Genomic DNA, 57,671 nt, shown 5'->3' on the forward strand with positions numbered 1-57,671 from the left:
TACCAGCACCGGCAGCGCCTAGACCTTGAATGCTCTCACCAAAATGTACAAGGCCGTTGTAAATTGAAGGCCAAACATACATCAATACGCCTGCGATAAGGATACCAGCAACAGAAGTTAAAATTGGGATCAAACGCTTACCACTGAAGAATGCCAATGCTTTGTGCAATTCTACGTGAGAGAAACGATTGTAGATTTCTGCTGATACGATACCGACAAGGATACCTACGAATTGGTTATTGATTTTGCCAAATGCAGCAGGAACTGCGTTTGCGTCAATACCTTGGATTTGTGCTACGGCACCAGGTGCTAGTAACGTTGTAACAACTAGGAAGCCTACAAAACCAGAAAGTGCTGCTGCACCATCTTTATCTTTAGACATACCGTAAGCAACACCAATTGCAAACAACACTGACATGTTGTCGATAATTGCTGAGCCCGCTTTGATTAAGAATGCCGCCAACGCAGAGTTTGCACCCCAGCCGGTTGGGTCAATCCAGTAACCAATACCCATTAAAATTGCCGCTGCAGGAAGTACTGCAACTGGCACCATTAGTGCTTTACCTACTTTTTGAAAATATCCAAGAATATTCACCCTTAGTTCCCCCTATGGTTTTCTTAGATGCGATAGTGATAGCTTTTTTTTGCCATCTCTTTTTTGTCCTTTGCAGTTTATGAATTTTATTTCGCTCCGCAAATTAAAACATCATCATTTGTGATCTTAATCACCGACCGAAGACAGAACTGAGTGATTTTGCTAGCTCGATCATAAAACTTATTTTATCATTCGAAACAAAGGCGCTATGCCGCTAAGATTTTTCCTGTTTTAACTATCTTCAACGAGGTGTCAACGTGAGACTAATCCCGCTTAATAACGCTAAAGATGTTGGTTTATGGTCTGCTCGCTACATTGCAGATCGCATTAATAAGTTCCAACCAACAGCTGAGCGTCCATTTGTGCTAGGTCTACCTACAGGTGGTACACCACTTCCGACATACCAGCGTTTGATTGAACTATACCAAGCTGGCGAAGTAAGCTTTAAAAACGTCGTAACATTCAACATGGATGAATATGTTGGTATGGCGGCTGATCACCCTGAATCATACCGTAACTTCATGTATAACAACTTCTTTAGCCATGTTGATATGCAAGAGCAAAACATTAACTTACTTGATGGTAATGCCGCAGATCACGAAGCTGAATGTCAACGTTACGAAGACAAAATTAAAACTTACGGCCGCATCAATTTATTCATGGGTGGCGTGGGTAACGACGGCCATATTGCATTCAACGAACCTGCATCATCACTAGCTTCTCGTACTCGTATCAAAACGCTTACGCACGAAACTCGTATTGCAAACTCGCGTTTCTTTGATGGTGATATCAACCAAGTTCCTAAATATTCATTAACTATTGGTGTGGGTACACTACTAGATTCCGAAGAAGTCATGATTCTGATCACCGGTCACAACAAGGCACAAGCACTTGAAGCTGCTGTTGAAGGCTGTGTAAACCACCTGTGGACTGTATCTGCACTACAGCTTCACCCTAAATCAATGATCATTTGTGATGAGCCATCAACTCAAGAGCTTAAAGTGAAAACAGTTAAGTACTTCCAAGAGTTAGAAGCTGAAAATCTGGCACACATCTAATCTAAGAACCGTGTCATTTTTAGGTGCGAAATAACAATTTTGTTTATCGTCACCGAGCATTGAATAAGCGCCGCCACTCTGACGGCGTTTTAATTTCCCCATTGAAATTAAACACAAAAAAGAATAATTGTGGCTATTGATAATACAGTCATGGTTTACAATTCTCTTGTTAGCGATACCTCCTTTCTTTTTAGCTTGTTTTTGCATTTTAGTGACCAATGCCACAGCCCAAGCAAGCATCAACAACGAATTCTTTATTTTTACTCATAAGAAAGTATATTACTGTGTTAATTAATGTATTGAAAAATGCAATACATCAAACAATTTGACACTTATAACCATCCAAATAAATCAAATCAGTGTCGAATATAGGTAGCGCTTTGATAAAGACGATAACGATAATTCATCATCATAATCATCTTCAGGCGATAATTATTAACGCTAATTACGAGCAGAACTAAATTATGACAGGCGGACAAATTGGTAATGTTGATCTGGTCAAGCAGCTAAATAGTGCTGCAGTATACCGACTTATCGACTTGCAGGGCCCTATCTCTCGCATTCAGGTCGCTGATATTAGTCACCTCGCTCCTGCAAGTGTCACTAAAATCACTCGCCAATTACTGGAGCGTGGCTTAATAAAAGAAGTCGCGCAACAAGCATCAACGGGAGGAAGAAGAGCAATATCGCTGACAACAGAATCAGCTGATTTCCACTCGATTGCAGTACGTATTGGCCGAAATTATATTGAAATAACCCTTTATGACCTCAGTGGTAAACATATTACTGGTGCGGCCTACCCATTTTTATATTCTGACCAAGATGTATTAGCCGAAGGCCTCATCAAATATATTCAAGAATTTATTGATAATAATCAGAATGTAATGAAAGAATTGGTCGCATTTGGCGTTATTCTTCCAGGGCTTGTTAACCCAGAAAATGGCACCGTTACTTATATGCCCAATATTAAAGTTCATGATTTTGAACTGGCGCATATTTTGCAAAAAACATTTAACATTATTGCCTTTGTTGGTAATGACGTTCGAGGCTTAGCACTAGCAGAGCACTTCTTTGGTGCCAGTCGCGATTGCAAAGATTCTATCTTAGTTAGCATGCACAATGGTACTGGTGCCGGCATTATCGTTAATGGCCAAGTATTCCTAGGGCAAAACCGTAATGTCGGCGAAATTGGTCATATTCAAATCGATCCTTTGGGCGATAAATGCCAATGTGGTAACTTTGGCTGCTTAGAAACAGTAGCATCTGATCCGGCAGTGATTATGCATGTTCAAGATCTCCTCAATCAAGGCTATCCAAGTAGCTTACAAGTCTTAGAAGAGCTCACCATGCCTGCTATTTGTGATGCTGCCAATAATGGCGATGAACTGGCTATTCAAGCATTACTAAAAGTCGGTCACCACCTTGGTAAAGCATTAGCGATGACAATTAATTTATTCAACCCTCAAAAGATTATTCTGGCGGGTAATATTACTCAAGCACAAGCAATTGTGTTACCAGCAATACGTCGGTGTGTTGAAAACCAATCATTATCTGCTTTTAATCACGATTTACCCATTGTTGCATCAGAGTTATATAACCAACCCACTATTGGTGCTTTTTCAATGATCAAGCGTGCAATGCTTAACGGTGTACTGCTACAACGTTTACTAGAAGATTAAATATCTGCAATAACAATAAATAACAACAAATCACCGTTGTTATTATCAAACTGCCATCATAAAAAAGGGGGATTAATCTCAAATGATTAATCCCCCTAATGCTATTATTGTTCTCAATTATATTTCCGCACACTATCTTGCAAGGATGTAGTCTAAGGTATGGAGTTACTGTATATTAGCGCGGCTTTTCTCGCCGGTTTTATTGCCCTTCGTTGTAAATTACCGCCTCTGGTTGGCTTTTTAGTCGCCGGTTTTACGCTGAATAGTTTTGGTTTTCAACCGACACCAGCACTGACAACGTTAGCCGATCTTGGTGTGACATTATTGTTATTTACCATCGGCTTAAAACTTGACATAAAAACCTTACTTAACAAAGAAGTATGGGGTGGTGCGACAATACATAACCTGCTATCTACAGCTCTGTTTACCCTCTTTCTTTTAGTACTAAAACAATTAGGGCTGACCATGTTTGCTGACATGGCACTCAGTCAATTAATACTGATTGGATTTGCATTGTCATTTTCTAGTACTGTTTTTGCTGTCAAACTACTACAAGATAAAGGCGAACTGAACGCTAAATACGGTACCGTTGCGATTGGTATTCTAGTTATGCAGGATATTTTTGCCGTCCTCTTTCTCACCATATCCAGCGGTAAAATTCCAGAGATTACCGCACTTGGTTTGTTTGCCCTGCCCTTACTACGTCCATTATTATATCGTATCCTTGATAAAGCGGGTCATGGTGAAATATTAGTACTTTATGCTGTGATCCTCGCCCTTGTTGCTGGCGCGGGATTATTTGAAATTGTCGGCATGAAACCAGATTTAGGCGCCTTGATATTAGGTATGTTAATGGCTGGCCACCCTAAAGCATCAGAAATGGCTAAGTCATTATTTAATTTCAAAGAACTTTTACTTGTATGCTTCTTTTTAAATATTGGTCTTGCAGAATCCCCTACCGTAAATGGCATGTTAATGGCACTGGTATTAATGCTATTGTTGCCTCTTAAAGGAATACTGTATTACGCCGTTTTTCATTTATGTCGCTATCGTGTACGCACCTCAATGCTAGCCACATTAACCTTATTTAATTACAGTGAATTCGGCCTTATTGTAGGTGGCGTAGCTTATAAAATGGGACTATTGCCAGGCACTTTCTTAGTCGCAATGGCTATTGCAGTATCTTTATCATTCTTACTAGCAGCACCGCTAAACAGTATGAGTCATAAACTTTATACTGAAGCGGCTAAACGCCTAAAAGAATTTGATCCTGATCGATTAAATTGTAACGACAAACTGATTGATTTAGGGAACGCCAGTATTCTAATCCTTGGCATGGGCCGTATCGGCTCTGGTGCTTATGACGAATTAGAAAGTCGGTACGGTAAACAGATTATTGGTGTTGAAACTCGCAGAGAATCGGTAGAACTACACCGTCGCCAACAACGTAATGTCATTCATGGTGATGCCACCGACCCTGATTTTTGGGAACGAGTCATAAAAAATCACCATATTGAACTTATTTTATTAGCAATGCCAAATGGCCCTGCGAATATCTATGCCTTAGAGCAACTAAAAAGCCGTGATTTCCAAGGAAAAATAGCCGCTATCGCCAAATACAGTGATGAAGAAACACAATTACACCAACAGGGGATTGACGCTGCTTTTAATATTTATAGCGAAGCTGGGAGCGGTTTTGCTCGTGATGTCTGTGATCATCTTCAACCTCAAATATCTTCTATAAAAAGCCCCTAAGTTACGCTTCAAAAGTTAGATATTTCGCAATGAAAAATAAATAATGGCGCGACCATTGTTTATTTTTTTAATTAAAAAACTCCTTCAAAATAGATAATATTCAGAAAAATGTAATTTAAATAAATAATATTCACCACCAACGCTTTATTTAAATGTAATTATAATAAATGGTTGTAATTCGTTAACGAATACGTGATTTTAACAATCAACAAGAAAAGAGATGTGGCATCAACATCAATTATCATAATGATAACTTATTAGCTACATGATACATTTCCATTAATTATGGATAATAAAAATAGAACGTTTGGAGTAGTATTATTATGTGTTCAGTATTCGGTATCCTTGACATCAAGAGCGACTCATCAGTACTTCGTACAACAGCCCTTGAACTATCAAAAAAAATGCGCCACCGCGGCCCTGATTGGTCAGGCATTTATGCCTCAGACAATGCGATTCTAGTGCATGAGCGTTTAGCGATCGTTGACCTTAATAGTGGCGAGCAACCGCTGTACAACACAGATAAAAGTCATGTACTTGCCGTAAATGGTGAAATCTATAACCATAAAGAACTACGCGCTGAATTTGCACCTGACTACCCTTTCCAAACAGAATCTGATTGTGAAATTATTTTAGCGCTTTATAAAGAAAAAGGCCCTGAACTGTTGGATTACCTCAACGGTATCTTTGCTTTTATTCTTTATGATGAGCAAGAAGACGCTTACCTTATTGGCCGTGACCATATTGGTATCATTCCACTTTACCAAGGCTATGATGAGCATGGTAACTTCTATGTTGCATCAGAAATGAAAGCATTAGTGCCGGTTTGTAAAACAATCAGCGAATTTCCTCCAGGTACTTACCTTTGGAGCAAAAAAGGTGAGCCCGTTCGTTACTATAAACGTGACTGGATGGAGTTTGATGCTGTTAAAGATGCAAAAACAGATAAAATGGCACTAACTGATGCACTTGAAAGTGCCGTTAAACGCCAATTAATGACCGATGTGCCTTATGGGGTATTACTGTCCGGTGGTTTAGATTCATCTGTAATATCTGCAATCACCAAAAAATTTGCAGCTAAACGTATTGAAGATGATGAGCAATCACAAGCATGGTGGCCAACTTTACACTCATTTGCGATTGGCCTTGAAGGGGCTCCGGATCTAAAAGCGGCAAAAATTGTAGCAGATGCCATTGGCACCGTTCACCATGAATTAACTTATACCGTTCAAGAAGGTTTAGATGCTATTCGTGATGTGATCTACCACATTGAAACTTATGATGTCACGACGATTCGTGCATCAACGCCAATGTACCTCATGTCACGTAAGATCCGCGCAATGGGAATTAAAATGGTGCTTTCAGGTGAAGGTGCTGATGAAATCTTTGGTGGTTATTTATATTTCCACAAAGCGCCTAACGCCAAAGAATTCCATGAAGAGACAGTACGTAAATTGTTAGCGCTTAACATGTTTGACTGTGCTCGCGCGAACAAATCAATGGCGGCATGGGGCATCGAAGCACGAGTACCATTCTTGGATAAAGAGTTCCTTGATGTTGCAATGCGCATTAATCCTCAAGATAAAATGTGTGGCAACGGAAAAATGGAAAAACACATTATTCGTGAGTGTTTTGAACACTACCTTCCGGAGTCTGTTGCATGGCGTCAAAAAGAGCAGTTTTCAGATGGTGTAGGTTATGGCTGGATTGATAGCCTTAAAGAAGTTGCAGCAGCTAAAGTCACCGACCAACAATTAGCAACAGCAGCATTCCGCTTCCCGTATAACACACCAACAACAAAAGAAGGCTATGTTTACCGTGAAATTTTTGAAGAGCTATTCCCACTAGAAAGCGCAGCAAAATGTGTTCCTGGTGGTCCATCTATTGCTTGTTCTAGTGCTAAAGCAATTGAGTGGGATGAAAGCTTTAAAAATGCAGCAGATCCGTCCGGCCGTGCAATTGCAGCTGTTCATAACCAAGCTTACAAAAAATAAATAAATTTACCGTATAAAAAAACCGCCATCAAAAATGGCGGTTTTTTTTAATTAATAACAAACGCTATTAACGTTCCCAGTAAGCTTCTTCTAGGCTATCTTCACGCTCAGGTAGGCCGCGAGAAAGACGAGGTGAATACTGAGCTAATACTTCATAACTTACACGGTTTGCATACAAACAAACCTGTGAAAATGATGAATAAGTTAGGAAAGAATACTGGTGCTTACTTGAATTTGGCACGTTTTCTTTATGGTAACGGTTAGCAGACATATCGTGTAATAGTGCAGATAACGCACCATCACCAGCACCGTTAGTGTTTTTTATACGCTCAGGACCACCCATATATGGTGCAATATGTGAGTAAACCTTGGTTGGATTTTCACACGTTGCTTTAATCATTGGGCGGCTAAATTCGTAACGGTTAAATTCAGCAATATCACCAGGTAATAGCGGTAACGCAGTTTCGCGTTTAGCTGAATCTTCAGTGTAACCTGCCGTGTATAGACCAACAGGACCAGCAGTACACAAAACAAGATCAACCCACTCTAGTGTTTTATCTGCTGCAACAAGTGGATCTGACTCGCCCGTTAATGCTTCACCTTCGTCTTCATTCATCGCAACCACAGTAACATGATCACGTAAGAAATCACGCCACCACTGTGGATCATCTTGAATAACGAATTTAGTACCCAGTGTTAATACAACAGGCACATCATATTTCTTAGCGTATTCAATCGCTTGCATTGTTGCCGCCGGCATTGGATCACCAGGCTTACAACGAACAAGATAAGCAGTTAGTACTAGAGCTGATGCATTTTCAAATACGCACTCAGGAATACTCTCAGGCTTCAGTTGGTTCATTCGACCTTCGTTAATTGCGAAGGTACGCTCACCATCTTTAGAAATAAGCGCAAAACAACGGCCAATAGGACCATCTACAGGCTGTAGATAGTTCATATCCATACGGCTTGAGGTATTACAAAGATAACGGTAAGCATAACTACCAATTTCAATGTCTTTACTCATTACGCCTAGTAATACAGATTTATCATCAGCTAATACAGAGTAATTATGTAAAGTGTTACCAATCGTACCGCCTGCGAACTCATGAGTCACAAGATTATTTTCTTTCAACTCATGGTATAGCGCTTCAGCTTTTTCATCAGTAATAACTAATGAATGGCCTTTACTTAGCTCATAACGTTCCAGAAACTCATCATCAACGTAGGCTTCAATATCAACCAATGTTTGATCGATACCCACAACATGAGTACGTGTTAAACGCTTCTCTATCTTCGTTTGACTTAGAAGTGGATCGCGAGCATGTACGGGAAAATAATGCTTAGATTTTCGTTGGCCTGGAAATTTCATGTCAATGGGCTGTCAAGTTGTAAATTTTGCGAATTCTATCACAGAATTTAGTACATAAAAGCAAAAGCTATCATAGGTTTTACGAATAATAGCCATAAACAACAACGCAAACGTTATCGTCATGGGAATAGTTTTCCTGTTGCTATTGGCATTACCATCCTTGTGTATGCTGCTTAACCAAGCTTTCCATCATTGCTATATGAGCGGGATCATCATTTAAGCATGGGATCAAATTAAACTCTTTGCCACCAGCCTCAATAAATACTTCTTTACACTGTTCTGCAATTTCTTCTAATGTTTCCAAACAATCAACAGAAAAAGCCGGACACATTACGTCTAATCGTTTAATGCCTTTTTCTGCTAATGATCGAATTGTCGCTTCAGTATACGGTTTTAGCCACTCTTCACGTCCAAAAATAGATTGATAGCTCATGCTCATTTTTTCTCGCGCCATATCAAGCGACTGAGCAAGTAACGCCGTTGTTTGATGGCAGTGTTCTGGATATGGATCACCATTATCGGCATAACGTTGAGGTATACCATGATAAGAACATAATAAATAATCAGGCTGCCCCTTTTCTGCCCAAAATGCTGTAACAGATTGAGACAACGCAGCAATATAATCAGGGTGATCATAATAATGATTCACAAATCGTAATTCGGGTAATTCAGGCACAGTTTTTAACTCTTTCGCAATACGATCAAAAACAGCAGCCGTCGTCGTCGCTGAATATTGAGGATATAGCGGCAATACTAGAATTTGCTGACATCCCTGTTGTTTTAATTGCTGCAAGCCTGATTGAATACTTGGCTCACCATAAGTCATGCCTAATGCAACCGGAACATTAAGTGTTTGCTGCAAGGCTTGTTGCTGACGATGTGAGTACACCATTAGCGGTGATCCATCATCCATCCACACTGATTGGTATAATTTAGCCACTTTAGGGGAGCGAATAGGTAAAATAATGCCATGCAAAATAGGACACCATAGCCAACGCGTCATATCCACCACTCGCTTGTCGTGTAAAAACTCGGCTAAAAACTGCTTCACGCCAGCGGTTGTTGGTGTAGCAGGAGTACCAAGATTAACCAGTAATACCCCATAGTTATTATTTATTGTCATCGGTATTTATCCTTTATCTTTACTCTATTTATTCCCGTCGCTGAAAATACGTTATTTCCAGCCTCAAACACATACATTTCAGCAACAAAAAATACTCAATCTTGTTATAACATCTTATAACACCTCTATATTAAAACCAAAAAAAACGAGCATTACCAATTGGTAAGCCCGTTTATTTACATCGTCATTAGCTATTATAAATATTAGCTAATCAACAATATTATTTATGCTAGTGCTTTCTCAAGCTGTGCACTTACTTCAGCAACAGGTAAAGTACCATCGAATTTAAGGTATTTAGTGTTACCAGCCGCAGCTTCTTTACCGTAGTATTCGATAAGTGGTGCAGTTTGAGTGTGGTATACGTTTAGACGTGCGCGAACAGTTTCTTCTTTGTCATCTTCACGAATAACAAGATCTTCACCTGTTACGTCATCTTTACCTTCAACCTTTGGTGGGTTGTAAACAGCATGGTAAGTACGACCTGAAGCAAGGTGAGCACGACGACCCGCCATACGCTCAACGATCACATCATCAGCAACGTCAAATTCAATAACGTAATCTACAACAACGCCATTTTCTTTAAGACCATCAGCTTGAGGAATTGTGCGAGGGAAACCATCAAGTAGGAAACCTTTTGCACAATCTTCTGCAGTGATACGCTCTTTAACAAGACCAAGGATGATATCGTCAGATACAAGTTGACCTGCATCGATCACTGATTTTGCTTGCTTACCTAGTTCAGTGCCAGCTTTGATTGCTGCACGTAACATGTCACCAGTAGAAATTTGAGGAATACCAAATTTTTCCATGATGAATTGAGCTTGAGTACCTTTACCTGCACCTGGAGCGCCCAGAAGGATAATGCGCATTGTGTTCCCCTTTAAAATAGAGTGGAGATTTGCAAAAAAATGAAAATACACTGATTAACGCTCAGTCGCAAGCTTGGTACTATGACCAAGCTGCGATTGAAGGATTTATCAGAATAGTCTGTGATTTTGATTGGTTAATTGATTATTTAACCAACAATTTGTTTACGGCAGCTAAGAACTGTGAAGGATCGTCCATGGTGCCACGTTCAGCAAGCATTGCTTCACCAAACAAGAACTCAACCCAACGGCCAAAGACTTCTTCGTCAGCTTCATCTGCCATTTGCTTCACTAGGCTATGCTCTGGGTTTAACTCAAAGATGTACTGTACTTCTGGTGCTTCATGGCCAGCTGCTGCAAGCAATTTCGCCATTTGAGTACCCATTTCGTTTTCATCTGTCACCATGACAGCTGGCGTATCGTGCAGTTTAAACGTTGGACGAACTTCTTTCACACGCTCACCTAAGTAAGCTTTAGTGCGCTCTGTTACTGATGTGAATTCTTTTTCTGTCTCTTTTTGCTTTTCTTTTTCTTCAGCGTTATCAAATGAAGACAAATCAAGATCAGACTTCGTGATTGCTTGGAATTTCTTACCTTCAAATTCAGGTAAGTGCCCCATTAGGTATTCATCAATACGATCGTACATCAAAATAACTTCTAACCCTTTCGCGCGGAATTGCTCAAGGTGCGGGCTGTGCTTCGCTGCGTTGAAATTATCAGCAGTTAGATAATAAATCTTATCCTGACCGTCTTTCATGCGACCAAGATAATCAGCTAATGAAACCGTCTGCTCAGTTGTGTCATTCTCTGTTGATGAGAAACGCAGTAACGTTGCAATTTTATCACGGTTGCTAAAGTCTTCAGCCAAGCCCTCTTTTAGTACCTGACCAAACTCTTTCCAGAATGATTGATATTGCTCTGGCTCGTTTTTCGCCATGCGCTCAAGCATTTGTAACACACGTTTAGTACATGCTTTGCGAAGAGCTTGAGTCACTTTATTGTCTTGTAAAATTTCACGAGACACGTTCAGTGGTAAATCATTTGAATCAATTAAGCCACGAACAAAGCGTAAGTACGTTGGCATAAACTGCTGTGCATCATCCATAACGAATACACGCTGTACATACAATTTAAGGCCGTGTTGACCATCGCGATTATTAAGATCCCACGGTGCTTTTGAAGGAATGTATAACAAGCTAGTGTAATCTTGCTTACCTTCAACGCGGTTATGGCTCCACGCTAATGGCTCGGCATAATCATGCGCTACATGGTTGTAAAATTCTTTATATTCTTCATCGCTGATATCAGACTTACTACGCGTCCAAAGTGCTTGTGCTTTGTTAATTTGATCCCATTTAGTACCGGTAACCTTGCCTTCTTCATCTTGTTCTTCTGTTTGAATAAAGACAGGAATACCAATGTGATCAGAATATTTACCAACGATTTCACGTAAACGATGCTCATCTAAGAACTCTTGTTCATCAGCACGTAAATGTAAAATAATATCAGTACCGCGCGTTGCTTTAGTGATGGTTTCGATACTGTAATCACCTTCACCCGCAGATGTCCAGCTCACACCTTCGTCAGCTGTCACTTCAGCACTGCGAGTATTAACGATGACATTATCAGCAACAATAAATGCAGAATAGAAACCCACACCAAATTGACCAATTAATTGAGAATCTTTGGTTTCATCTTCATTTAACTGGGCAAAGAATTCTTTAGTGCCAGATTTAGCAATAGTACCTAAATGTTCAATTGCTTGTTCACGCGTCATACCAATACCATTATCACTAATGGTTAATGTACCCGCATCCTTGTTAACTGACAGTTTTACACATAAATCTGCATCGTTACCGTAAAGCTCAGTTTGAGACAAAGCTTTAAAACGTAATTTATCCGCAGCATCTGATGCATTTGAAATCAATTCACGTAAAAAAATCTCTTTATTAGAATAAAGAGAATGAATCATTAAATGCAGTAGTTGTTTTACTTCTGATTGGAAGCCTCGTGTTTCCTTTTGATTATCAACTGTTTGATCGCTCATTTCGACTCCAAAAAAATTTATGAGTAGTATATAAAGATAAATATGGTCAAACTGTATGATTTCAACCTAAAATAACATGTTTTTTATTTTTATATTTTTTGAGTAACGGTTTTATATTTTTAGATTCAGATAGTATTCAGATAAAACATATAATAATACTGTTTATATAAAACCCTTGGCAAGGCTAAACCAATGACAACAAATGCAACTAAGTATTTGATTGGAAATCGTTTTATTTTCGATCCAAATGACAACAGCTTAATAGATAAATGTGATAATAATGAATTAACTCGACTAGGCAGCAATGAAAGTCGAGCTTTAAGTTTGCTCATTGAAGATCCTAGCCTAATTATTACTCGCCAACGGATCCATGATTATGTGTGGCGAGAACAGGGGTTTGAAGTCGATGATTCAAGCCTAACCCAAGCAATTTCAACCTTACGTAAGGCATTAAAAGACTCAACTAAATCGCCAGAATTTGTAAAAACAGTACCTAAACGTGGCTATCAAATGATTGCCAGTGTGGAAGGTTATGTCTGTCTAAAACCGCCCTTAGAGCCTGAAACGGATATCGATGAGCCTGCGTTACTTTCTACGCCACCGGAGTTTGAACCCATTCTGTCTGCTCCTCGAAAAGAATCGTATAACAGCACATCGACAGCAACACATGATGAAGCGTTAACTGAAAATAAATCAACATTGATCTCATGGAAAGGTTGGTTAGCATTAGCGATTGCTTTTGTTCTACCGATCATTGTAAACATCAGCATGCCACCAAAATCTGTTGCATTTACACCTTTATTTGATGTTGATGGGGTAACTATTTATGCCTCTAAAAATAACACTGAAATCAAACAATGGCAGGATTTGATCAAGACGTGTGTTAACAGCTACATTCAATATCACAACAATGCTGATATGAAACCGTCTGAGGTTATCGTCACGGGTGGTCAAAATAATCAACTGTATTTAAACTATTTACATAACAGTAAGCAGCCAGCCGAAAATGTTACATTGCGTTTACTGACAAGCGGTAAGGATAACTCAAATTTATGTCGCTAACAGCCTCTAACCAAATCCCCCGTCTGTTACACAGATACTGGCCTTTTATGATTTTGGTTAGTTCGATTATTCTGTGTTCATGGGTATATTTTTCAACGGACTACAAGCAACAACAATTGTTGATGTCGCGTGAATGGCAAAGCACGACGGTTAGTCAAATAGAATCATTACCACAATCTTCACTGCAAGAATTACGCAAAGTAAAACAAAGCAGTAACATGGTATTTTTACCTAATCACACTTATTCACGGATCACGATCCTTGAATTACACAGTGATGAACCACAGCCATTAACGATTCATATTTCAGAATCAGGTCGATGGGATGTTAGCGGCGGTTATTTATTAACAGAACCACTAGAATTTAAAGATATTACTTCTGGTTCAAACCATGATTTCGATAGTAAACAGTTAAATATCATTAGAGATATCTTTAGAATGAATGCCCAAGAAAGTCGTCGTATTGACATTATCAACAAGCATACATTATTACTGACAAGTCTCACTCATGGCTCTAAAGTGTTGTATTCAACCAAATAACACGACTAACGTATACTAGCCACATAAATTACAAACAATAAAAAACCGCGCTCAAAGAACGCGGTTTTTTTATTGCAATAATAACCTTGGCTACAATCGCTGCCGTCCAGCAAGAGAATGAGATAGCGTAGTACCATCAACCAACTCTAACTCGCCACCGACAGGTACGCCGTGAGCAATTCGACTCGCAGGCACATCATATTCATGACAAAGTTCAGCAATATAATGGGCTGTAGCCTCGCCTTCAACCGTTGGATTGGTGGCTAAAATCAATTCATTAATTGCTTCTTTTTGTAGACGAAACTCTAGCGTATCAAGACCAATATCGGCCGGACCAACACCGTCAAGCGGTGATAAATGGCCCATTAATACAAAATAACGTCCTGAAAATTGACCGGTTGCTTCTACTGCCACAATATCTGCGGGGCTTTCAACCACACAAATAATGCCGTTCTCTTGACGCCGAGGATTATCACAAATTGCACAAACATCATCTTCGGTAAACGTACGACAATCACGACAATGACCAATTTCTGTCATCGCTTGATTTAACGCATCAGCGAGCTGTAGGCCCCCTTGACGATTTCGTTGTAGCAAATTAAAAGCCATTCGCTGTGCTGACTTAGGACCAACCCCAGGTAAGCAGCGTAAGGCTTCCATCAAATGCTCCAGTAAGTGACTGGTTCGCATTGATTAAAACGGTAGCTTAAAGCCAGCAGGTAAATTCATACCGCCGGTAACACCTGCCATTTTTTCTTTTTGTGTTTCTTCGATACGACGTGCTGCATCATTGAATGCCGCAGCAATCAAGTCTTCAAGCATATCTTTATCATCTTCCATTAGACTTTCATCAATTTCAACACGACGTACGCTGTGGCTACCAGTGATAGTTACTTTAACAAGGCCAGCACCAGATTCACCAGTAACTTCCATGTTTGCAACTTCTTCTTGCATCTTTTGCATGCGCTCTTGCATTTGTTGCGCTTGCTTCATCATGTTGCCCATACCGCCTTTACCAAACATATCTCTTCTCTCTCTATCGGGTCGGGTTAAAAATTTTAAACAGGTCTAATACTTTCTTCATCCAGTTGTGCAGCAAAACGCTGACAAATGAAATTAACATTAGGATCGTTAGCTAAGCTGTCTTTCGCTTGTAACAATTTTTGTTGATACAAACTTTCACGTAACTCAAGCGGTGTCTGGCCTTGTTCGCCCAAGACAATCGACAATTGTACAGATGTTTGTAACACCTCATTCAAGGCGCTATTTAATTGTGCCGTCGCGCGATCAGCTTGTAAGTGTTTCTGAGCTGAACGTAAAAATAATGTAATGTGATCATCTACACGTTCAAAAGCCGAGTTCAATGCTAATTGTTGAATCAATTTTGGCACATCAAGCTGAGTCACTAACTGTGACCAACTATCCTGATTTGCAGCTTCATTGACAAGTAATTTCGCCATCTCTGGCGTTTTTTCATGTTCTAAAGCGCGCTTCAATACTCGTGGCGTCAGTTCAAGCTTAACATCTTCGACTGACTCAGGCTTTGCCATCGGTTTCCAACGATATTCATCATCTTCAGCAACATTATTCGTCGCTATCGACGCCGGCATCGCATGAGATTTCATTGCTGGCATCGTCGTTTGCTTACTCGCAATCCGATCCATCACTGAAGTTGCGACCTTTTTAGCTGGCGTCGTTAAATCCTTTTTTGGCAATGTGCTTGCTGTTTGGCCATCTTGGCTTCGTTTAGTCTGACTGCGTAACTGGTTACGTGCGGCTAATAATCCAGACGCAGCCGAGGGTCGAGCAGGCATTGTATCTGTTGATGGTTGCATTGTCGGTTGTGGCTGTTGTTGTACCATTGGTTGTGGCTGTTGCTGCACTGCTGGTTGCGATTGTAAATGTGGCGCAGGCGCAACGACAGGAGCTTCAGGCATCGGTGTAGGAACAGCAGGTACTACCGGCTGAGATTCTAAAACAGGTGCGACTGCTGATTGAACATTGCTCGTTGCTGGTGTTTGCATTTGCGCTTTTAGTGCCTGCACTCGTGAGACACCACTAACAGCGGTTGGTGACGCTAACGGTGCTGGCTGGCTACTTGGCACAACGATCGCCTGAGGCGTAATACTGCCACCACTGACGGGACGGAACGCAAGCATTCGCAATAACACCATCTCTAAGCCAGTACGGCCATCTGGTGCAAACGATAGATCTTGACGCCCTTGTAAGCAAATTTGATAACACAATTGCACATCTTGTGGTGACATCAATTGGCTAAGAAGATTAATTCTTTCAGCATCAGGGAGACTTTCATCTAAGCTTGCAGGTAATGCTTGGAACATCGCAACACGGTGCAATTGTGCCGATAATTCACGTAATAGACTGTCCCACTCAATGCCAATTGACGCTAACTGCTGCAGACTTGCCATTGCGGTATTAGCATCCGTTGTAGCTACCGCTTCAAGTAGTGACAACGCTTGATCAGTATCTAAAGTACCGAGCATTGCCGCAACAGTTTCAGCACTGACATTACCATTACCTAATGCAATCGCTTGATCGGTCAAACTCAATGCATCACGCATACTGCCTTCAGCAGCACGAGCTAATAGCGCCAATGCACGCGCTTCATACTCAACTTTTTCTTCGGTTAAAACTTTGTCGAGTTGGGCATGTATCTGTTGGTGATCAAGATGTTTTAAATGAAACTGCAAGCAACGTGATAAAATTGTTACTGGTAATTTTTGTGGATCAGTCGTCGCCAGAATAAATTTCACATATTCTGGTGGTTCTTCTAATGTCTTTAGTAACGCATTAAAACTGTGACGTGAAAGCATGTGCACTTCGTCAATCAGATAAACTTTAAAGCGGCCACGTGCAGGTTTATACTGCACGTTATCCAACAATTCACGTGTATCTTCAACTTTCGTGCGTGATGCAGCATCAATTTCTAACAGATCAACAAACCGTCCTTCATCAATTTCACGACAGGTTGTACATTTACCACAAGGCGTTGCTGTGATGCCTTGCTCACAATTTAGCCCTTTTGCAAAAATACGTGCAATCGTCGTTTTACCTACTCCACGCGTACCACTAAAAAGATAAGCGTGGTGAAGCCGATTTTGCTCTAAGGCATTACCTAGTGCAGTTAATACATGTGATTGTCCAACCACATCTGCAAACTGGTAGGGACGCCATTTTCGGGCCAGAACCTGATAACTCATTTATAAATAACCTTAATCAATCTGGACTGCATCTGGTGTAACGAAATTCGCCACTCTTTCTTTTATTCTCGCCATCATAGCTATAATGATAGTAACCGATATCAATCATTATAAAACAAAGAAAATAAACGAAATAGTAATGAGGTATGTAAAACATTGAATTCAACATCCATGCTAGCATAGTGCTGTTTAGTGAGCGAGAGGGCGCCAGAGTAAGCGCCCAATGATTAGCCAACTATCATCTTAATCGATAACAGAATTAAGCTAATTGCATATCAATTAGTGACCAGGGAAATCACAAATAGAATAAACGTCAAGACCCAAGCCTTGTAGACGCGCTTCACCGCCGATATCCGGTAAGTTGATGACAAATGCCGCATCCTTAACATCACCGCCTAAACGGCGCACTAAGTTAGTGGTTGCTTCAATTGTGCCGCCAGTCGCCAATAAATCATCAACAAGCAGCACTTTGTCACCCGCAACAATTGCATCTTTATGAATTTCAAGTGTGTCTTTGCCATACTCAAGTTCATAACTTTCAGCAATCACTTCACGGGGTAATTTACCCGGCTTACGTACAGGTACAAATGCTACACCTAGCGCTAACGCTAAAGGCGCACCAAATAAGAAACCACGAGCTTCAGTACCAATAACTTTTGTAATGCCTTGATCTTGATACTTCTCAGCTAAAATAGCAATCGTTGCACGGTATGCTTCAGGTACTTCCATCAAGCTTGTTACATCACGAAAAAGAATACCAGGCTTAGGGTAATCTTGAATTGATTTAATGCTGTTGGTGATTAAATTTAATGTTTCTTGATTCATCATTATTTCCGTACTTACTCTGACGGCAAGCAGAGTAATCTTAAGTTAAAGCCTGCTCATTGCAGACAAAGCATAAAAATAAAGCCGTCAATAACAGCTGTATTTTTATGTGCAATTGCGCATTTTATGAGTTTTCGTCGAGTTCGGCAACTGACACAGAATCAGGTTGAATATCAACAATCGGTAAGCGATTAAAACAGTATAATAAAATTAGGCATCCAACCAGCAACATTACCTTATGCCACCATAATGGCACCATAATAATAGAGAAACTAAAACTGATCACGATCATGATCAATCCTCGGCGCTTCACTACCGACGTTACCGCGCCATGCTGATGCCAGTTAATTAAAATAGGCCCTAATTGTGGATGCTGATGGAGCCATTGATTTAATTTAGGCGACCCCCTCATAAAACAAGCACTCGCTAATAATAAAAATGGTGTTGTCGGTAATAAGGGTAAAAAAACCCCCATGACACCTAAGGCGACAGCAACCCAGCCAATAATGACTAAAATATAGCGCACTACCCTACTATTCACCTTTGTTGCTTCATTCAAGCTTTTATTACCTCAATCAACATTTTTAACAACCCTAACACTTTTCTAATTAGGTAACTTACCACGTGTAACGACAATTAGTTTTAATTGTTAATATACCGCGTTATTCATTAGTAAGCGTTATATCTCTCAAGAAATTAAACAATATTTATTAAATTCGTTTAAAGAATTGATTCAAATCACAACAGTATACTGAATCTCGATTAGACTAATAAACATAGAGGTACTGCATTGGATATTTATTTAGCCGCAGTATAACAACACCCAATCAAAGCATAGCTAATATTATAAAATCACTAGCTTGCCTATTGAATATCATCACTATGGCTATTACCGATATGAATTATAAAAATTTTCAGTATCCACTAGAGACTGAATACTCGTCCCTAGCAAAACAATTAAAAAATGAAATGTTAATCAATCATTTAAATAATAATGCCAACACAATAGATAATACCGATCTCAATGATCTTATCGTAATGGCTAAATCGTCTTTTATTCCTAATCTTTTTGATATGGCAATACGATTAGAAAAAGTAGATGCAGCGGTATGCTCATTTAAATTAGGAATGTATGGCTTATGTGCTGATTGCGAAGAAGAGATTGAATACAGCGATCTTGAACAAGATCCAGCCCAACCTCGATGCAAATCATGCCGTGAACATAGTCGTTACCATCACGATTAACTATCGCTAATTGTGATATTGTTAATACGAATAATTAAAAGGCAACGTAAGTTGCCTTTTACTTTTTAAGCACAAAATCATTACATCACTACAGAATAATTTATGCGTAACTGTTAATTGAAATCTTTTTCTGCCATCCAAATTTTGAATGCTTTTTTATCTTCTTTTGTCGCTTTGGTGTACCACATCTTAAGTTGTATCAATGCATCACCAGTGATTTCTACTTTGCCCGTTTTATTATCAACATTTACAGAAACTTGTTGTAAGTCAACAGCATTACCTTGCTCAATCACAATACCATTATCACGATTATAAGCTGCAATAACGGCTTCAATATCACTGTATGCAGCAAAGCCTTCTCCTTGTAGTTCAACGCCAACCAGTGGCTTTACAACACCATTTTCAAGTGCTAGTTGCCACGTTGCACCACGTTCAAAGAAAGCTTTTGCTTGTGATTCTGTGGTTAATCTAGGCAATACTATTTCAGCATTCTTACCCGCTAAATCAATATCAAACAAATAAGGACGAGTTGTATAAATTGTTGTTTTTGAACCACGTTTAACGTCACCATCAAAACGAACTACAACTTGGTGTTTACCGTCAGTTAACTCAACACTATCAACCTCGCTCCAACCTTGGCTCTTTACTTCTTTACCATCAACGGCTAATAACTTTACTTTATCTGCTACTGTCAATGTCGCCGCTTGTGCTGTTACTGAAAATAATGCGACTAATAGCCATAAATTTTTTTTCATTATTCATCCTTAATATCTGTTTATTGGCTGATCATTGTTATCACTACTGCTATAAATTAGCGTGATAGCAATAGCCACCCTCTGCTTAGCAAAAAGCCGCCAAGAAGGCGGCTTTAACTATCATTACATCACAGCCAAATTAGAATTTAACTTCTAGACCAGCAACGTAACCGAAATCTTCTAGCTCATCTTTCTTGTCGTCAGAGTAACCTAGTTCAAGGTATGCACGTACATTACTGTGCAGTTGTTGAGTTACGTTTGCGTACACATTGTTAATTACGTTACCGTTATCAACTTTATCTTCGCCACGAACATAACCAAGTGCCAATGTTGTTTTATCGATAGTGTAAGAACCGTTGATTTCGTATAGATCAATGTTCTTTTGCGTTACTTTAGTATCAGCAGCTTGGTACTTAACTTGACCAAAAGATGCTGCTAGGTTAATTGCACCCATTGCGTATTCAGCTTCAAGGTTGTAGCCGCCGATATCTTCACCCGCTTCACCAGGAATGATGATTGGATTGCCATTCTTGTCATTGAACTCAGTTAAGCCTTTAAGACCAATGCGCTTACCGTCGTAACCATACACACGAACATCTAGACCACCAGTACGGAAGCCAACGCGACCATCGGTAATTGTAGTGCTGTGGTCAGTGTCCATTTCATGAGAAACTGCAGTGTAGAAAGTACCGTTGTCGTAAACGTACTTAGCAACACGGTCACCTTCAGTTTGTGCGAAATCAACTTGACCTGCGCCCAACTCATAATCTTTACCGATACCTGAATCATCCGAAACTAAAAGTTGACGACCAATAGTTATCGTTCCGAATTCACCAGAGAAACCAGTCCATAGCTCGTAGTTCTGTAAATCACGGCTTTCGTATTTGAATGCAGTACCAGAAACAACGTTCAAATTATCAGAAACAGCAACTGTTGCATGAAGAACTAAATCACCATCATCAAGACGAATAGTTGAATCAGCATTCTTTTCAAAACCATCATAAAGTTGTACTTCAGCTGCGCCAGAAAGATCAACTTTAACACCATTTGCATCATAAAGGTTGATGCCAGCATTTGCAGAACCAGCTGCAGTTAGAACTGCTAGCGCTAATAGAGTTTTTTTCATGAGTATGTCCACTGCCTTTCTTATTGTTGTAAATCTCAGTCCTGAGATTCCCTGTCCTTATATTCCCCTGTCATGTGCGCTGTTTAAAAAACAAAACACTAAAAACAAAGGAAGTAATTTATGGCTCACATCCTGACAGAAGTTCAATATTTTTGTCAAATAATCTAAATTAAATATAAAAAAACATAAAACACATCACAAAAACAAATAGTTACGAAAAATAGATTGGATATTAATCACAAAAAAATAAGTAAAAAAATGCAATTAACATTAAATTAATACCTATGAACACTTGTATATTGCATAACTAATTCACCTAAAAAAACAAAAAATACAGCATAAAACACTGTATTAAAATGATATATATAGAATTAAAAGTTAGATGCAGAAACTCGCTACAACGCAAATGTAATGAGAATAAAAAATCGTGAGCAACCCCTCACTTTAAAATATAAATAGCGTGATTTTTGTTACCGCTCACATTTAGTGCTTCGTGCTATAATGCATTCCCCGGTCCTTATGAAGTTTCAACCATGTTGCACAACACCATAAAAAACGATATCAAACAGTGTTACACCAATCTTGGTCATCAACTCGATAACTTTATTCCTCGTCGCGCGCAGAACTATTTAGTCGCAGAAATAGCGAAAACACTCGCGGGTGAATACCATAAAAAAAATCGAGTTCTGGTTGCTGAAGCAGGAACGGGTATCGGTAAATCTCTGGCTTATTTAATTGGAGGGATCCCTTTTGCATTGTTCAATAATAAAAAATTATTAATTTCAACTGCAACAGTGGCTCTTCAAGAACAATTAATCACTAAAGATTTACCATTGTTTAATCAAATTTTCCCTCGAGAATTTAGCTTTATTCTCGCCAAAGGGCGTCAACGCTATTGTTGTAACCACAAATTAGAAGCCAGTTGTTCAACCGATAGTGAGTTACAACTGGGCATGTGGGAAGAAAAACCAAGAAAATCCGATCTTGATTTGCTTAAACGAATGCTCAAAGCCACCGAACAAAACAAGTGGGATGGAGATCGTGATAGTTGGCCGACAACAATTCCAGACAAAGTATGGCAACAAATTATGGCAGATAAACATAGCTGTCATGCTGGAATGCCAAAGCACCGTAGTTGCCCTTTTGCTAAAGCGCGCGAGCACCTAGATAAAGCCGATGTTATTGTTGCAAACCATGCCTTGCTAATGGCAGATATTGAGCTGGGGGGCGGTGTTATTTTACCTGAGCCTGAACAGACCATTTATGTTATTGATGAAGCACACCATCTACCGCAAGTTGCTCGTGATTTCTCATCTGCCGCATCTAGCCTCAAAGGAGCAGCAACATGGCTTGAAAAACTCAATCAAATTGTGGCTAAATTTGCTGAGTTAGCTGACTACCAAAAAGCCAATCGGTTCCAAAATGCGATTCAAGACAGCGTGCAGCATTTAGTACCGACCTTAAATCAAATCGCTAACACTATTGATTCAAGCAAATTCAATAAAGATGGCATCTATCGCTTTGAACATGGCGAGCTACCCCCATGGCTCGAAGAAGAAGCAAAAGGCTGTAAAGACGCCAGCAAAAAAGCATTACAGTCATTAGGTAAAATTCAAGATCTTATCGCTGAGCGCACCAAGGAAAACGTAATAATTCCACGCTTAGGTGAGCAAGCACTTACTGAGATCGGCTTTTACCTTCAACGCCTTGAGAATTTAGAAAAAGTTTGGTCATTAATGGCACAGCCAAACCATAAAAAAGGGGCACCTCTTGCACGTTGGATAGAAAAAAGCCCTGAACGTGAAAATGATTACATAATTGAAGTATCTCCCTTAGAAGTTGGCTACCGTCTTGATCAACTGTTATGGAGCCGTGCTGCAGGCGCTATTTTGGTATCGGCAACATTACGTGCATTAAATCAATTTAGCTTCTTTTGTCGTCAAGCGGGAATCTCCGATGCAGAAGCAGAAGGCACACGTTTTCTTGCACTTGCATCACCGTTTGATTATCAAAACAACGCTCGGTTAGTTATTCCAGCGTTAAAGCTTGAGCCACAAGCAGAACAATTTACAGACCTACTAATAGAAGTATTACCTGAATACCTTGAAGGTGAAACGGCAAGCTTAGTGTTATTTTCATCTTACTGGCAAATGAACAAAGTTGCGGATGCACTGCGACCATTAGCCAAGAAAAACAAATGGCAATTACTGGTTCAAGGTGAAGAATCACGCAATGAAACGCTAAAAAAACATAAAGAAAATTGTAAAAAAGGTATTCCAAGCATTTTATTTGGCACTGGGAGTTTCTCTGAAGGTCTTGATTTACCGGGTGATTTACTAAAAAACCTGATTATTACTAAAATTCCATTTGCCGTACCAACATCACCAGTTGAAGAAGCACATGCGGAATATATTGAAAGTAAAGGTGGTAACCCTTTCTTACAAATTTCTGTTCCAGAAGCGAGTAAAAAGTTAATTCAATCAGTAGGTCGTTTGCTGCGAAAAGAGCTTGATTCTGGTAGAGTGGTTATTTTAGATCGTCGTATTATTAATCGTCGTTATGGAAAAGCATTGCTGGATTCTTTGCCTCCATTCAAACGCGTAATTGAATACAACTAATCATCTTAGCCATAATAAAAAAGCATTAAAATGATTGATATGATTGAACCAAGTACATTATTGATACTTGGCGTTGTTGCATTAGCAGCCGGCTTTATTGATGCAGTCGCGGGCGGTGGCGGTATGCTTACCGTTCCGGCACTACTGTCCCTCGGCCTGCCTCCCCATATCGCTCTAGGTACTAATAAACTAGCTGCAAGTTTTGCTTCCTCAACAGCTGCATGGACGTATTACAAAAAGCAATTATTTAACCCGCAGTTTTGGAAAGCATCTTTTGTTGCTACTTTTATTGGTGCCATTATTGGTACGCTGACAGTCAATCTCATCAGCGGTGCATGGCTAGAAAAAATTCTACCCTTAGTCATTTTTGCCGTCGCAATTTACAGCTTATGGCACCCACACCCTAATCCAGATCAAACACAATTACCTGAAGTCACCGCAGCCTTCAAACGAAAACAATGGTTACAAGGATCGAGCTTAGGTTTTTATGATGGTTTAGCAGGGCCAGGAACAGGTGCATTTTGGACAGTATCAAGTTTAGTCTTGTATCGATTAGATATGTTGCGGGCTTGTGGGCTGGCAAAAGCCATGAATTTCACAAGTAATATTACCTCACTTATCACATTTATTATTTTAGGCCATGTCAATCTTGCGCTAGGTTTAATTATGGGCATATGTTTAATGATTGGCGCCTATTTAGGGGCCCATTCGGCCATTCATTTTGGCGCTAAATTTATTCGTCCCGTTTTTATTACAGTCGTGTTTATTCTTGCCGCTAAATTAGCGTGGCAAGCGTGGCTTTAACCGTGATCTTTTCAAGGTATAACAATGATTGATCTTTCTCGACTACAAACACTGATTGAGCAACTTCAGCAACAAGCAATAGAAGCGGATCGTTTACGTGGTGAAGCGCAGCGACCATTATTTGATCAACAGTTATTTCGTCATCGAAGTAAATTACTCACACCTTGTGTTATAGAAATAGCACAAAAACTGACAATATTACAAAAAGAACAACAAGCAGGTAAATTATTACCAGAACGTACCCAACATATGTGTGAAAGACTTGTCGCTCAAATTAATGCTATTCAGCGTGAACTCGCAACCCAACACCTTCGTAAAAAAGAGCCACAGCAAGCCGCTAAATGGCAACGTTCAATCAATGATGTATACCAAGATCTTAATAAGCATAGAGACTGGGAACGCCGTTTAAAAGCAATGCTCAGAGATAAAGAAGCATTAGTTAATCGGTGTGGCTCTCAATTTGAACAGCAACAAGCTCAAAAAGAAGTTCTTGCCTTAGAAGGCCGTATAAGCCGCTGCCAAGCAGCATTGATAACGCTCGAAAATGAAATTAATCGCCGTGAGAGAAAAGGTTAATATCTTCTCTCTTCAACACTAAACCAAAGAGATTCATTAATGAGTAAGACACCAACATCATTAGATAATGCACCAGCAGAGATTAAACTTGCGGTTGATTTGATCTACCTTTTAGAAGATAACGCGATAGATCCACAAATAGTCCTATCTGCACTTGATATTGTACGTCATGATTTTGAGAAAAAATTGCAATCACAACCGTCAAAATCATAATCAATAACAATAACAATAAAAAAAGGCTGAATAAATCAGCCCTTTATAATATCTATTTTATCTTAAAAATAAATTAGTTAATGCCCGCACGCTTTAACAAACCAGCCATCAATGCTGAACTTGATTTCACTTGCTTCGATTTGTTTTTCAAATCTTTAGCAAGCGCTGTATCGTTAATATCATTGGCAATGAAGATCATTGATTGGTACATATCACGTGGCGTTTTGATACGCTCTTTATCGTTCAATGGCTTAAGCAATGTGACTACATCAGAGCCTTTCTTTTTATTTTCAGTTGTGTAACGTAAAATGGAATCAAGTAAGCGATCCATATCAACCATAAATTCAGAGTTTTCAGTACCCTGTTTTTTCATTTCTTTAAGGTTTTTCTTACGAACCTGATTAATAACAAATGCTGGTTGATTTATTTTACGATAAGCGAAGATACCCGCTAGCACCAATAACGCTACACTACCTGCTGCTACATAACCCCAGATAGAACCTGAAGATTCAGCAACAGGTTGAGCGACAGCGGCAACGTTTGCAACAGACTCTGGTACATCAGACATATTTGTAACCTTTTACTTTAAGAATTCGGAATGCGGTGAGACCTTACCACCTACTCGATAAACTGCTATATATTTTATCAAAAATTAGTTCAAATAGGAGACAGAGCTCAAATGTATGCTCATTCTGCCGTTTTCAACAACAAAAATAAAGCACTGCTAGATTGATTTTCAATCAGCAGATTGTAACTATTTGTCTAGCAATATAAAAACGTTAATTTGTATCAACGTCTATTTTTTACCGAGTATTAAACCGTCATCAACACCACACATTTACTCATTTTGTCTTATTGGTTAATCACGCCTTAGGAATTAACTAACAACACACATATTTATGCTTAAAGTTTAGTTGGTTTTTCACACAATGATAGTATTAACAGCCACACGAACCACCACAATAAACCCGCTGTCACCACGCTGAGATAATTATGATCACTCTACATCGTTATAATGATTAATACTCAACGAACAGTAGATCACGACGACGGTAAAGCTCGACCTATTAAGTGCATCAAGATCTTCCCTTTGGTCAATGAACATAAAACAAACAATACGGCGAGTGTTTTTTGTTCAATAGTACAACCTTAATCATATTGATTAAAAATACTTATCGTGACAATAAATATTTTACATTTTAAGAGTGAAAAATATCCTGCTTGACGCTTAAAAAACAAAAATAAACATTAACAACTTAATAAATAACAATAATTTCAAATGTAACAAAAAAGTAAATACGAATTTTAAAAGATAATAATATGTTGTCACATTCAAACGCAAGTGATAATAATTCTCAATTACGTAAATAATAGTTTACAGTTATATTTTTGCTAGCAGCGTATATATTTGCATGTAATTTAAATAATCTTTAGCATTTATTTCCAATGCAGACACCCATTAAATAAATACATTTCAACACATATTATTATTTAATGAACATATATAAATCTATTATTATCCAATATAACAGGATCTATCATGAAAAAATCAATTCTAATTACATTATTATTATCAAGCACAGTACTCGCTGGTTGTAATTCAATTAAAGAGGCTGCAGGTAATATGGTATTAGGCGAAGACTTAGTTCAAGCAGCAGAGAAACTTGATCACTGTGATATGTCAGGCTTAAATACATTAGAAAATATTGCAAAGAATAACCATAACATGAGAGGTTCTGCAGCACTTATTGCGCTAGGTGCAAACTATGCGGCATCAGGTAATACTGCAAAAATTAATACTATTGCTAAACAATTACATGCACAAACACCGAATAAGACGCTTGAATTTGTAAAACAAGAAATTATTGATTCAGGTAAAACTCAACAACAAAACCGTATTAATAATGGTTTCTCTGGTAATTGTAAGTAATATAAAAGGTGGCTATTAATTTAGCCACCTATCATTATTTTAACAACAGAATAAGATAATATTTATACTCATAATAATGCGATTAAGCTAAATATAAAAATCTTTAATTCCCTGTAATAAATTATTCACTGCAACCGCCGCTAAAATTAAGCCCATCACTCGACTAATAATCGCGGCACCAATGTTACCAATCCATTTTTGAATAGTTGTCGCACTTAGTAATAATAATAAACTAACAAACAATACTGCCATCATCACGCCCGCAGTTATTGCTTGATCCACCAATGAATAGCGATGATTATCCGTTAACATCACCACAGCCATCATGGCGCCTGGTGATGCAATAGATGGAATAGCTAAAGGATAAACAGCAAGATCGGCCAGTTCTGAATGACTAATATCTTGAGTTAATTTTTGTTCCTGTTCAGGCTTACTTTCACCAAAGATCATCGTTAATGCAAACAGTAATAATACTAAACCACCAGCAGCCTGAAATGCAGGTAGTGGAATTTTCATTGCTTCAAGTAATAATTGCCCAGCGACTAAGAAAAAAAGTAAAACACCACTCGCAATTGCAACAGCTTTTAACGCCACTTTGCGACGTTGTTGTAGTGTTAAATGTTGAGTCTGTGACAAATAAACAGGCACCGAGCCGACAGGATCAATCACAGCCCAAAGCACAACAAACTGAGTAATTATAATACCAAGCAAAAATCACCTCTTTATAGTGAAGACAAATTCCATTTGTTAATAAAATAGTTAACTTATTCTATTAAAGATTTTAGTTTTGGTTATCAGTTTAATTATTGATACCCTCTTAAAAGATATCAATAAAAAACAATTATTCGCTACTATAATTGCTCAGCAGCAGCAGTGAATCCATTCGCAGATAAATTAAACCCTGCAATATCAACATACTCTTTCTTTTGAAATAATGTCAGCACTTTGTCCATATTACCTGAATTATTACCAGAATAAGCATGCGCAGTACAATTATGCGTTGTGGGATCGTAACTAGTATTTACACGTAATACAATTTCATCAGCCACATTTAAATTGCTAAATGCAGGTACATATAACCAATTACGGCATGCTGTTGCTTGTGTTTCCATATGATCAAGAAAATCAATACTTGATAAATGTTGGCCATTATTAGTGAAATGAAAAATATACGTTTGATTACCAAAATCTGTTTTAGTCACTATTTCATTTTGCGCAGGGTGCGCTTGGTAACTATTGTGCTGTGTCGTACCAGCAAAGGCACAAGGAGCCATAAAACTTAATGAAAGCAAAAATGAAGAAATAACGGTCGTTCGGTTAAGCACTGCGTGCACTCCAATGGCTAAATGTCGCTAATAGTCATCTAATATGACTATTAGCGATAATAACACAATAGCTTTTATGGCAATTTTATTTTTAACTTTGGTATCTATACAGCTTTTTATACTGCCCTGTTAATCAATCAATACTAAAGAGTCTAAAATACCTTTACCACTATGAATGCCACCTTCATTTTCACTCGCAGGTTTACTACGAATTAAATACCCAGCATAGCCATCAAGATCTGTCACAGGTTGACCTTTAAAATAAACTGTAAATAACCCGATTTCACTGACTAAATCATTCACAACCGTCGCTTTAGCGTCACGTATAGCAATAGTTGGAACATCACGCTCATGAGGATATAAACGTTGCATTAAAGCCCAAGCATCATATTCAGTCGCTGCTAATTTCGCTAATGTTGCACTAATATCATCGCCAAACACACAGTGGCCACCGCCCTCACCCTGGTTCTTCAGCACCCACTCACTTTTTATAGCTTGAGTATTAAACCAATTAATTGTATCCGTGGTAATGGGCTTCATTTCAGCTAACACACTTTTAATTAACTGTGCATCGTCAAGTGTAACGCCCCAGCGCATATAGTCTTGTGCTGGCATCATAGTTAACAGCATTTGCATCGTTTTGCTGGTTGCTAGCTGCTGGCCAACAGTCGCATTTAAGGCGACATGGTGCTGCTCAATAAAGACCCTCATCTGACTTAAGGTATAACAGCATACGGCTTCATTAAGCTCTGGAGCACAATAATCTGAATATTGATAACCTGCACGTAGATAAACTACATCTACTGCGCCAACACCGTCCAACATCAGTCGCTGATTGGGGCCAGTTAATAATTGTGCGCTTAGCTGTTCAAAAGTACGTCTCACAGTACGTATACCTTGTTGCTGCAACGCTATTTCAAGTAGGTGTTGATCATAAACATTATCTTCATTTTTCTGCACAACCATCAGAAAAACAGGTGAACCTTGCTCGTTAAAATCTGTTTTTATTTGAGTCGCTGCAGTCACTATACCTTTGGCTAATTGTGTTAAACCTTCATTTTCAGCAGGTATAGCTGATGTATCCTCTAACCATGATTGGTAAGTCTCAGGCCATTGACGCTGCATAAAGGCATGAAATTCAGTTGCACGTTGCCCAAATGGAGCCATCCCCGCAGCGATACCATTAAATTCAATAACTTTGGCACCATATTGGCGATCATCCATAAAATCAGTCCGCATTAATAATAACGGCTGACGCGCGGGTTCATGTCGATGATTAGCATCACCGTGAATCTGATGGTGAAGTGCCATTAAACGACCAAAGAAAGGATCTGCTTGTGCCATATCCCCTAATGCTGACTGTAAAAAATCAGAATCTTCTGCCACATTGCTGATCAATTTTGTAAGTAATGGCACGACGCGACGTAAATGCGTGTAAACCTCACGTTCAATGGTCATAGGGGCAATACTCAATGGGCAGTGCTTGGCTGTATCATCAGCCTGACGGAAAGCTACACCATGCATAATTGCCCATTCACAAGCATCTTCAATAATCTGTGGTGCAATAAATGGTTTTTTATTGATATTCATATTTTCATCGCTCTTTAATACAGCTTAATTTTGTAATTATTCCGCTTAGCCTAGTAATCGACTGATTTTAAAATATAACTTTCATTACACTGGTGCCGATACTAGGCCTAATGTCGTTGTTAATTGTTCATTTTGTTGTTGTTCTTGCTGGGCTAAATATAAATCTCGATAATCGCCATCTTGCGCAATTAAAGCTTCATGAGTACCACTTTGAACAATTTGACCTTGATTCATAACTAAGATTTGATCTGCATTTTGAACCGTCGATAAACGATGAGCGACGATAATAACGGTTCTTTCATCTTGAATATTATCTAACGCGATCTTGACCGCTTCTTCGGTTTCACTATCAATATTAGCCGTTGCCTCATCTAATAAAAATATTTGAGGGTCGTGAGATAACGCTCGAGCCAGTGCCAATAATTGTCGCTCACCTACAGATAACGATCCGCCACCGACACTTGGATGATGGTGATAGCCCCCTTTTAAACGCTGAATAAAATCATGTGCTCGCACCTGTTTAGCAACAGTCATTGCGCGATCTTCATTAAGCGTTGCATGTGATAACTCAATATTATCCAGCACCGAACCGCTAAAAATGGTTGGATCTTGAGAGACTAAACCAAATATCTTACGCAGCTGTGTTTCTGGTATTGATAATAACGGTTGCCCCCCAACTAAAACTTGCCCTTGCTGATGTTGATAAAAACGCATCAATACATTGATAATAGAGCTTTTTCCACTTCCCGTATGTCCAACTATCGCAGTAAATTTCCCACCTTTAGCGACAAAACTAACATCTTTTAAAACTGGCAGCCCTTGTTCATAACTCAAGCTAACATTGCGAAATTCAATATCACATTGTGGCGGCATCGCTACATTCGTTGTTAACGGTAATTCAGGCTCAGATTGATCATCAAACAACTCAAAAATACGTTTAGATGATACCGTCGCTATCTGCAACTTTCGTAGCTCCATTGATAACTGTCTAAAGGGGTCAAAAAAACGTTCAATATAGTTTAAGAAGGCGTATAGCGTACCCACATCAATAACCGTCGTTAATGAGCCTTTTGCAAACCACGCCACAATTGCTGCCGCAGTTAATGTTGAAACTAAACGAGTCAAAGGAATCAACATTAAGCTATCAATACCAATAGATTTAGATCGAAAAGCAAACCACCGTTGATTTTCCTGTTCAAGTTTGTCCCGAAAAACAGCCTGTTGTCTAAAAGCTTGTATCAATGCCATACCTTGTAGTGACTCATTGAGACGCCCATTGATATGGCTGATCTGTTCTCGAACACCATTAAACACCGGCATCGATATTTTTCGGTATAAATGCATCGTAAACAGCAAGGTTGGTATAAGCACTAAACTAAGTAGCATCAACCGCCAATCAAGCATGGCAATCGCAATAAATATTGCACTAATTCGCAATCCACCTTGAATAATAGTTGGAATAGTAGACACAAACATTTCACGCATTGATTCAGTATCATTAGTAATATATGACACTAAAGTACCCGCTGGTTGTTTATCAAAAACACCAATCGGATAATTCAATATATGACTAAATAAATTTCGTCGGATATCATTAATAACTAATAATGCGCTATGACGAAATGTTACCGCTTGCCAATAAGAAAACAGCGCAGCAATTAAATAAGATCCCATCACGGCCGCAATCAACCACCCTAGTTGCTGCCATTCAAATTGTTGTGGCACAATCACATCATCAACAATAATTTTCGCTAGCCAAGGGATCATCATCTCAGCTGCCACTGCAACCGCTAACAACATAAACGCCACCACAAACCGAGCTTTATGAGGTAATGAATACGCTAGCAATCGCCAAAATAGTGATGTTTTTACCGCCTGAATGTTAAGCATGCGTCACCTCTACTTGCGATGCGAATTGTGCCTTAGTCGCTGAATTAAAGTGTGTTTGACGTTGATAAACCGTTGCGTACCACCCTTGCTGACACATTAACTCAGCATGCGTTCCACGCTCTATTATGCGTCCTTGTTCTAAAACCAAAATATGATCAGCATTGATTAAGTTAGCTAAACGCTGCGTCACTAATAACATGGTTTTATGCCCATAATGCAGCTTTAAATTTTTACGAATTATTGCTTCTGTTTTCATATCTAACGCACTAAATGGGTCGTCTAATAACAAGATATTGGCCCCCGAAAGTAAGGCTCTTGCGAGCGTTAATCGCTGACGTTGGCCTCCTGATAAATTAGTCCCACCTTCATGAAGCATGCTATCAAAACCTTGTGGCATTGATTCAACTTCAGATTTAATGGCTGCCATTTCAGCAACATGAATAATCTCTTCGCGCGTTGCATTTGGTTTAGCAAAAGCAATATTTTCAGCAATAGAACCAGAGAATAACAATGGTTTTTGAGGTACCCAGGCTAAATTTTGGCGTAAAGAATCAAACGTCAATGAATCAATTGCATATTCACCAAGGTATATCTCAGATGGCTTTACCAATGGAAATTGACGCATAATTAAATGCAATAATGTACTTTTTCCACCACCAGTAGGCCCAGTAACACCGACCAACCCCTTCGCTGGGACTTTAACGTGCACATCTTGCAACGCACATTGATTGGCATCTTGATAAACAAATGCCGTAATATTGATATCTAGATTGGGTTCAACATCTTCAGGTAATATTTCACTGCCTTGTTTTACATCGGGTTGTTCTGCAAATAGTGCTTCTAAGCGTGACCATGATGTATTTCCTCGTTGAAACACATTAAATTGCCAGCCAAATTGCATAAAGGGTCCCATTAATTGCCCAAGATAAAGAGTAAATGTTGTAAATAAGCCAATGGTTATATTGCCTTGCGAAATCAACCATGCACCATAAGCCAACGACAAAACAAAAGAAAAACCGTAAATAACCTGAACCGTCGGAGCAAAAGCAGCATCAACCTTTGCCACGGCAAGGTTCGTGGTTAACGTTTTATCTAACGATTGCTCAAAGCGTTGTTCTTGGCGCGCACGAATACCATGTGAACGTACCGCTCTAACCCCTGTTACCGTTTCACGCGTTTCTTCATTTAAATCAGAAAAACTGGCTTGAGCGGCATCAAACGCTTGGTGTAACCGTGAACCATATCTATGCGTGCAATAAATTAATAAAGGAAAAGGCAGTAAAGCAACCGCAGTTAATTGGCCACTAACAACAAAAATCATTCCAAAAATAACCGTAAAGCCCGCAATAAAAGAATCCACTAACGTCATAATGCCCATACCAGTAGATTCTTCTACTGCGTTTAGATCATTGGTTGCGTGTGCCATCAAATCACCAGTGCTACGACGAGCATAAAATGACGGTGACAATAAAGATAATTGGTGAAACAAATCTCGTCGTAGTACGCGTGTTATACCAATAGCGGCACCATATAATCGGCTTTGCCATATATAACGTAAGCCATACATTGCTAATGCAGATCCAATAATTCCACTAATATCAATAAGTAACGACGCTAAATTCAATCTGTCATGGCTGATATCATCAACAATATGACCAATTAACCATGATGGAATTAAATTAAGTAAAGCAACCACTTGCAAGGCAACAATGGCAATCAAATATTGCCTAGCAAACATTCTAATGTAGAGGCGTAACTTCCAAATAATAGCCATAACTTACTTCGCCTTAACCTATCTTTTTATTGTTCGCAATCAGGTTGCAATGTGTTTTTCTGTTGCAGATATACATCAAAATTCATCCCTTGTTGAAGCTCCATTTGTTGCTGTTTATTGTGTGACTCTTGTGCTAAAACTTGTAAAGTCATAATCTCATCAGCGGCTATATCTGCTTTTTTATATGTTTGCAGATGCTGCTGTGACAAACAATGAACTAACGTGTTATATGACATCTTTTCAGCCATCATTTGTGCCAACATCTGAGCAGACGGTGTTAATGATGGTTGATGTACTTTATGCAGTTCTTGTTGAAGAACGTCTTGATAAGCATGAGTGTCAAAAGCAATATCAAATTGTTTTGCAACCGCCAGTAACGCAGAAAACATGTCCTCAGCAAGATCTTGTAATGATTGTTCACCAGTTAATGTCGGCAGCATAACTCCTGGTTTACGCCCTTCAATTGCGACTAATTGCTGACGTTTCTCAATAATCAAACGTTCTTGAGTTGTCATTTTTATACTGGATGTTAAAGCACAGTAAGTCATAAAAATATCAAGGAACTGAGTTTGTGCTTCGCTAATGCCAAAGGGAAGATAAGGGTTATTATCAACACTACGCAATTCAATATATTGCACGCCATGATGGCAAAGGGCATATAACGGTCGTAAATTATCACTGACTATTTTGGGTCTTACTGTGCCGTATAATTCGTTTTCTAATTGCAAAACTGAGCTATTAATCTGTTGATTATCACGCAAATGAATATAACGCTCACTTGGTTGGTTTAATATCTTATACAGATCATCTAAATACCCTTGTTTCGAATTAAAACTCACCGAATAAAATGACTGCTCATTACTGCTATATCCCAAATTACTTAACCGCAACGAGGTTGCCCATGGCAAATAATATGTCTCATCATCTAAGCGTTGAAGATCGTGAGCTTTATTGATCAAATACGTTTTATCAACCGCCGGTGATGCACCAAATAAATAAGCAATAATCCAGCCATGGCGTAATACATTACGTATCAAATCAAAATACCGCTCAGAAATAAATTCATCTAACGGTAAATCACTTTGAGTGTATAAATGCAGCGCTGTCCAAAACGATTCTGGCAATGAAAAATTATAATGAATACCTGAAATCAACTGCATGCGTTTACCGTAGCGGTTTGCTAACCCTTGACGGTAAAGTGCCTTTAGTTGCCCAGCATTTGACGTTCCATAATCAGCAATCTTAATTTGATCATCATTAGGTAAAATAGGAGGCATACTCGCTCCCCATAATATTTCATCGTCAGGTAAATGTGAGGCTACAAAATGATGTAATGTGGCTAAAGAATGAAATGTATCATGACGATCACTCACTGCTGGCGTGACTAATTCTATCTGAGCTTCACCAAAATCTGTGGTTATTGATGGATGTGTTAACGCCGCACCCAAAGCCATAGGATGCGCTAATGGAGAAATACGCTTTTGAGCTGTGCTACGAATTGTCTCTCTTTCAATACCACGACGAATACCCTTTAGTGAATACAACGCCTGATATTGGCTAAAAAAAGACGTGATCGCATTAGTGGTATTTTTATTATGTTTATCTTTCATTTTTATTTCGCAAAAAGTATTAACTCTTATAAGACGAACAAACATGAAAAAAGACGCAAAAAATAGAGAAAAAGATTAAATAAAAATAATATCAAATAAAAACAATAACTAACAGCAACCGTCTGACGTTGGTGTTATTTTTTTTTCATAGACAATCTGCCCGTTTTGATTAAATTCAAAATCACAACATGCCACTAATTGTTCACGAAATTTAACGCGAGCTCGCTGAATTCTGCTTTTAGCACCAGACAATGATAATCCTAATTGATTAGCGACTTCTTGCTGCGGCATGCCTTTAAGTTCAGCTAAACGTAACGGCTCTGCGTATTTCTTTGGTAATGAATCAATTAATGGATATAAGCACAATGCTAATTGCTCATATTCATCTGATATCAAATCATCATCATTGGCAGCTAAATCTTCTGGTAACTCAATAAAATATTGATGCTCACGATAATGATCAATCATGCGATTTTGAGCAATACGGTAAATCCAGCTTTTAAATTTTGTGGAAGAAGTCAGTTGGTGTAGATTATTACTTGCTTTAATATAGACGTCTTGAACAATATCATCCGCTAAATCAGCATCACCGAGTTGCTTCGCTACATAGCGTCGAAGCTGATCTTGATGTAACAACCATTGTTCTAACATAACCCTTTGACCTCAATATGTATGACCAATAATTCCATATTACTAGAATAGTGGTTCGCATGAATGCGTCATATTAACAGAAGTATTGTAAATAGCGACACAAAAAGACCTAATCAAATAAAGACAAAATAAACAAAAACTTAAATAAAAACTTAAATAAAAACACCCTTTAATATATTAGTGCTACCCCTTGCATAACTACATAATATTTTACTGAAAATCATAGCGTATTTAAGATAGACACTTTATGGTTGTGCTTGTTTCTTATCGCAATAACTTACGACACAGAAGAAAATGTCATGCTAATCAAAAACAAGAATATGCTCGGGGCGATGCTAATTCTCATTGCAACTTTATCGTTAACACTTAAAGACAGTGCCGATAAGTACCTCATTCAACATGACTATCACCCTATTCAAATGGTTTTCTTTCGATTTGCGATACCTTTTTTATGCATGGCTATTTTCATGCCTAAACAAACCAAGATCGCTATTCTCGCTACCAATGATAAATTATTACTTCGAGCACTATTATTTTTAGTGTGTGCGGTAACATCGGTCATCGCTTTAAAATATATTCCATTGGAAATGTATATCATCATTGTACAAATGGGCAGTATTGCTTATATGCTTGGTGGCGCCTTATTTTTTAAAGAAACCCTGACACCAATAAAAATTATCGCCACATTATTGGGGTTTGTGGGCGTTATTATTGTTATAAACCCAACCGATATTAATGGTCTACAATGGGTTTATCTATTGCCTTTATTGATAGCGGTTGCTAATTCAGGTTATAACCTTATTACCAAAACCATTCATTCAAGCATCTCATTACTATCAGTATTAATTAATTCATTTTTTATTTTAGGCTTAATATCGACGCTATTGTTAATTGCTCAACCTCAAATGTGGATAACACCATCTTTAACAGCATTGCCCTATTTTATCATTATTCCTATTGTCACCATCGTATCGCAACTGTGTTTAATTAAAGCAATGAATATTGCTGAAGCGTCTCATATTGCACCATTCTTTTACTTTCAAATTATATTTTCTTGTCTTTTTGGATATTGGCTTTTTGATGAACTCCCAACATTTTATACCATTACAGGAGGGATATTTATTGTTGCGGCAGGATTACTTATTACCTATTCCAATTATTTTCCTACAAATAAAAGCAAGAAATAATCAATATAGCTGTAAAAATAAACAGGTTTGGTGATATTCAATCATGATCAAAATGGCTTTTTCTAATAAGCCACCTGATCATAATCATTAACACTATGCGTTTGAATTTACGCCATCATATTACTTGTACCTTGTTACTTTTTCATTAGTCCTTTGCTATTAAGGTAACTCGCTATAAACGGACGTGATTCTTTTGATAACGTTGCAGTTACTGCACTTGACCAATCTTGTTGTTTATTGTGAGTCGAACGCTGCTGATAATATTCAATCGTCTGTTGATCATATTCAGCCAACAGCGGTTTATTTAATGGTTGATATTCATTTTGATGCAAAATCATATCCATCGGTAAGCGTGGTTTTGATTGTGGATCTTGCGCAGGCATACCTAAGCACATACCAAATAATACTGCGCTATACGGTGGTAAATTCAGTAATGCGTCAACCTCATGAGGGTTATTACGCAAGCCACCAATATACACCCCACCCAACCCCATCGATTCAGCGGCTAATAAACAATTTTGCCCCATAATGCCACTGTCTATTGCACCAATTAAGGCTAACTCAGTATATTCAGGTTTAATCTCAGAACTAATTGAGTAATGACGCTGATAATCAATACAAAACACTAAAAACTCAGCCGCTTGAGCAACATAAGGTTGATCACCTGCAAGGTGCGCCAATGCTGCTCGCTTGTTTGGATCAGTTATACGAATAATCGAGGTTGCTTGGATCATACTTGAGCTAGAAGCTGCAATACCTGCTGCAATGATCGCATTTAATTGTTCAGCAGAAATAGCAGCCTCAGTAAAACTGCGAATTGAGCGATGATTCAGCATTGTTTCAATTGTTGTATTCATAACAATGTGCCTATAAAAAGATTTGATTAACCATAATATTAACCACCAAAGCTGCAACAATTTTTTTAGTAATCTATTTTATCAATCTATATTAAATCAAGTATCACTACACTTAGTTTACTATGATATCGACAATAACAAATTATTAAGGCACTAAGGAGCAACTCAATGAAGATTAGTCATATTGATCATTTAGTATTAACGGTCGCTGATATAAATGTGAGTGTTAATTTTTACCAGCGCGTACTAGGCATGCAACTAATCACCTTTGGCGATAATCGGTTTGCACTTCACTTTGGTAACCAAAAAATAAACCTCCATCAATATGGCGCCGAATTTGAACCCAAAGCGCAAACAGTACACATGGGGAGTGCTGACTTATGTTTTATTACTCCGACTGATTTAGCGCAAGCGCAACAACATATTGAACAATGTGGCGTCACAATTATTGAAGGCCCAGTTGAACGTACAGGCGCAATGGGGAAAATCATATCGATATATTTTCGTGATCCTGATGGTAATTTAATAGAGATCGCCAATTACCGAGCTTAAAGCTATATTTCATCAGAATCACCCTACTATTCAGCTGTATCTTTGCGTTTTATGCAAAACTGTTACGCTTATATATCGATTACATCATTTAAAAATAATTAATATACTCTTTCCAACAAATCATAAACAACAAAAATAAAGGTATTATTATGAATAAGCGTATTGATATTGCAAAAGTTCAACCAAAAGCATTAAGCGCAATGTTAACGATTGAAAATTACTTAGCTGAAACTGAACTATCAAATCAATTAAAAGAAATTATTAAAATTCGCTCATCAATGATCAATAAATGTGCTTATTGTATTCAGATGCACACTACAGCTGCATTAGAATTAGGCATCGATCAACAAAAACTATTTGCTATTTCTGCATGGTCAGAATCACCATTATTTGATAATACTGAAAGAGCACTATTAAAATTAACAGATGAGATGACATTAATTTCAAATAATGCTGTTACTGATGAAACCTATGCTGAATGCTTTAGTTTATTAGGCGAATCAAAATTAGCAGAAGCGATGATGCAAATCATCATGATTAACTCATGGAATCGCTTTGCACTAGCGACTAAAATGAAACACTAATTATAATACTTACCCCCAATGTTTAGTTTAAATATTGGGGGTTTTTATTTACAATTTTTAAGTACTATATGGTAAATTATGCTTAATAACAAAGGATATTATTATGTTAGATTTACTAGGAGTATTTGAGCAAGTTGTTGTTTGTGGTAGTTTTTCACAAGCTGCGAAAGCATTAAATATGGCTCCATCATCAGTAACACGAAACATTGATAAACTTGAAAACAAGATCAAAACCACCCTGTTTAAACGTAGTACTCGTCAATTAATATTAACTGAAGATGGTCAATATTTTTATCAACAATCGATTAAAATACTTGAGCAATCTCGAAATTTATTATCAGAAATGCAAGGGAATAATAATACACCAGAAGGTACTTTACGTATTTCAGTATTTGAAACTTTTGGTAACATTTATCTAACTCACTTAATACCTGATTTTTTAAAACGCTATCCTAAAATAAACATTGAGCTAGAGTTAGATAATAATTTAGTTGATTTAAACAGCGATAATATAGACATTGCTATTCGTATTGGTACGCCTCTTGATAGCAATCTTAAAGCACGACACCTTTTGACTAATACCACCTCTTTAGTTGCGACCCCTGAATATATTAAAAATCATCCTAAAATAAAAATGCCACAAGATCTAAAAGATCATAACTGTTTAATTATCAGCCATGAACGTCAACGCACTAATTGGTATTTTACTTCAAATAAGACACAAACTAAAATATCAGTAACTGGTAATTTAGCATCAAAAGGTGGTTCGCCATTATTAAATGCGGCATTACAACATTTAGGTGTCTTATTATTATCTGATTGGATGGTTAAACCCTATCTTGCAAACAAACAATTAGAAGTCTTATTGCCTAAATGGTCAGTAACGCACAATGAAAATACCAGTGGCGAAATCTATGCGGTTTACAAAAGTGCGCAATATCTAAAACCACAGATCAGAGCGTTTCTTGATTATTTAGCTGAACGGTTACAATAACCCGTTACTACTCACGCTCTGTAGTTGCTATGATCATTTGATTGTTCGTTTGAAATAGTAAATCAAACAGTAAAGTAAATATAAACGTATAAATTAAGAAGAAGACTAATATTGCCATTTCCATCTTGACGGCCTTTATCAAGCTGACATCATACCACCACATATACAGTGGAATCGTAAATAAAAATAGCCCAAACTCAAACGATATAGAGTGCGTTAATCGAACATAGAGGGTTCTTTTTTTGATGTGTAGCTTAACTTCTATTAATTCAAAGCAAGAATTAAATACGTAATTCCAAATCAAGGCTATCGTTGACACCATACAGGCGACTGGCAGCGAATTAGAGGATTCACCATGGTTGAGCATCGCTAATAAAAAAGTGCTCAATATAATTGCTAGTGTTTCAAATGATATGGCATACACAAGCTTACGGGTACGAGGTGCGAGAACAATCATTAAACATACCTTATGTTTAAAAATCCGGTCCGCCCCGAAATTATTCTAACAATGTAAGCTACGGTTTCTGCTTAGATCTTAATTGTAATTCGATGAAACTAAAAAGCAACGACGCTAACCATCTTATTGAAAATAGATTAAATTATGATATTTACACAACAACCTATCACGCGTTCCTCACCGCAAGGAACGACGGATTTAATAGCGACTAATCATTAACATAAAAGACAGTATTAGCTTATACAACGGTTATCTTTCTACGTACTAATATCTGTTCAAATAATCCTAATTGCTTTTCTGACAGTTGACCACAATTGATAACCGTCTGATTAAGATTACTTAAATAATCACGTTCCCAATGGGTTAAGTCTTCAGAATGTAACAGTAATACCGTGTTAATTTTATTTTTTAACGCGAGATTATTTGTCATTCTCCCATTCCTTATCCCAAGCTTGTTGTGCTTTAATATTTTCAATACGTTCACGAACACTCATTGTTCGTTTATTCACGGCTAATGGCTTTTTTTTCTTTGGCTTAGTCGTCGCTTCTTTAGCTGTAGGCTTTGTCATGGTTTACCTTATTGATTTTGAATATACAAATCTGGTTTATGCTGACAGATAACTAAGTCTTTGAAATTAAAAACAACATAATTAAAATGCGTTAAGTTTTAGCAAAGGATGTTCATTATGAAATATAAATCCACATTGCACCGTTGCATAAATTAGAACAATAATAATAAAGAATATTTACCTATATGTTCTATTTAACGTTCAGATTTTAAGAAATTTGCGTCATTATAACACATTTTTCATACAATTGCTGGAGTGATATTTTTACCAAAAATCAAGTTCGTACTCAGAAAAAATATCAACTCTAATACATTACTCCTATTGATACGCATTGCTATAAACATCATAAAAATAAGTTTTTTGTTTGCATAAATATCATTGATTTTTTAGGTAGTAAGCGCATATTAAACCCAAGTGATATTACATCAATATCACTGTTTAATCTGTCGTTGGCCAAGCAGACCAACCTCAAAAAATAGAGGTTAGTGTTATGAGTAAGTCGCTAGATACCAAGAAAGGTAATAAAAAACCATCTTTAACGACAAAAGAGAAAAAAGCTAAAAAATTGGCAAAAATCACTAAAAAAATAGCAGCTAACAGCTAACGTTAGTCTGTCATTAGCAAAGCTTCTAATACATCACAGCGATTAGAAGCTTTGATATTGATATATAACTACAATCGTACTTTCTACCTTACTATTTCACTACAATAAAAATCAGCATCTGCTTATACTATAAAAAATCAAACTATTTAAAATAGCATTTTACTTTACCGTTAATTTTCTATGCTCTAAATAAATAATAGATAACAAGCTATATTGAATATAATGTAGAGCCTATTTGTTTTATTATTGACTAATATCCGTCACTGGAGATGTTGGAAAAAAGTGTTCTACTGTGTATCTAAATGATGGTAAAGCAATCTGTTCGTGAATAACATCAAAATAGGCTGTCTCAATTTTTAACTTTTTAAAACCGCGTTTATTCAATCTTTCTTCCTGATTTTCTACATTTTTCACTAAAGATGATTGTAATGCCCCCGTCATTAATAATTCAGTATCCCAAGTATCTGAAGCAGCATATCTATCTTCAACAAGCTGATCAAAATAGTCATTAAATTCAAGTATTTGATGATGAATTGTATGCCGAAACGCTGGATCATAAGCAGCATAAGAATTAAATACCGGATTAAATGGATCATCTAGCATCATAATTGTACTCGACATATTACCACCGAAGGAATAGCCAACTAGTAGTCTCTGCTCTGAGCTAATATTGTAATCCTTCTCAACTAAAGGAATAAGTTCTTCAGTTAAAAATCTAAAATAATTAGCCAAACCTGGTTGAATATAATCCACCACTCTTTGATCACGAGGACCTTCACCAATACTAACCAATATGACTTGTGTTCCAAGCTCATCTAAAATATCGTCATACTCACTGCTAGTCCACTGGCCATCAGTGGCATAAATTACTGGATAGGGGTGTCCGTCAGGATCATAATCTTCTGGTGTATGTACGTAAGTTGGATATTCATGAGTGCCTATTGTGCCTTTTAGGGCATCAACTGTATATTTTGACTTTATACGGTAGGTTGGTTCACCATAACGATCGTAGAGGGAATAATCATGGTCAATTTTACTGTCGCTACCATTACAACCCGTAATGATAACTATAATGATGAACAACCATGTATTTACCAATTTTTCAAACATAGTGCTTAATCCTTTATCACTTTATATCAATAACCAGCGCTATCCATATCCTGTAATAAATACTTGTATTCGCTAATTACTGTCTATAGATGTCTCATTAAATAAATATGTTTTTTAACAATAATTACATTACGTTGTAATTATTAAATCACCGACTGGAATAAACAAACATTGCGATAAGCATCAAAATAAAATAATCTATATTATGTGTATATAAAAATTAATGTAATATATATCTCATTGTGCTTCATAAGCATAAGTTATTTACATTAATATTTGTGAAGTAACAATATAATTCTAATTGCTTAATATTATAATTTCATACGTATACTTCGCATTCATGTTTAGAAGCAACTCACAATAAAACAATATTATCGTTTTCTTACATATATTTAAATATTAAGCAATAACGATTCTTTATTCTTTTATTACAAGCTTTCAGATAATATATTTAGCTTAATCGCACCCTCTCGATGATTCTAAAAAACTTTTCATTCCTATTCTACTTACAGCGTTTAAATAATATTTAAATTAAATATCATCATAAGATGTTCGATCGCGTCCGTAACCTCACTGTAAGGAATTACGGAACAAGTTGATTTGAGAGTTTAGTGAGATCATAGTTTACAAAATATACCCGTTTTATTTCACAACTTAATCAGGTTCAATAAGCAGCACTACTATTGATAGATTATTCTATTTACACACTTTGAGATTGCACATGCTTTCAGTATTCAACGCCGCAGAATTGTTCTCACTCATTCTTACTCTCACGACCTTAATAACAGGTATTGTGTTCGCGTTAGATAAGTTCGTTTGGCAACCTAAACGTAAAGAGCAGCCACAGAAAAGTAGATCAGCTTGGGTTGATCAAGCGCGCTCACTGTTTCCAGTATTGTTTGCTATTTTGATTATTCGATCCTTTATTATTGAACCTTTTCAAATTCCAAGTGGTTCAATGCAACCAACCTTACTACCTGGTGATTTTATTGGCGTAGAAAAATTTGCTTACGGACTACGCGATCCTATTTTTCACAAAATATTAATTCCCACGGGTAAGCCACAACGTGGTGACATTACAGTGTTTATTGATCCATCTAACCCAAAGATCGATTTAATCAAACGTATTGTTGGTCTACCAGGTGACACTGTTATTTACCAAAACAAAACCCTTTATATTAAACCTGCTTGTAACGGTCAAAAAGTTTGCCCTGCTGCACAAGAAGTACCTAAACAATATGTTGGCTTAACGAACTTTACAGAGCAAGGCGTGCGGTTAAATGAATACAACGAGCAACTAGGTAAGGTTAATCATCACATTTTGCGTGATCCTGCATTACCAGAACAAATTTACCGTTATTACCAGCAGCCAGGCTCACCAATGGGCGAATGGATTGTACCAAAAGGCCATTACTTTGCGATGGGTGATAACCGTGATAACAGTTTAGACAGCCGTTACTGGGGCTTTATGCCGAAGCAAAACTTAATTGGCAAAGCGACCTTTATTTGGATCAGCTTTACGTTTAATCATAATCCAAATTCAATGTGGCCACATTGGTTACCTAATGGAGTTCGCTTCAACCGTATTGGTCACATTCACTAGTATCACCACAACTATATAACCCAAATCAAAATAGCCGATATGCTAATAACATGTCGGTTTTTTTAGCTTAAATGTTTTTATGTTACAACACTGAAAGTTTGAGAGTTTGAGAGTTTGAGAGTTTGAGAGTTTGAAGCTTATAACGAAGCGGTATTAATAAAAACAACAGCAAGCTAATATTGAGCTACAATATAGGAAGTTATAATTTAATTAACCATTTGATAGAAAAGGGATTTTCTAAACGCTAGATGGGTGGAAGCCCCCACCAGCCACATCCCGGCACACACGACGCCTGCTGCGGTTGCTCCCTTCCGGGCCTGGCCGAGTTCACAGGTTAGTGTTGCGGGAGGACCAATGGGGGCCTCCATAGATTCTTTGTCTCTTTCGAGAACGGGAAGGATTATCTATTAACCTCGCCAACAATGCAAGCCGTTATCTTACCCTTTTGTTTAACTGCTGGTTATTTGCTCGAATTCAAACAAAATAGTAATAAAGTCAACCTATTGCCAGTTAGTTAATATTATTCGTCCTCTTCTTCAGGATCATCTAATAACGACTCACCTAACAAGCCTCCGCCTAATACTAATAGCCATGAGACTAAAATCGGATTCTCAACACTAAATTGTGGCAGCACGACTAAGGTTGTAAACCCAATAGCAGGTAATACACAGGCTAAGCGAGGGATCCAATCTTGGTGTTTCATTTTAACCAGGCTTTGTAATGCTGCAATTAACCCTGTAACACACAAGCCAACTAATGCCGCAGCTCCCATACCACCTATCCATAGTGGTAATACCGCTAATAATGGCCACCATGTGTTACCCGCCACCGGACGCCAACAACGGGCGGCATACCAAATAACACCAATCGCTATAATTTGAATTAAGGTTGCACTGATACTACCCTCGAGTTTGCCCTCTCCTTGCAATGCCATTAGGCCAACATTCATCGAGAGTGCAATTGAGATCATTAATGCGCCAAGCTGCCAACAACCCTTTGCGGAAATACAAATCATCAAAATAGGTAGCATCATAAATAAACTGATTGATAATGCTAACGGCTGTTCAGGCAGCATCGCACCGTAAGCACCTAAGCCACAGAGTAATAGCCAACCTGCGACACCACTTTGCGGTAATAACCACAGAGCAGGGATAACAAGCGCTAATACGGGTAGTTCTCCCGCAGTCTGGCCAAGAGCACTGACACCTAATACCGTTAAAATTAAGGTAACGGTAACCAATGAAGCAGCATACAACATGGCAACACCTCCTTGCGTTATCCTGTTGTCTAAAAAAATAGAACCGCTATTATTTCCCAAGCGCATTATTTAACGGCTACTTATAAATATGGACGACTTTTGCAATCAAATCTATAGCCAAGTCTATCAAATTCCATTTGGGCAGGTTTCTACGTATGGCGATATTGCTAAATTTGCCGGTTTTCCTGGATATGCTCGTCATGTCGGACGCTTAATGGCAACCTTACCTGAAGGGTCAAAAATACCTTGGCATCGTGTTATTAACAGCCAAGGCCGTAGTTCATTAAAAGATGATGCACTATTAAGACAGATAGCAGCATTACGAGCAGAAAACATTGTCGTCTCTGACACTGGGCGAGTATCACTACGCTATTATCGATGGCAAGGGCACTCATAGGCATATTGGCAGCGGCGCTAATTCAGCATACCATTCCCCTAGTTTTTATTTTTCAGGATGTACCATGAGCAAACAATTAGATGAACTACTAACTTTATTGCAATTAGAGCAAATTGAACGTGAACTCTTTCGAGGCCAAAGTGAGAACTTAGGTTTGCCACAAGTATATGGTGGTCAAGTTATAGGGCAATCTTTATCAGCAGCGCAGCAAACGGTAGATCCAGAGCGTCATTTACACTCATTTCATAGCTATTTTCTTTTACCTGGTAATCCAGAAAAACCGATTATTTATGATGTAGAAACCCTGCGTGATGGCCGCAGTTTTAGCACTCGTCGTGTAAAGGCTATTCAAAATGGTCGCCCTATTTTCTATTTAACGGCATCTTATCAAGCCGATGAACAAGGGTTTGAACACCAATCGACAATGCCAAATGTTGTTGGTCCTGAAGGCTTAGCGTCTGAAAGTGAGTTAGTTGAATCAATTGCCCAATATTTGCCACCAAAGATTGTTGAAACTTTTGGTAACAAGCGTCCTATTGAAGTACGTCCAGTCACAGTCATTAATCCTTTAAAACCGACGATTGAAGATCCAAAGCAATATTTATGGATTAAAACCAATGGTGAAATGCCACATGAATTAAGTATTCACCAATATATGCTGGCTTACGCGTCTGATTGGGGCTTTTTGACTACATCATTACATCCACATGGCGTTACTCTCTTTAGCCCTAATATGCAGGTCGCTACCATTGATCACTCAATGTGGTTCCACCGTCCATTTAAGGTTGATGAGTGGTTACTGTATGTGATTGATAGTCCATCAGCCAGCGGTTCACGTGGCATTGTGCGTGGTGAGATTTACAATCAACAAGGACAACTGGTTGCATCTGCGGTTCAGGAAGGATTGATTCGTCAACGCTAGGTAAAGCACACTATAAAAATAACCCCGAACCACTATTGTAATGACTCGGGGTTATTTTTAATCTACAAGGACAGTTAAACAGGTAACGCTGTTGTATATTTAAGTGGTTCCATTGCAAAGGTGGAAGTCACATTAGTTAGATCAGAAACAGACGCTACTAATTTTTTATAAAGGTTATCAAAAGCTTGCATATCAGCAACTTGAACCTTCATCATATAATCATATTCCCCAGCCATGCGATAAAATTCCATTACTTCAGGAAATTCAGTCACCGTTGAAACAAAATGATTAAACCAATCTTGCGAGTGATTACTGGTCTTAATTTGTACAAATGCAGTAAAGGCGATACCTAATTTTACTGGATCAAGCAGTGCCACCCGTTGGCGCAAAATACCGTCTTCTTCAAGACGCTTTAATCGCTTCCAACATGGGGTGGTTGTTAAATTCACAGCGTCCGCAAGTTCTGCCAGCGGCATAGTTGCATCATCCTGCAATAAACGTAATAACGTTCTATCAACACTATCTAAAACTGCCATTAATGCCACCAATTAGGATAAAAGGGTAAATACTTCCTAAAAAATACCTTTTATTCAGCGAAGAGGCAAAAAAAATACTAATAATAACGATCGCTACCACTTTATTTATGTAATCTCACAATAGACAAGTATGGGTTTTAAACCTACAGTGGTAACACTCATTGAAAAACGCTAACGACAATTAAAAATAAATTCCATAAAAACATTAAAAAATAGAACCTAGTTTCACATAAATTTTCAAATGTAGGATAATTTTCTATTTAACCGCCAAAAAATAACAAATAAAGCAAAGATTTTTTTATCACTCTTGTTTACTATATACCCAAGTTGCAGCAAGGGAGTTGATTAAGTAAACACTCGATGGATTCGAATTAAGCAAAGAGGTAGTACAATGAATATGACTGTAAATACCGTACCAGAACACAATGCTTGGATCAGTAACTCAATCAAAGCCATTGAAGCAGACTACCAACGTTCTGCCGATACACATTTGATTAAACTCGATATACCTAGCCTTGAAGGTATCGATATCTACCTAAAAGATGAAAGTACGCATCCAACAGGAAGCCTGAAGCATCGTTTAGCACGTTCATTGTTTTTATACGCCCTCTGTAATGGTTGGATAAACCAAGATACAACCGTGATTGAGTCATCATCAGGTAGCACTGCGGTATCAGAAGCCTATTTTGCGCGTTTACTCGGACTGCCATTTATTGCGGTCGTACCACGAAAAACAGCATGTAAAAAAATTGAGCAAATTGAATTTTACGGTGGTAAAGCCCACTTTGTTGATTCATCAGCCGCTATTTATGATGAATCTCGCCGCTTAGCTAAAGAGCTAAATGGCCATTATATGGATCAATTTACGTATGCTGAGCGGGCAACTGATTGGCGTGGCAATAACAATATTGCAGACAGTATTTTTAACCAAATGAAACTTGAGCGATTTCCCATTCCAAGCTGGATTGTAATGAGCCCAGGTACTGGCGGTACATCCGCCACGATTGGTCGTTATATCCGTTACCAAATTCATCCAACGCAATTGTGCGTAGTTGATCCGGAAAACTCTGTCTTCTATGACTATTTCATGGAACGCGATGCCACTATTACGTCAGCAACAGGAAGCCGTATTGAAGGAATAGGACGACCACGCGTTGAGCCCAGTTTTATTCCAAATGTTATTAACGAAATGCGAAAAATCCCTGATGCTGCAAGTGTAGCAACAGTTCACTGGCTAGAGCATATTATTGGTCGTAAAGCAGGTCCATCGACAGGTACTAACCTTTACGGTGTACTGCAATTAGCAACTGAAATGAAACAACGTGGTGAAACAGGCTCAATCGTAACCTTGTTATGTGACAGCGGTGAACGTTACTTAGATACCTATTATAACGATGACTGGATCGCTGCCAATATTGGCGACATCAGTACTTACCTAATTAAACTACAACACCTACAACAAACGGGTGAGTGGTCAGTATAACGGATTAAAGAACAACCCCTTGGGTTGGTTAGCTACAGCGCCACCCCCCCTATTTTTATTTACACCCCGGTTATATTTTGTGTCTTTAAGCAAATACGGATAAAACTAATTGTGCTCTGCATTTTATCAATTAGGTTTATATGGATAACGTATCACGCTTATTTTATGCCGTACACTTTGTACGGCTTTTTTTTATCTATGCTATTTGTCATCGCTACTTTTCTATCGCCGTCAGCTGAGTTAGCATATCCCCATGCTAATGAAACCATCATTAGACTATTATTGTACCGACTGTTTCTCGGTAATCACTCACAAAGGATAATTCATCATGACAAAAGCCGTAGTTGTTTTCAGTGGCGGTCAAGATTCGACCACGTGTCTCATTCAAGCATTAGCACACTACGATGAGGTACACTGTATTACGTTTGATTATGGTCAACGCCACAAACTAGAGGTTGAAATTGCTGAGCACATTGCCAAAGACCTTGGTGTTGCCGCTCATAAGGTTATGGATGTCAGTTTAATTGGTGAGCTTGCAATTAGTTCATTAACCCGCGATAGCATTCCTGTTTCTCATGAATTACAAGCCAATGGTTTACCAAATTCCTTTGTGCCAGGACGTAACATTTTATTTTTAACCTTAGCGGGTATTTATGCTTACCAAATTGGCGCAGAAGCGGTGATCACTGGTGTTTGTGAAACGGATTTCTCTGGCTACCCTGATTGCCGTGATGAATTTGTACGCTCACTTAACCATTCGTTAGTGCTCGGTATGGATCGTCAATTTACTATCGAAACCCCATTAATGTGGTTGAACAAAGCCGAAACATGGGCGCTAGCTGATCAATATGGCAAGCTAGATTATATTCGCGAACAAACATTAACCTGCTATAACGGTGTTGTGGGTGATGGCTGTGGTGACTGCCCATCTTGCGATTTACGTCGAGCAGGCTTAAATGATTACTTGCAACATCAAGCAACGGTTATGGCTGCATTAAAGACCAAGCAATCACAACATAAAGCGTAATCATTATCACATTGATTTAAATATCAAATAATATAAAAAAGCCGACATCAATACTATTGATGTCGGCTTTTTATTCTGCGTTGTTTGGGTACTGATTAATCGCGGTAAAGTGCAAAATCGGCTGCACAATCAACAAGCTGCTCACGAGTTAACATGAACACACCATGACCACCATTAGCAAACTCTAGCCACAAGAATGGAATATGCGGATATTGCTCTTCCATGTGGATCATTGAGTTACCCACTTCACAAATCAAAATACCGTCGTCTTTAAGATAATCCGGTGCATTTGCAAGGATACGACGAACCAATTTCAGACCATCACTGCCTGCGGCTAATCCTAGCTCAGGCTCATGACGGAATTCTTCCGGTAGGCTGTCCATATCTTCTTGATCAACATACGGTGGATTGGTCACGATAAGATCGTATTTATCTTTTGGTATATCGCGTAAAAGATCAGAACGAAGCGGAATCACTTGCTGCTCAAGACCATGATCCGTTATATTCTGCTCAGCAACAGCTAACGCATCAGTCGAAATATCAACGATATCGACTTCTGCTTCAGGGAACATGTGCGCACAAGCGATACCGATACAGCCACTGCCCGTACACAGATCCATGATACGTGTTGGTTCTTGTTGTAAAAATGGTTCAAAACGGTTTTCAATGAGCTCACCAATTGGTGAACGTGGCACAAGTACACGCTCATCAACAAAGAACTCCATACCGCAAAAGTAGGCAACATTCGTTAAGTATGATACGGGTGTACGATCATTGATTCGACGCATAACACGCTCAACAATACGATGACGCTCACTGCTTGTTAAACGAGAATTACGCACTTCCGGTGGAACATCCAACGGTAAGTAAACTGTCGGTAGTACCAGTTGCACGGCTTCATCCCACGCATTGTCTGTACCATGACCATAAAATAGGCCAGCAGCGTTAAAACGGCTAACCGTCCAACGTAGCATGTCCTGCAATGTGTGAAGTTCGCTGACAGCTTCGTCGACAAAAATCTTATCCAAAATAGCCTCCGATAAACGCTACAATACCACTATATAATTGTTGGAATTTCATTATGAGTAATAAAAATTCACCGCTTGAAGATGATTTTGATCTCTTCAAGGCAGAGGTAAAAGGCGTAAAAAAGTTCATGCATGATACCATAATCACGCCGCGTCAACAGAACTCAAAAGCGGATAAAGCAAAAGTGATGGGCAAAGAGACCCAAAATCATGAGTTTTATTTCTCAGATGAGTTTGAACCCCATCTTAACGACACGGGCCCAACGCAATATGCGCGAACGGGTGTGTCTAAATATGAAGTAAAAAAATTACGTCGTGGTGTGTATGTACCTGACATTTATCTTGATATGCATGGCATGACACAACAAGAAGCAAAACGCGAACTGGCCGCGATGATTGCAGCTTGTATCAAAGAGCACGTGTCATGTGCTTGTGTTATGCACGGCATTGGAAAGCACATACTAAAGCAAAAAGCACCGATGTGGTTAGCACAACACCCTGATGTGATGGCTTTTCATCAAGCGCCCTTAGAATTTGGTGGTGCGGGCGCATTGTTAGTCTTAATTGATATACCTGAGCGTTAATACTTTGGTTTTACCATATGGCCAACTTTAACAACTTTACCACGGTTAAATAACGTCACTTCTCCAGTTTCACAGACTTTAAGGCGTTCTTTAACTGCGGTTTCAACATAGAAATACTCACAATCATCATTACGGGCACTATCAATACGCGCAAAAATGACCAATGGCGGAGCACCAACATCATTAGAATAGTTAGCGAATGTTAAACTACTGCCTGTTTGTGAAATATGCATGCCTTCGATTTGCCCATCAGACCATTTCACCATACCGTTAGCAGTAATATGAACAGGCTCACCCACACTGCACCCGGCTATAAACAAGACACTCGCTAGTGCCATAATCTCACACTTCGTCATGGTCATTTATTACCTATTATTTATGTGGTTGATGCTGCCACAACAATTTGCTTTGCCCTGACTGAGGATCATAATCAATGGCTGCAATCGCTGAGGTTAAAAACATAGGCGGTTGTAATCCGGGAACTAACTCTGCTGTTAAATAGCCCACTAGCGGTAAGTGTGAAATCAACAGTAACGATTGTGGTTGCTCGGTTTCAATGGTCGCTTTAATAAAATCAGCCACCGTTTCAGAATCACCATAAGGGGTAATATCTTCAACGCTACCGACTTGAGTCGCGGTAGGTAAGCTCTTTACCATTGCTTGCCATGTTTGTTGGGCTCGTAAGTAAGGGCTAACCCATACTTGATCTAATTCTCCCTTCAAATGTGATGCTAATAATGTTGCCATTTGCTGTGATTGCGCAATGCCACGCGTCGTTAATGGGCGTTCAGCATCACTTGCAGCAAAATTTTCGGCTTCACCATGACGCATAATATAAATTTGCATAGATATTTCGATAACCTCAGTTAAACAATCGCAGATCCTACTCACATCATCGAGTCGGTCGATCATTATTACATGCTTTTATTATTGGCATAACCATAGAGTTTTAATTCTGTGGCTAAGCTTACTTTTTAATGGCTCAATTGGTTAACTCATCACTTATTTATTTAATTTATTAACAGAAATGCGACTTATAATTCATCTAATCGCATCTTCAATTTGCCAGCCTTAATATTGAACGTCATACTTAACCTAATTCCCTCAAAAATAGGCTCTTCCTGTGCATACTAGCCCTAACGATCATAAGCAGTATCGCTATCTCACTTTAGCGAATGAACTTCGAGTACTGCTCGTTCATGATGCTGAAGCGCCTCGCTCTGCTGCTGCATTGTCTGTCGAGATAGGCCACTTTGATGATCCCATGGATCGTCAAGGCATGGCACACTTTCTAGAGCATATGCTATTTCTCGGCACCGAAAAATACCCTCGCGTCGGTGAGTTTCAAACCTTTATCAACCGTAATGGTGGTAGCAATAATGCATGGACAGGCACTGAAAACACTACGTTTTTCTTTGAAATTAGTCCTCATGCATTTGAAGAGGGCTTAGATCGCTTTGGCCAATTTTTTACCGCGCCATTATTTAATGAAGATGCGGTTGATAAAGAGCGTCAAGCTGTTGATTCTGAATACAAACTAAAAATAAAAGACGATGTGCGTCGTTTATATCAAGTGCAAAAAGAAACCATTAATCAAGCCCACCCTTTCGCCAAGTTTTCTGTCGGCGATCTCACCACGCTTGATGATCGTAATGGCCAATCAGTACGTGATGATCTGTTAACCTTTTATCATCAACATTATTCTGCTGACGTCATGGGGTTGGTGCTACTCGGCCCACAATCATTAGATGAATTAGAACATTTCACTCAGGCTTTTTTTAGTGCAATTCCTAATGCAACCACTAAAAAGGCAGCAATTAATGTGCCATTTGTTACCGAAAACGAATGTCAGAAGTTCATTCAAATTGAACCAATTAAAGAATTACGTAAGTTAACCTTATCTTTTGCATTACCATCTGTTGATGCGCATTATCAAATTAAACCGCTGTCATATATTGCTCACTTACTGGGAAATGAAGGCACAGGCAGTTTAATGGCCATATTAAAACAACGCGGCTTAATCAATACCCTTACCGCAGGCGGTGGTGTCAGTGGCAATAATTTCCGTGAGTTTACTATTGGCTTAAATTTAACGCCTAAAGGCCAGCAACACACAGATGAAATTGTACAGTGCGTATTTGCCTTTATTGCTTTAATTAAACAGCAAGGGCTCAATGCATGGCGTTATCAAGAAAAGAAATCCGTCTTAGAAATGGCATTTCGCTATCAAGAGAAAAGTCGCCCCCTTGATACTGTCAGTTATTTAGTGATGAACCTGCTGCATTATAACGCGGAAGATATTATCTACGGCGATTATATGATGGAAGGCTATGATCAAGATTTACTTGAACAACTATTAGCCTATCTTAGTGTCAGTAATATGCGCTTAACCTTAGTCGCTCAAGGTGGACACTATGATCAAGTTGCGGCTTGGTATGACACACCTTATTCAGTAACACCATTTACAGCACAACAAATTGAAAGCTGGAACAATGTCAGCCTTGATGAAGCACTATTATTACCTGAGCCTAATATCTATTTATGTGACAAATTTGAACCATTACCACTTGAAGCCGGTTCTGAATTACCACCACAACTGATTCAAGATCTACCAGGTTTTCGTTTATGGCATAAACAAGAACATGATTTTCGCGTGCCGAAAGGCATTGTTTATGTCGCAATTGATAGTCCACATGCCGTAAGTTCTACTGAAAATATTGTTAAAACACGGCTGTGTGTTGAACTACTCTTAGAAGCAATCAATGAATCGGCTTACCCTGCTGAAATTGCAGGAATGTCTTACAACCTTTATGCTCACCAAGGCGGTGTAACACTACAACTTTCTGGCTTTAGTGAAAAACAACCTCAATTGATGCAATTGATTTTAGCGCGTTTTAAAAACCGCCACTTTACTCAACAACGGTTTGATAATATCAAAGCCCAAATGTTACGTAATTGGCGCAATGCAGCAGAAGATAAACCTATATCTCAGTTGTTTAATCAACTTACGGGATTATTACAGCCGAATAATCCGCCTTATCCGCACCTTATTGAAGCGCTAGAAACCATCACTATTGATGAGCTACCACCATTTGTTGAGGCGATGTTTGCTGAAATACACATTGATACATTTGTGTATGGTAACTGGATCAAAAAAGATGCGTTAGCACTGGCCGAAACACTCAAAGATGCCTTTCGAGTTACCGACCAATTATATGGCGAGTCACAACGTCCATTGGTGCATTTAGAAAACAGCAGCACCTTAACTTACGAGTTAGACTGCAATCATGAAGACTCGGCAATTTTGATGTATTACCAATCACGTCAAACAACGCCACACAAAATAGCGATTTATACACTCGCTAATCATTTAATGTCGACCACATTTTTTCATGAATTACGGACCAAACAGCAACTTGGTTACATGGTAGGAACGGGAAATTTACCGTTAAATCGTCACCCTGGATTGATTTTATATATTCAATCACCAGTGGCTGAACCAAGTTACTTATCTGATGCTATCGATGATTTTACCAATGCGTTTGCACTTGTGTTATTAGAATTAACAGAAGCTCAATGGCAAGCGAGTAAAAAAGGACTTATTGCACAAATTTCTGAGCCTGATACCAACCTGCGTTCGCGAGCACAACGGTTTTGGGTAAGCATTGGTAATAAAGATGAACAATTTAATCAACGTCAATTAGTGGTCGATAAGCTAAAACAACTCAATCGCGCAGATATGATTAAATTTATTGTTGATACCGTTAAGCCACGCACAGCTAACCGGTTAGTGATGTATTACACGGGTAAAACTCATCATGAGGCTGAGCCATTAATGATCGGCAAAGCAATTGAATCTATAGCTGATTTTCAGAAAAACGCTTACTGAATAAAAAATTCCATTTATGTGCTTTCAACTAGAAAGAGTTAAACATAAATGGGATTTTTATTTTGTACTATAATCTGATGTGATTTTTTTATAATAAAAATAGCTTTCATAATATTTCAGTAGCCAAAGAAGTCCTCTTCAAACCATAATCTCCATCTCGAATATATCGCTATTAGTATTATCAATTAATATAAATAGAAATACGATAGTCCCTGATAGATTAGAAGAGGATTCACGTGACTCAACAATGCCCACACTGCCAAATTGAAATACATGCTCCAAAATTAAATTCATATGAAGATAATTTTGTGTGTCCGCACTGTGCAGCCACATTATCGCACAATCAAGTTGATATTTTTCTTTATGCTTTCTGCTTTATTGCATTGAGTGCATTACTGCTCATTTTAGTGGGTCATGTAAATACTTTTATTGCATTAGTTTTTGCCACGGTGGGTTATCGCCTTTGCCGTAGTAAACTATTTGAATCTCATTTCCGTTTAATTCGCTGCGCGGATTAGCATTGAGCCCACAACAATAAAAAAGCCTGCATGGTGAAGTATCCAATGTTAAGGAGTGCTTCATTGAACAGACTTTTTTTGTTGCGGTTTATTTAAACATTCATTAATCGAACACCGCTAATAAAATCGCTTTTCATCTCGCGCCATCGCGACTAAATAATCACAAGGTGCAAACCTTTCACCATGAACATCACTGTATTCATGCATCATATCAACTACCAGATCGATACCAAGATGGTCCATATAATGAAATGGTCCGCCAAGAAATGGAGGAAAGCCAATACCGAAGATAGCGCCGATGTCACCATCACGGGCAGATTGAATCACGCCTTCATTTAAACAGCGAGCTGCCTCATTAAGCATCATTAACGTGCAGCGAATCGAAATATTGGCTTCGGTTAATTGCTGTTCTGGTGTAATTCCAAGTAAGGTATAAACTGATTTATCCACTTCTTTATTATTGGTGTTATACAAATAGAATCCTTTACCACTTTTACGACCTTTACGCCCATCTTGTTGTAACACATCAAACATTGCTGGTGCCGCAAAACGCTCACCGAGCTCTGTAACTAAAATAGGGCTGATCTTGGCTCCAATATCAACGCCAACTTCATCAAGTAATGTAATCGGCCCAACAGGAAAACCAAAATTAAGTAACGCGGTATCTATATGCTCTATAGGCTCACCTGCTAATAATATTTGAGCCGCTTCATTCATATATGGCGCTAAAATACGGTTAACATAAAAACCCGCTTTATCTGCAACAACGATCGGAGTTTTACCTTGTTTCTTGGCTAATGCGACCACAGTTGCAATAGTCGTTGCTGATGTTGTGGCATGGGGAATTACTTCCACCAATGGCATTTTTTCAACCGGGCTAAAATAATGTAAGCCTATAATATTTTGTGGTCGCTGTGCATTGGCAGCTATTTGATGAATTGGAATCGAAGACGTGTTAGTGGCAAAAATCGTGTGCTCGAATGTATTAGCTTCGATTTCTTGCACCATTTGTTGTTTAAGTGCAACATCTTCAAATACCGCCTCAATTACAACATCAGCATTCGCCATACCATGATAATCAGTGCTGCCAGTAATACGCAACATTTGCTGTTGAAGCTGCGCTTTTCTAATAATTCGCCGCTGACGCTGTGTATTTAAAATGGCATAGTTATACGCCAGAGCATGTTGAATACCATCATTAGTAATATCTTTTATCCGAACCGCTAAACCGGCCTTTATCGCTGATACATAGGCAATTCCACCGCCCAT

Annotated in this window: 56 protein-coding genes and 1 other RNA gene (2 of these 57 only partly in view); 24 read left to right on the forward strand and 33 right to left on the reverse strand. The window is 38.4% G+C overall.

Annotated elements, in window-relative coordinates; translation table 11 throughout:
* Positions 1-595: the 5' end (the start) of an N-acetylglucosamine-specific PTS transporter subunit IIBC gene (nagE, locus tag VXS03_RS02200; protein ID WP_327761740.1), read on the reverse strand. It extends 875 nt beyond the left edge of the window; 595 of the gene's 1,470 nt are visible here — the first part of the coding sequence; it begins with the start codon at positions 593-595; its stop codon lies off the left edge, out of view.
* Between the two features lie 257 nt (positions 596-852).
* Between nagE and nagB the strand changes: the two genes are divergently transcribed.
* The gene (nagB, locus tag VXS03_RS02205; RefSeq protein ID WP_327761741.1) at positions 853-1,653 is read left to right on the forward strand and encodes a glucosamine-6-phosphate deaminase; all 801 of its coding nucleotides are present in this window, start codon (positions 853-855) and stop codon (positions 1,651-1,653) included.
* Here nagB and VXS03_RS02210 read toward each other — a convergent pair.
* Positions 1,624-1,893: a hypothetical protein gene (locus VXS03_RS02210; RefSeq protein ID WP_327761742.1), complete on the reverse strand. Its 270-nt coding sequence runs from the start codon at positions 1,891-1,893 to the stop codon at positions 1,624-1,626. The two genes, nagB and VXS03_RS02210, sit on opposite strands and share 30 nt — an antisense overlap.
* A gap of 224 nt (positions 1,894-2,117) precedes the next feature.
* On the opposite strand from VXS03_RS02210, the gene nagC reads away from it, so the two are divergent.
* The 3 genes from nagC (at position 2,118) to asnB (ending at position 7,081) form a co-directional block, all read left to right on the forward strand.
* Positions 2,118-3,332: a DNA-binding transcriptional regulator NagC gene (gene nagC / locus VXS03_RS02215; RefSeq protein WP_327761743.1), complete on the forward strand. Its 1,215-nt coding sequence runs from the start codon at positions 2,118-2,120 to the stop codon at positions 3,330-3,332.
* 159 nt (positions 3,333-3,491) lie between these two features.
* Positions 3,492-5,087, forward strand: a complete 1,596-nt coding sequence (locus VXS03_RS02220; RefSeq protein ID WP_327761744.1) for a cation:proton antiporter family protein — start codon at positions 3,492-3,494, stop codon at positions 5,085-5,087.
* A gap of 323 nt (positions 5,088-5,410) precedes the next feature.
* Complete coding sequence (gene asnB / locus VXS03_RS02225) at positions 5,411-7,081, forward strand: asparagine synthase B (protein WP_327761745.1); 1,671 nt, start codon at positions 5,411-5,413, stop codon at positions 7,079-7,081.
* A 67-nt stretch (positions 7,082-7,148) separates the two neighbouring features.
* On the opposite strand, the gene VXS03_RS02230 is transcribed toward asnB, so the two are convergent.
* The 4 genes from VXS03_RS02230 to htpG form a co-directional block, all read right to left on the reverse strand.
* A complete protein-coding gene (locus VXS03_RS02230; RefSeq protein WP_327761747.1) occupies positions 7,149-8,453 on the reverse strand; it encodes an inosine/guanosine kinase in 1,305 nt (434 codons plus the stop codon).
* Between the two features lie 151 nt (positions 8,454-8,604).
* Positions 8,605-9,576 (reverse strand): ferrochelatase, encoded by a 972-nt coding sequence (hemH, locus tag VXS03_RS02235; RefSeq protein WP_327761748.1) that lies wholly within the window; start codon positions 9,574-9,576, stop codon positions 8,605-8,607.
* Between the two features lie 224 nt (positions 9,577-9,800).
* Positions 9,801-10,445 carry an adenylate kinase gene (adk, locus tag VXS03_RS02240; protein WP_060997002.1) on the reverse strand — a complete coding sequence of 215 codons (645 nt, stop codon included), beginning with the start codon at positions 10,443-10,445 and terminating at the stop codon, positions 9,801-9,803.
* Between the two features lie 142 nt (positions 10,446-10,587).
* Complete coding sequence (gene htpG / locus VXS03_RS02245; protein WP_327761749.1) at positions 10,588-12,489, reverse strand: molecular chaperone HtpG; 1,902 nt, start codon at positions 12,487-12,489, stop codon at positions 10,588-10,590.
* A gap of 192 nt (positions 12,490-12,681) precedes the next feature.
* Between htpG and VXS03_RS02250 the strand changes: the two genes are divergently transcribed.
* Complete coding sequence (locus VXS03_RS02250; protein WP_327761750.1) at positions 12,682-13,551, forward strand: transcriptional regulator; 870 nt, start codon at positions 12,682-12,684, stop codon at positions 13,549-13,551.
* Between the two features lie 47 nt (positions 13,552-13,598).
* Positions 13,599-14,090 carry a regulatory protein ToxS gene (locus VXS03_RS02255; protein WP_327761751.1) on the forward strand — a complete coding sequence of 164 codons (492 nt, stop codon included), beginning with the start codon at positions 13,599-13,601 and terminating at the stop codon, positions 14,088-14,090.
* Between the two features lie 90 nt (positions 14,091-14,180).
* On the opposite strand, the gene recR is transcribed toward VXS03_RS02255, so the two are convergent.
* The 5 genes from recR to VXS03_RS02280 form a co-directional block, all read right to left on the reverse strand.
* Positions 14,181-14,780 (reverse strand): recombination mediator RecR, encoded by a 600-nt coding sequence (recR, locus tag VXS03_RS02260; protein ID WP_327761752.1) that lies wholly within the window; start codon positions 14,778-14,780, stop codon positions 14,181-14,183.
* A gap of 3 nt (positions 14,781-14,783) precedes the next feature.
* Positions 14,784-15,113 (reverse strand): YbaB/EbfC family nucleoid-associated protein, encoded by a 330-nt coding sequence (locus tag VXS03_RS02265; RefSeq protein ID WP_045041700.1) that lies wholly within the window; start codon positions 15,111-15,113, stop codon positions 14,784-14,786.
* A 35-nt stretch (positions 15,114-15,148) separates the two neighbouring features.
* The gene (gene dnaX, locus VXS03_RS02270) at positions 15,149-17,311 is read right to left on the reverse strand and encodes a DNA polymerase III subunit gamma/tau (protein WP_327761753.1); all 2,163 of its coding nucleotides are present in this window, start codon (positions 17,309-17,311) and stop codon (positions 15,149-15,151) included.
* A gap of 279 nt (positions 17,312-17,590) precedes the next feature.
* Entirely contained in the window at positions 17,591-18,136 is a 546-nt protein-coding gene (apt, locus tag VXS03_RS02275) for an adenine phosphoribosyltransferase (protein WP_297482437.1), read from the reverse strand.
* 124 nt (positions 18,137-18,260) lie between these two features.
* A complete protein-coding gene (locus VXS03_RS02280; RefSeq protein WP_327761754.1) occupies positions 18,261-18,677 on the reverse strand; it encodes a YbaN family protein in 417 nt (138 codons plus the stop codon).
* A gap of 356 nt (positions 18,678-19,033) precedes the next feature.
* On the opposite strand from VXS03_RS02280, the gene VXS03_RS02285 reads away from it, so the two are divergent.
* A complete protein-coding gene (locus VXS03_RS02285) occupies positions 19,034-19,381 on the forward strand; it encodes a conjugal transfer protein TraR (protein ID WP_327761755.1) in 348 nt (115 codons plus the stop codon).
* A gap of 113 nt (positions 19,382-19,494) precedes the next feature.
* Here the strand turns inward: VXS03_RS02285 and VXS03_RS02290 are convergent, their stop codons facing one another.
* On the reverse strand, positions 19,495-20,136 hold the full coding sequence (locus VXS03_RS02290; RefSeq protein ID WP_327761756.1) for a YccT family protein: 642 nt from the start codon (positions 20,134-20,136) through the stop codon (positions 19,495-19,497).
* A 139-nt stretch (positions 20,137-20,275) separates the two neighbouring features.
* Positions 20,276-21,262, reverse strand: coding sequence for a porin (locus VXS03_RS02295; protein ID WP_327761757.1), 987 nt, complete (start codon positions 21,260-21,262; stop codon positions 20,276-20,278).
* Positions 21,263-21,795: 533 nt separating this feature from the next.
* Between VXS03_RS02295 and dinG the strand changes: the two genes are divergently transcribed.
* Genes dinG through rsmS form a run of 4 tightly spaced genes read left to right on the forward strand, consistent with a single transcriptional unit; the run spans position 21,796 to position 25,473 of the window.
* Positions 21,796-23,880: an ATP-dependent DNA helicase DinG gene (gene dinG, locus VXS03_RS02300; protein WP_327762030.1), complete on the forward strand. Its 2,085-nt coding sequence runs from the start codon at positions 21,796-21,798 to the stop codon at positions 23,878-23,880.
* Positions 23,881-23,910: 30 nt separating this feature from the next.
* The gene (locus VXS03_RS02305; protein ID WP_327761759.1) at positions 23,911-24,684 is read left to right on the forward strand and encodes a sulfite exporter TauE/SafE family protein; all 774 of its coding nucleotides are present in this window, start codon (positions 23,911-23,913) and stop codon (positions 24,682-24,684) included.
* A 24-nt stretch (positions 24,685-24,708) separates the two neighbouring features.
* Positions 24,709-25,260 (forward strand): primosomal replication protein, encoded by a 552-nt coding sequence (priC, locus tag VXS03_RS02310; RefSeq protein WP_327761760.1) that lies wholly within the window; start codon positions 24,709-24,711, stop codon positions 25,258-25,260.
* A gap of 39 nt (positions 25,261-25,299) precedes the next feature.
* The gene (rsmS, locus tag VXS03_RS02315) at positions 25,300-25,473 is read left to right on the forward strand and encodes a pleiotropic regulatory protein RsmS (protein WP_327761761.1); all 174 of its coding nucleotides are present in this window, start codon (positions 25,300-25,302) and stop codon (positions 25,471-25,473) included.
* Positions 25,474-25,546: 73 nt separating this feature from the next.
* On the opposite strand, the gene VXS03_RS02320 is transcribed toward rsmS, so the two are convergent.
* The gene (locus VXS03_RS02320) at positions 25,547-26,041 is read right to left on the reverse strand and encodes a hypothetical protein (protein ID WP_327761762.1); all 495 of its coding nucleotides are present in this window, start codon (positions 26,039-26,041) and stop codon (positions 25,547-25,549) included.
* Between the two features lie 972 nt (positions 26,042-27,013).
* Here VXS03_RS02320 and VXS03_RS02325 point away from each other — a divergent pair.
* Positions 27,014-27,403, forward strand: a complete 390-nt coding sequence (locus VXS03_RS02325; protein WP_327761763.1) for a hypothetical protein — start codon at positions 27,014-27,016, stop codon at positions 27,401-27,403.
* Positions 27,404-27,490: 87 nt separating this feature from the next.
* On the opposite strand, the gene VXS03_RS02330 is transcribed toward VXS03_RS02325, so the two are convergent.
* The 7 genes from VXS03_RS02330 to sigZ all read right to left on the reverse strand — a co-directional run bounded on the left by VXS03_RS02330 (position 27,491) and on the right by sigZ (position 36,243).
* Positions 27,491-28,114 (reverse strand): MarC family protein, encoded by a 624-nt coding sequence (locus VXS03_RS02330; RefSeq protein ID WP_327761765.1) that lies wholly within the window; start codon positions 28,112-28,114, stop codon positions 27,491-27,493.
* A 140-nt stretch (positions 28,115-28,254) separates the two neighbouring features.
* Positions 28,255-28,728 carry a hypothetical protein gene (locus tag VXS03_RS02335; RefSeq protein WP_327761766.1) on the reverse strand — a complete coding sequence of 158 codons (474 nt, stop codon included), beginning with the start codon at positions 28,726-28,728 and terminating at the stop codon, positions 28,255-28,257.
* Between the two features lie 129 nt (positions 28,729-28,857).
* On the reverse strand, positions 28,858-30,318 hold the full coding sequence (locus VXS03_RS02340; protein WP_327761767.1) for a glutathione synthase: 1,461 nt from the start codon (positions 30,316-30,318) through the stop codon (positions 28,858-28,860).
* An 84-nt stretch (positions 30,319-30,402) separates the two neighbouring features.
* Positions 30,403-32,208, reverse strand: a complete 1,806-nt coding sequence (locus VXS03_RS02345) for an ABC transporter ATP-binding protein (protein WP_327761768.1) — start codon at positions 32,206-32,208, stop codon at positions 30,403-30,405.
* A complete protein-coding gene (locus tag VXS03_RS02350; RefSeq protein WP_327761769.1) occupies positions 32,201-33,982 on the reverse strand; it encodes an ABC transporter ATP-binding protein in 1,782 nt (593 codons plus the stop codon). The genes VXS03_RS02345 and VXS03_RS02350 overlap by 8 nt, the downstream gene beginning before the upstream one ends.
* Positions 33,983-34,008: 26 nt before the next feature.
* Entirely contained in the window at positions 34,009-35,592 is a 1,584-nt protein-coding gene (gene gshA, locus VXS03_RS02355; RefSeq protein WP_327761770.1) for a glutamate--cysteine ligase, read from the reverse strand.
* 108 nt (positions 35,593-35,700) lie between these two features.
* Positions 35,701-36,243 (reverse strand): RNA polymerase sigma factor SigZ, encoded by a 543-nt coding sequence (gene sigZ / locus VXS03_RS02360; RefSeq protein ID WP_327761771.1) that lies wholly within the window; start codon positions 36,241-36,243, stop codon positions 35,701-35,703.
* 299 nt (positions 36,244-36,542) lie between these two features.
* Here sigZ and VXS03_RS02365 point away from each other — a divergent pair, with 299 nt between their 5' ends.
* A complete protein-coding gene (locus VXS03_RS02365; RefSeq protein WP_327761772.1) occupies positions 36,543-37,430 on the forward strand; it encodes a DMT family transporter in 888 nt (295 codons plus the stop codon).
* Between the two features lie 134 nt (positions 37,431-37,564).
* Here VXS03_RS02365 and nfsA read toward each other — a convergent pair whose 3' ends face one another.
* A complete protein-coding gene (gene nfsA / locus VXS03_RS02370; RefSeq protein ID WP_327761775.1) occupies positions 37,565-38,287 on the reverse strand; it encodes an oxygen-insensitive NADPH nitroreductase in 723 nt (240 codons plus the stop codon).
* A 168-nt stretch (positions 38,288-38,455) separates the two neighbouring features.
* On the opposite strand from nfsA, the gene VXS03_RS02375 reads away from it, so the two are divergent.
* The 3 genes from VXS03_RS02375 (at position 38,456) to VXS03_RS02385 (ending at position 40,417) form a co-directional block, all read left to right on the forward strand.
* A complete protein-coding gene (locus VXS03_RS02375; protein ID WP_327761776.1) occupies positions 38,456-38,839 on the forward strand; it encodes a VOC family protein in 384 nt (127 codons plus the stop codon).
* A 149-nt stretch (positions 38,840-38,988) separates the two neighbouring features.
* Positions 38,989-39,423, forward strand: coding sequence for a carboxymuconolactone decarboxylase family protein (locus VXS03_RS02380; protein ID WP_327761777.1), 435 nt, complete (start codon positions 38,989-38,991; stop codon positions 39,421-39,423).
* Between the two features lie 103 nt (positions 39,424-39,526).
* Positions 39,527-40,417 carry a LysR family transcriptional regulator gene (locus VXS03_RS02385; RefSeq protein WP_327761778.1) on the forward strand — a complete coding sequence of 297 codons (891 nt, stop codon included), beginning with the start codon at positions 39,527-39,529 and terminating at the stop codon, positions 40,415-40,417.
* Between the two features lie 7 nt (positions 40,418-40,424).
* Here VXS03_RS02385 and VXS03_RS20250 read toward each other — a convergent pair whose 3' ends face one another.
* From VXS03_RS20250 to VXS03_RS02400, 4 genes are all read right to left on the reverse strand, one after another.
* Complete coding sequence (locus VXS03_RS20250; protein ID WP_442957407.1) at positions 40,425-40,874, reverse strand: PACE efflux transporter; 450 nt, start codon at positions 40,872-40,874, stop codon at positions 40,425-40,427.
* Between the two features lie 238 nt (positions 40,875-41,112).
* Positions 41,113-41,304 carry a hypothetical protein gene (locus tag VXS03_RS02390; protein ID WP_327761780.1) on the reverse strand — a complete coding sequence of 64 codons (192 nt, stop codon included), beginning with the start codon at positions 41,302-41,304 and terminating at the stop codon, positions 41,113-41,115.
* Positions 41,294-41,443 carry a hypothetical protein gene (locus VXS03_RS02395; protein ID WP_327761781.1) on the reverse strand — a complete coding sequence of 50 codons (150 nt, stop codon included), beginning with the start codon at positions 41,441-41,443 and terminating at the stop codon, positions 41,294-41,296. Before VXS03_RS02395 ends, VXS03_RS02390 begins: the two co-directional genes overlap by 11 nt.
* 847 nt (positions 41,444-42,290) lie before the next feature.
* A complete protein-coding gene (locus tag VXS03_RS02400) occupies positions 42,291-43,157 on the reverse strand; it encodes an alpha/beta hydrolase (protein WP_327761782.1) in 867 nt (288 codons plus the stop codon).
* A 721-nt stretch (positions 43,158-43,878) separates the two neighbouring features.
* Here VXS03_RS02400 and lepB point away from each other — a divergent pair.
* Entirely contained in the window at positions 43,879-44,760 is an 882-nt protein-coding gene (gene lepB / locus VXS03_RS02405) for a signal peptidase I (protein ID WP_327761784.1), read from the forward strand.
* Positions 44,761-45,020: 260 nt separating this feature from the next.
* Here lepB and ffs read toward each other — a convergent pair.
* Together ffs and VXS03_RS02415 are read right to left on the reverse strand one after the other, a co-directional pair.
* Positions 45,021-45,117: signal recognition particle sRNA small type (gene ffs, locus VXS03_RS02410), an RNA gene on the reverse strand.
* 163 nt (positions 45,118-45,280) lie between these two features.
* Positions 45,281-46,018: a hypothetical protein gene (locus VXS03_RS02415; RefSeq protein ID WP_327761785.1), complete on the reverse strand. Its 738-nt coding sequence runs from the start codon at positions 46,016-46,018 to the stop codon at positions 45,281-45,283.
* Positions 46,019-46,106: 88 nt separating this feature from the next.
* Between VXS03_RS02415 and VXS03_RS02420 the strand changes: the two genes are divergently transcribed.
* Both VXS03_RS02420 and tesB read left to right on the forward strand, forming a co-directional pair.
* A complete protein-coding gene (locus tag VXS03_RS02420) occupies positions 46,107-46,415 on the forward strand; it encodes an MGMT family protein (protein WP_327761786.1) in 309 nt (102 codons plus the stop codon).
* 64 nt (positions 46,416-46,479) lie between these two features.
* Positions 46,480-47,337 carry an acyl-CoA thioesterase II gene (tesB, locus tag VXS03_RS02425; protein WP_327761787.1) on the forward strand — a complete coding sequence of 286 codons (858 nt, stop codon included), beginning with the start codon at positions 46,480-46,482 and terminating at the stop codon, positions 47,335-47,337.
* Between the two features lie 74 nt (positions 47,338-47,411).
* On the opposite strand, the gene VXS03_RS02430 is transcribed toward tesB, so the two are convergent.
* Positions 47,412-47,873 (reverse strand): Lrp/AsnC family transcriptional regulator, encoded by a 462-nt coding sequence (locus VXS03_RS02430; protein ID WP_297479328.1) that lies wholly within the window; start codon positions 47,871-47,873, stop codon positions 47,412-47,414.
* A gap of 391 nt (positions 47,874-48,264) precedes the next feature.
* Here VXS03_RS02430 and VXS03_RS02435 point away from each other — a divergent pair, with 391 nt between their 5' ends.
* Complete coding sequence (locus VXS03_RS02435) at positions 48,265-49,356, forward strand: PLP-dependent cysteine synthase family protein (RefSeq protein ID WP_442957408.1); 1,092 nt, start codon at positions 48,265-48,267, stop codon at positions 49,354-49,356.
* Between the two features lie 328 nt (positions 49,357-49,684).
* A complete protein-coding gene (gene queC, locus VXS03_RS02440; RefSeq protein WP_327761789.1) occupies positions 49,685-50,383 on the forward strand; it encodes a 7-cyano-7-deazaguanine synthase QueC in 699 nt (232 codons plus the stop codon).
* A gap of 95 nt (positions 50,384-50,478) precedes the next feature.
* Here queC and prmB read toward each other — a convergent pair whose 3' ends face one another.
* Positions 50,479-51,411: a 50S ribosomal protein L3 N(5)-glutamine methyltransferase gene (gene prmB, locus VXS03_RS02445; RefSeq protein ID WP_080156910.1), complete on the reverse strand. Its 933-nt coding sequence runs from the start codon at positions 51,409-51,411 to the stop codon at positions 50,479-50,481.
* A gap of 53 nt (positions 51,412-51,464) precedes the next feature.
* Between prmB and smrB the strand changes: the two genes are divergently transcribed.
* Positions 51,465-51,995 carry an endonuclease SmrB gene (gene smrB / locus VXS03_RS02450; protein ID WP_327761790.1) on the forward strand — a complete coding sequence of 177 codons (531 nt, stop codon included), beginning with the start codon at positions 51,465-51,467 and terminating at the stop codon, positions 51,993-51,995.
* On the opposite strand, the gene VXS03_RS02455 is transcribed toward smrB, so the two are convergent.
* Together VXS03_RS02455 and sixA are read right to left on the reverse strand one after the other, a co-directional pair.
* On the reverse strand, positions 51,992-52,351 hold the full coding sequence (locus VXS03_RS02455) for a hypothetical protein (RefSeq protein WP_327761791.1): 360 nt from the start codon (positions 52,349-52,351) through the stop codon (positions 51,992-51,994). The genes smrB and VXS03_RS02455 overlap by 4 nt on opposite strands.
* 16 nt (positions 52,352-52,367) lie before the next feature.
* Entirely contained in the window at positions 52,368-52,841 is a 474-nt protein-coding gene (gene sixA, locus VXS03_RS02460) for a phosphohistidine phosphatase SixA (protein ID WP_327761792.1), read from the reverse strand.
* 277 nt (positions 52,842-53,118) lie between these two features.
* On the opposite strand from sixA, the gene VXS03_RS02465 reads away from it, so the two are divergent.
* Positions 53,119-55,884, forward strand: a complete 2,766-nt coding sequence (locus VXS03_RS02465; protein WP_327761794.1) for an insulinase family protein — start codon at positions 53,119-53,121, stop codon at positions 55,882-55,884.
* Positions 55,885-56,120: 236 nt separating this feature from the next.
* Entirely contained in the window at positions 56,121-56,402 is a 282-nt protein-coding gene (locus VXS03_RS02470; RefSeq protein WP_327761795.1) for a hypothetical protein, read from the forward strand.
* Positions 56,403-56,519: 117 nt separating this feature from the next.
* On the opposite strand, the gene fadJ is transcribed toward VXS03_RS02470, so the two are convergent.
* Positions 56,520-57,671: the 3' portion of a fatty acid oxidation complex subunit alpha FadJ gene (fadJ, locus tag VXS03_RS02475; protein WP_327761796.1), read on the reverse strand. The gene runs 951 nt beyond the window's last position; only the last 1,152 of its 2,103 coding nucleotides appear in the window; its start codon lies beyond the right edge, outside the window — the gene reads right to left on this strand; it ends in the stop codon at positions 56,520-56,522.

The organism is Photobacterium sp. S4TG1, from assembly GCF_036040035.1.
In the GTDB taxonomy this organism is placed as follows: domain Bacteria; phylum Pseudomonadota; class Gammaproteobacteria; order Enterobacterales; family Vibrionaceae; genus Photobacterium.

Bases quoted from the DNA above. Each gene is read 5' to 3' on its own strand.
- VXS03_RS02210 (WP_327761742.1), bottom strand. From the start codon at position 1,893: ATGCTTGCTTGGGCTGTGGCATTGGTCACTAAAATGCAAAAACAAGCT.
- nagC (WP_327761743.1), top strand. From the start codon at position 2,118: ATGACAGGCGGACAAATTGGTAATGTTGATCTGGTCAAGCAGCTAAAT.
- VXS03_RS02220 (WP_327761744.1), top strand. From the start codon at position 3,492: ATGGAGTTACTGTATATTAGCGCGGCTTTTCTCGCCGGTTTTATTGCC.
- asnB (WP_327761745.1), top strand. From the start codon at position 5,411: ATGTGTTCAGTATTCGGTATCCTTGACATCAAGAGCGACTCATCAGTA.
- VXS03_RS02230 (WP_327761747.1), bottom strand. From the start codon at position 8,453: ATGAAATTTCCAGGCCAACGAAAATCTAAGCATTATTTTCCCGTACAT.
- hemH (WP_327761748.1), bottom strand. From the start codon at position 9,576: ATGACAATAAATAATAACTATGGGGTATTACTGGTTAATCTTGGTACT.
- adk (WP_060997002.1), bottom strand. From the start codon at position 10,445: ATGCGCATTATCCTTCTGGGCGCTCCAGGTGCAGGTAAAGGTACTCAA.
- htpG (WP_327761749.1), bottom strand. From the start codon at position 12,489: ATGAGCGATCAAACAGTTGATAATCAAAAGGAAACACGAGGCTTCCAA.
- VXS03_RS02250 (WP_327761750.1), top strand. From the start codon at position 12,682: ATGACAACAAATGCAACTAAGTATTTGATTGGAAATCGTTTTATTTTC.
- VXS03_RS02255 (WP_327761751.1), top strand. From the start codon at position 13,599: ATGATTTTGGTTAGTTCGATTATTCTGTGTTCATGGGTATATTTTTCA.
- recR (WP_327761752.1), bottom strand. From the start codon at position 14,780: ATGCGAACCAGTCACTTACTGGAGCATTTGATGGAAGCCTTACGCTGC.
- VXS03_RS02265 (WP_045041700.1), bottom strand. From the start codon at position 15,113: ATGTTTGGTAAAGGCGGTATGGGCAACATGATGAAGCAAGCGCAACAA.
- dnaX (WP_327761753.1), bottom strand. From the start codon at position 17,311: ATGAGTTATCAGGTTCTGGCCCGAAAATGGCGTCCCTACCAGTTTGCA.
- apt (WP_297482437.1), bottom strand. From the start codon at position 18,136: ATGAATCAAGAAACATTAAATTTAATCACCAACAGCATTAAATCAATT.
- VXS03_RS02285 (WP_327761755.1), top strand. From the start codon at position 19,034: ATGAATTATAAAAATTTTCAGTATCCACTAGAGACTGAATACTCGTCC.
- VXS03_RS02290 (WP_327761756.1), bottom strand. From the start codon at position 20,136: ATGAAAAAAAATTTATGGCTATTAGTCGCATTATTTTCAGTAACAGCA.
- VXS03_RS02295 (WP_327761757.1), bottom strand. From the start codon at position 21,262: ATGAAAAAAACTCTATTAGCGCTAGCAGTTCTAACTGCAGCTGGTTCT.
- dinG (WP_327762030.1), top strand. From the start codon at position 21,796: ATGTTGCACAACACCATAAAAAACGATATCAAACAGTGTTACACCAAT.
- VXS03_RS02305 (WP_327761759.1), top strand. From the start codon at position 23,911: ATGATTGATATGATTGAACCAAGTACATTATTGATACTTGGCGTTGTT.
- priC (WP_327761760.1), top strand. From the start codon at position 24,709: ATGATTGATCTTTCTCGACTACAAACACTGATTGAGCAACTTCAGCAA.
- rsmS (WP_327761761.1), top strand. From the start codon at position 25,300: ATGAGTAAGACACCAACATCATTAGATAATGCACCAGCAGAGATTAAA.
- VXS03_RS02320 (WP_327761762.1), bottom strand. From the start codon at position 26,041: ATGTCTGATGTACCAGAGTCTGTTGCAAACGTTGCCGCTGTCGCTCAA.
- VXS03_RS02325 (WP_327761763.1), top strand. From the start codon at position 27,014: ATGAAAAAATCAATTCTAATTACATTATTATTATCAAGCACAGTACTC.
- VXS03_RS02340 (WP_327761767.1), bottom strand. From the start codon at position 30,318: ATGAATATCAATAAAAAACCATTTATTGCACCACAGATTATTGAAGAT.
- VXS03_RS02345 (WP_327761768.1), bottom strand. From the start codon at position 32,208: ATGCTTAACATTCAGGCGGTAAAAACATCACTATTTTGGCGATTGCTA.
- VXS03_RS02350 (WP_327761769.1), bottom strand. From the start codon at position 33,982: ATGGCTATTATTTGGAAGTTACGCCTCTACATTAGAATGTTTGCTAGG.
- gshA (WP_327761770.1), bottom strand. From the start codon at position 35,592: ATGAAAGATAAACATAATAAAAATACCACTAATGCGATCACGTCTTTT.
- sigZ (WP_327761771.1), bottom strand. From the start codon at position 36,243: ATGTTAGAACAATGGTTGTTACATCAAGATCAGCTTCGACGCTATGTA.
- VXS03_RS02365 (WP_327761772.1), top strand. From the start codon at position 36,543: ATGCTAATCAAAAACAAGAATATGCTCGGGGCGATGCTAATTCTCATT.
- nfsA (WP_327761775.1), bottom strand. From the start codon at position 38,287: ATGAATACAACAATTGAAACAATGCTGAATCATCGCTCAATTCGCAGT.
- VXS03_RS02375 (WP_327761776.1), top strand. From the start codon at position 38,456: ATGAAGATTAGTCATATTGATCATTTAGTATTAACGGTCGCTGATATA.
- VXS03_RS02380 (WP_327761777.1), top strand. From the start codon at position 38,989: ATGAATAAGCGTATTGATATTGCAAAAGTTCAACCAAAAGCATTAAGC.
- VXS03_RS02385 (WP_327761778.1), top strand. From the start codon at position 39,527: ATGTTAGATTTACTAGGAGTATTTGAGCAAGTTGTTGTTTGTGGTAGT.
- VXS03_RS20250 (WP_442957407.1), bottom strand. From the start codon at position 40,874: ATGATTGTTCTCGCACCTCGTACCCGTAAGCTTGTGTATGCCATATCA.
- VXS03_RS02390 (WP_327761780.1), bottom strand. From the start codon at position 41,304: ATGACAAATAATCTCGCGTTAAAAAATAAAATTAACACGGTATTACTG.
- VXS03_RS02395 (WP_327761781.1), bottom strand. From the start codon at position 41,443: ATGACAAAGCCTACAGCTAAAGAAGCGACGACTAAGCCAAAGAAAAAA.
- VXS03_RS02400 (WP_327761782.1), bottom strand. From the start codon at position 43,157: ATGTTTGAAAAATTGGTAAATACATGGTTGTTCATCATTATAGTTATC.
- lepB (WP_327761784.1), top strand. From the start codon at position 43,879: ATGCTTTCAGTATTCAACGCCGCAGAATTGTTCTCACTCATTCTTACT.
- VXS03_RS02415 (WP_327761785.1), bottom strand. From the start codon at position 46,018: ATGTTGTATGCTGCTTCATTGGTTACCGTTACCTTAATTTTAACGGTA.
- VXS03_RS02420 (WP_327761786.1), top strand. From the start codon at position 46,107: ATGGACGACTTTTGCAATCAAATCTATAGCCAAGTCTATCAAATTCCA.
- tesB (WP_327761787.1), top strand. From the start codon at position 46,480: ATGAGCAAACAATTAGATGAACTACTAACTTTATTGCAATTAGAGCAA.
- VXS03_RS02430 (WP_297479328.1), bottom strand. From the start codon at position 47,873: ATGGCAGTTTTAGATAGTGTTGATAGAACGTTATTACGTTTATTGCAG.
- VXS03_RS02435 (WP_442957408.1), top strand. From the start codon at position 48,265: ATGAATATGACTGTAAATACCGTACCAGAACACAATGCTTGGATCAGT.
- queC (WP_327761789.1), top strand. From the start codon at position 49,685: ATGACAAAAGCCGTAGTTGTTTTCAGTGGCGGTCAAGATTCGACCACG.
- smrB (WP_327761790.1), top strand. From the start codon at position 51,465: ATGAGTAATAAAAATTCACCGCTTGAAGATGATTTTGATCTCTTCAAG.
- VXS03_RS02455 (WP_327761791.1), bottom strand. From the start codon at position 52,351: ATGACGAAGTGTGAGATTATGGCACTAGCGAGTGTCTTGTTTATAGCC.
- sixA (WP_327761792.1), bottom strand. From the start codon at position 52,841: ATGCAAATTTATATTATGCGTCATGGTGAAGCCGAAAATTTTGCTGCA.